Origin of the sequence: Streptomyces sp. NRRL F-2580 (genome assembly GCF_000720115.1) — a bacterium.
Taxonomy (GTDB): Bacteria; Actinomycetota; Actinomycetes; order Streptomycetales; family Streptomycetaceae; genus Streptomyces.
The window spans coordinates 1-55,866 of the sequence record NZ_JOIR01000046.1 but is presented as its reverse complement, the minus strand read 5'-3'; the positions used below and the strand labels follow the sequence as shown (position 1 = coordinate 55,866).

Annotated in this window: 52 protein-coding genes, 1 tRNA gene and 1 pseudogene (1 of these 54 only partly in view); 23 read left to right on the top strand and 31 right to left on the bottom strand. The window is 71.9% G+C overall.

Translation table 11 applies throughout. The annotated features are described in order from the left end of the window. A protein-coding gene (locus IF88_RS0134555; RefSeq protein WP_037808134.1) for a sensor histidine kinase crosses the window boundary here: on the top strand, nt 1-927 show its 3' portion. It extends 270 nt beyond the left edge of the window; only the last 927 of its 1,197 coding nucleotides appear in the window; the start codon falls outside the window, past its left edge; the stop codon is at nt 925-927. Further along, entirely contained in the window at nt 924-1,586 is a 663-nt protein-coding gene (locus IF88_RS0134550) for a response regulator (protein ID WP_030721809.1), read from the top strand. Before IF88_RS0134555 ends, IF88_RS0134550 begins: the two co-directional genes overlap by 4 nt. Before the next feature lie 5 nt (nt 1,587-1,591). Here the strand turns inward: IF88_RS0134550 and IF88_RS0134545 are convergent, their stop codons facing one another. Together IF88_RS0134545 and IF88_RS0134540 are read right to left on the bottom strand one after the other, a co-directional pair. Then, a complete protein-coding gene (locus IF88_RS0134545; protein ID WP_030721807.1) occupies nt 1,592-2,320 on the bottom strand; it encodes a response regulator in 729 nt (242 codons plus the stop codon). Continuing rightward, complete coding sequence (locus tag IF88_RS0134540) at nt 2,317-3,135, bottom strand: sensor histidine kinase (protein ID WP_234323803.1); 819 nt, start codon at nt 3,133-3,135, stop codon at nt 2,317-2,319. Before IF88_RS0134540 ends, IF88_RS0134545 begins: the two co-directional genes overlap by 4 nt. 187 nt (nt 3,136-3,322) lie before the next feature. On the opposite strand from IF88_RS0134540, the gene IF88_RS0134535 reads away from it, so the two are divergent. The 3 genes from IF88_RS0134535 to IF88_RS0134525 all read left to right on the top strand — a co-directional run bounded on the left by IF88_RS0134535 (nt 3,323) and on the right by IF88_RS0134525 (nt 7,172). After that, complete coding sequence (locus tag IF88_RS0134535; RefSeq protein ID WP_030721804.1) at nt 3,323-4,033, top strand: ABC transporter ATP-binding protein; 711 nt, start codon at nt 3,323-3,325, stop codon at nt 4,031-4,033. Continuing rightward, nucleotides 4,030-6,336 (top strand): FtsX-like permease family protein, encoded by a 2,307-nt coding sequence (locus tag IF88_RS0134530; RefSeq protein WP_030721802.1) that lies wholly within the window; start codon nt 4,030-4,032, stop codon nt 6,334-6,336. The genes IF88_RS0134535 and IF88_RS0134530 overlap by 4 nt, the downstream gene beginning before the upstream one ends. Before the next feature lie 191 nt (nt 6,337-6,527). Further along, nucleotides 6,528-7,172: a LysE family translocator gene (locus IF88_RS0134525; RefSeq protein ID WP_030721800.1), complete on the top strand. Its 645-nt coding sequence runs from the start codon at nt 6,528-6,530 to the stop codon at nt 7,170-7,172. 86 nt (nt 7,173-7,258) lie between these two features. On the opposite strand, the gene IF88_RS0134520 is transcribed toward IF88_RS0134525, so the two are convergent. Beyond that, entirely contained in the window at nt 7,259-8,983 is a 1,725-nt protein-coding gene (locus IF88_RS0134520; protein ID WP_030721798.1) for an acyl-CoA dehydrogenase family protein, read from the bottom strand. Between the two features lie 87 nt (nt 8,984-9,070). After that, nucleotides 9,071-9,634, bottom strand: coding sequence for a PadR family transcriptional regulator (locus IF88_RS0134515; RefSeq protein ID WP_030721796.1), 564 nt, complete (start codon nt 9,632-9,634; stop codon nt 9,071-9,073). Between the two features lie 126 nt (nt 9,635-9,760). Between IF88_RS0134515 and IF88_RS42570 the strand changes: the two genes are divergently transcribed. Continuing rightward, nucleotides 9,761-10,669: an alpha/beta fold hydrolase gene (locus tag IF88_RS42570; RefSeq protein ID WP_078893322.1), complete on the top strand. Its 909-nt coding sequence runs from the start codon at nt 9,761-9,763 to the stop codon at nt 10,667-10,669. A gap of 163 nt (nt 10,670-10,832) precedes the next feature. Then, nucleotides 10,833-12,296: an amidase gene (locus tag IF88_RS0134505; RefSeq protein WP_234323802.1), complete on the top strand. Its 1,464-nt coding sequence runs from the start codon at nt 10,833-10,835 to the stop codon at nt 12,294-12,296. 41 nt (nt 12,297-12,337) lie between these two features. Here the strand turns inward: IF88_RS0134505 and IF88_RS0134500 are convergent, their stop codons facing one another. Further along, a complete protein-coding gene (locus IF88_RS0134500) occupies nt 12,338-12,679 on the bottom strand; it encodes a hypothetical protein (RefSeq protein WP_030721785.1) in 342 nt (113 codons plus the stop codon). Between the two features lie 209 nt (nt 12,680-12,888). Between IF88_RS0134500 and IF88_RS42565 the strand changes: the two genes are divergently transcribed. Continuing rightward, nucleotides 12,889-13,179, top strand: a complete 291-nt coding sequence (locus tag IF88_RS42565; RefSeq protein ID WP_051838061.1) for a hypothetical protein — start codon at nt 12,889-12,891, stop codon at nt 13,177-13,179. Then, entirely contained in the window at nt 13,176-13,391 is a 216-nt protein-coding gene (locus IF88_RS42560; protein WP_051838059.1) for a hypothetical protein, read from the top strand. Before IF88_RS42565 ends, IF88_RS42560 begins: the two co-directional genes overlap by 4 nt. A 21-nt stretch (nt 13,392-13,412) precedes the next feature. On the opposite strand, the gene IF88_RS0134490 is transcribed toward IF88_RS42560, so the two are convergent. Then, nucleotides 13,413-14,660 (bottom strand): MFS transporter, encoded by a 1,248-nt coding sequence (locus tag IF88_RS0134490; protein ID WP_030721783.1) that lies wholly within the window; start codon nt 14,658-14,660, stop codon nt 13,413-13,415. Between the two features lie 141 nt (nt 14,661-14,801). Beyond that, a complete protein-coding gene (locus IF88_RS0134485) occupies nt 14,802-15,350 on the bottom strand; it encodes an HPP family protein (RefSeq protein ID WP_030721781.1) in 549 nt (182 codons plus the stop codon). A gap of 346 nt (nt 15,351-15,696) precedes the next feature. On the opposite strand from IF88_RS0134485, the gene IF88_RS0134480 reads away from it, so the two are divergent. Continuing rightward, on the top strand, nt 15,697-16,089 hold the full coding sequence (locus IF88_RS0134480; protein ID WP_030721779.1) for a CU044_2847 family protein: 393 nt from the start codon (nt 15,697-15,699) through the stop codon (nt 16,087-16,089). A gap of 52 nt (nt 16,090-16,141) precedes the next feature. On the opposite strand, the gene IF88_RS0134475 is transcribed toward IF88_RS0134480, so the two are convergent. Beyond that, entirely contained in the window at nt 16,142-16,372 is a 231-nt protein-coding gene (locus IF88_RS0134475) for a hypothetical protein (protein WP_158754757.1), read from the bottom strand. A gap of 414 nt (nt 16,373-16,786) precedes the next feature. On the opposite strand from IF88_RS0134475, the gene IF88_RS49205 reads away from it, so the two are divergent. Together IF88_RS49205 and IF88_RS44580 are read left to right on the top strand one after the other, a co-directional pair. Continuing rightward, nucleotides 16,787-19,939 (top strand): DUF4132 domain-containing protein, encoded by a 3,153-nt coding sequence (locus IF88_RS49205; protein WP_078893321.1) that lies wholly within the window; start codon nt 16,787-16,789, stop codon nt 19,937-19,939. A gap of 4 nt (nt 19,940-19,943) precedes the next feature. Further along, nucleotides 19,944-20,948, top strand: a pseudogene (locus IF88_RS44580) (aminoglycoside phosphotransferase family protein). Between the two features lie 61 nt (nt 20,949-21,009). On the opposite strand, the gene IF88_RS0134455 reads toward IF88_RS44580, so the two are convergent. Both IF88_RS0134455 and IF88_RS0134450 read right to left on the bottom strand, forming a co-directional pair. Continuing rightward, the gene (locus IF88_RS0134455; protein WP_234323801.1) at nt 21,010-21,948 is read right to left on the bottom strand and encodes a nucleotidyl transferase AbiEii/AbiGii toxin family protein; all 939 of its coding nucleotides are present in this window, start codon (nt 21,946-21,948) and stop codon (nt 21,010-21,012) included. 119 nt (nt 21,949-22,067) lie between these two features. Next, entirely contained in the window at nt 22,068-22,877 is an 810-nt protein-coding gene (locus IF88_RS0134450) for a polysaccharide deacetylase family protein (RefSeq protein ID WP_030721769.1), read from the bottom strand. A 401-nt stretch (nt 22,878-23,278) separates the two neighbouring features. Here IF88_RS0134450 and IF88_RS0134445 point away from each other — a divergent pair, with 401 nt between their 5' ends. After that, nucleotides 23,279-24,610 (top strand): sensor histidine kinase, encoded by a 1,332-nt coding sequence (locus IF88_RS0134445; RefSeq protein ID WP_051838053.1) that lies wholly within the window; start codon nt 23,279-23,281, stop codon nt 24,608-24,610. A gap of 66 nt (nt 24,611-24,676) precedes the next feature. Here IF88_RS0134445 and IF88_RS0134440 read toward each other — a convergent pair whose 3' ends face one another. The 3 genes from IF88_RS0134440 to IF88_RS0134430 all read right to left on the bottom strand — a co-directional run bounded on the left by IF88_RS0134440 (nt 24,677) and on the right by IF88_RS0134430 (nt 26,431). Beyond that, nucleotides 24,677-25,306 carry a hypothetical protein gene (locus tag IF88_RS0134440; protein ID WP_234323800.1) on the bottom strand — a complete coding sequence of 210 codons (630 nt, stop codon included), beginning with the start codon at nt 25,304-25,306 and terminating at the stop codon, nt 24,677-24,679. Then, the gene (locus IF88_RS0134435; RefSeq protein ID WP_158754755.1) at nt 25,303-25,647 is read right to left on the bottom strand and encodes a hypothetical protein; all 345 of its coding nucleotides are present in this window, start codon (nt 25,645-25,647) and stop codon (nt 25,303-25,305) included. The genes IF88_RS0134440 and IF88_RS0134435 overlap by 4 nt, the downstream gene beginning before the upstream one ends. 238 nt (nt 25,648-25,885) lie before the next feature. Then, complete coding sequence (locus IF88_RS0134430; RefSeq protein WP_234323799.1) at nt 25,886-26,431, bottom strand: hypothetical protein; 546 nt, start codon at nt 26,429-26,431, stop codon at nt 25,886-25,888. Nucleotides 26,432-26,678: 247 nt separating this feature from the next. On the opposite strand from IF88_RS0134430, the gene IF88_RS0134425 reads away from it, so the two are divergent. Further along, the gene (locus IF88_RS0134425; protein WP_030721752.1) at nt 26,679-27,128 is read left to right on the top strand and encodes a DUF2809 domain-containing protein; all 450 of its coding nucleotides are present in this window, start codon (nt 26,679-26,681) and stop codon (nt 27,126-27,128) included. A 108-nt stretch (nt 27,129-27,236) separates the two neighbouring features. On the opposite strand, the gene IF88_RS0134420 is transcribed toward IF88_RS0134425, so the two are convergent. From IF88_RS0134420 to IF88_RS0134410, 3 genes are all read right to left on the bottom strand, one after another. Then, complete coding sequence (locus IF88_RS0134420) at nt 27,237-27,503, bottom strand: hypothetical protein (RefSeq protein WP_030721749.1); 267 nt, start codon at nt 27,501-27,503, stop codon at nt 27,237-27,239. Nucleotides 27,504-27,741: 238 nt separating this feature from the next. Beyond that, a complete protein-coding gene (locus IF88_RS0134415; protein WP_030721747.1) occupies nt 27,742-28,140 on the bottom strand; it encodes a hypothetical protein in 399 nt (132 codons plus the stop codon). Nucleotides 28,141-28,211: 71 nt separating this feature from the next. Continuing rightward, the gene (locus IF88_RS0134410) at nt 28,212-29,696 is read right to left on the bottom strand and encodes an amidohydrolase family protein (RefSeq protein WP_030721744.1); all 1,485 of its coding nucleotides are present in this window, start codon (nt 29,694-29,696) and stop codon (nt 28,212-28,214) included. Between the two features lie 228 nt (nt 29,697-29,924). On the opposite strand from IF88_RS0134410, the gene IF88_RS49720 reads away from it, so the two are divergent. Continuing rightward, nucleotides 29,925-30,902, top strand: a complete 978-nt coding sequence (locus IF88_RS49720) for a terpene synthase family protein (RefSeq protein ID WP_420711025.1) — start codon at nt 29,925-29,927, stop codon at nt 30,900-30,902. Here IF88_RS49720 and IF88_RS0134400 read toward each other — a convergent pair. Then, complete coding sequence (locus IF88_RS0134400) at nt 30,862-31,533, bottom strand: hypothetical protein (protein WP_051838051.1); 672 nt, start codon at nt 31,531-31,533, stop codon at nt 30,862-30,864. The two genes, IF88_RS49720 and IF88_RS0134400, sit on opposite strands and share 41 nt — an antisense overlap. 585 nt (nt 31,534-32,118) lie before the next feature. On the opposite strand from IF88_RS0134400, the gene IF88_RS0134395 reads away from it, so the two are divergent. Next, entirely contained in the window at nt 32,119-32,955 is an 837-nt protein-coding gene (locus IF88_RS0134395) for a creatininase family protein (RefSeq protein WP_030721735.1), read from the top strand. Here the strand turns inward: IF88_RS0134395 and IF88_RS0134390 are convergent. Continuing rightward, nucleotides 32,889-33,668, bottom strand: coding sequence for a 4'-phosphopantetheinyl transferase family protein (locus IF88_RS0134390; RefSeq protein ID WP_063754882.1), 780 nt, complete (start codon nt 33,666-33,668; stop codon nt 32,889-32,891). The genes IF88_RS0134395 and IF88_RS0134390 overlap by 67 nt on opposite strands. 132 nt (nt 33,669-33,800) lie before the next feature. On the opposite strand from IF88_RS0134390, the gene IF88_RS0134385 reads away from it, so the two are divergent. Further along, on the top strand, nt 33,801-35,129 hold the full coding sequence (locus IF88_RS0134385; protein ID WP_051838069.1) for a hypothetical protein: 1,329 nt from the start codon (nt 33,801-33,803) through the stop codon (nt 35,127-35,129). Between the two features lie 274 nt (nt 35,130-35,403). Here IF88_RS0134385 and IF88_RS0134380 read toward each other — a convergent pair whose 3' ends face one another. Then, nucleotides 35,404-36,393 carry a GlxA family transcriptional regulator gene (locus tag IF88_RS0134380; protein ID WP_030721725.1) on the bottom strand — a complete coding sequence of 330 codons (990 nt, stop codon included), beginning with the start codon at nt 36,391-36,393 and terminating at the stop codon, nt 35,404-35,406. A gap of 226 nt (nt 36,394-36,619) precedes the next feature. Here IF88_RS0134380 and IF88_RS0134375 point away from each other — a divergent pair, with 226 nt between their 5' ends. Further along, nucleotides 36,620-37,210: a cysteine hydrolase family protein gene (locus IF88_RS0134375; RefSeq protein ID WP_030721722.1), complete on the top strand. Its 591-nt coding sequence runs from the start codon at nt 36,620-36,622 to the stop codon at nt 37,208-37,210. A gap of 224 nt (nt 37,211-37,434) precedes the next feature. Here IF88_RS0134375 and IF88_RS0134370 read toward each other — a convergent pair whose 3' ends face one another. Further along, complete coding sequence (locus tag IF88_RS0134370) at nt 37,435-38,088, bottom strand: alpha/beta fold hydrolase (RefSeq protein ID WP_051838049.1); 654 nt, start codon at nt 38,086-38,088, stop codon at nt 37,435-37,437. Nucleotides 38,089-38,236: 148 nt separating this feature from the next. After that, nucleotides 38,237-39,469, bottom strand: coding sequence for a tryptophan 2,3-dioxygenase family protein (locus IF88_RS0134365; protein ID WP_158754753.1), 1,233 nt, complete (start codon nt 39,467-39,469; stop codon nt 38,237-38,239). A 379-nt stretch (nt 39,470-39,848) separates the two neighbouring features. Here IF88_RS0134365 and IF88_RS0134360 point away from each other — a divergent pair, with 379 nt between their 5' ends. Continuing rightward, nucleotides 39,849-40,574 carry a DUF4328 domain-containing protein gene (locus tag IF88_RS0134360; protein ID WP_051838048.1) on the top strand — a complete coding sequence of 242 codons (726 nt, stop codon included), beginning with the start codon at nt 39,849-39,851 and terminating at the stop codon, nt 40,572-40,574. Between the two features lie 83 nt (nt 40,575-40,657). Here IF88_RS0134360 and IF88_RS0134355 read toward each other — a convergent pair whose 3' ends face one another. After that, on the bottom strand, nt 40,658-42,094 hold the full coding sequence (locus tag IF88_RS0134355; RefSeq protein WP_051838043.1) for an MFS transporter: 1,437 nt from the start codon (nt 42,092-42,094) through the stop codon (nt 40,658-40,660). Nucleotides 42,095-42,542: 448 nt separating this feature from the next. On the opposite strand from IF88_RS0134355, the gene IF88_RS41305 reads away from it, so the two are divergent. Continuing rightward, nucleotides 42,543-43,067, top strand: coding sequence for a hypothetical protein (locus tag IF88_RS41305; RefSeq protein ID WP_051838038.1), 525 nt, complete (start codon nt 42,543-42,545; stop codon nt 43,065-43,067). Here the strand turns inward: IF88_RS41305 and IF88_RS0134345 are convergent. From IF88_RS0134345 to IF88_RS0134330, 4 genes are all read right to left on the bottom strand, one after another. After that, entirely contained in the window at nt 43,064-44,059 is a 996-nt protein-coding gene (locus IF88_RS0134345; RefSeq protein WP_030721705.1) for an MsnO8 family LLM class oxidoreductase, read from the bottom strand. The two genes, IF88_RS41305 and IF88_RS0134345, sit on opposite strands and share 4 nt — an antisense overlap. Before the next feature lie 313 nt (nt 44,060-44,372). Further along, complete coding sequence (locus IF88_RS0134340) at nt 44,373-44,795, bottom strand: VOC family protein (RefSeq protein ID WP_030721702.1); 423 nt, start codon at nt 44,793-44,795, stop codon at nt 44,373-44,375. A gap of 93 nt (nt 44,796-44,888) precedes the next feature. Then, nucleotides 44,889-44,963: transfer RNA gene (locus IF88_RS0134335), tRNA-Trp, on the bottom strand. A gap of 76 nt (nt 44,964-45,039) precedes the next feature. Beyond that, nucleotides 45,040-46,659, bottom strand: coding sequence for an alpha/beta hydrolase (locus IF88_RS0134330; RefSeq protein WP_199808179.1), 1,620 nt, complete (start codon nt 46,657-46,659; stop codon nt 45,040-45,042). A gap of 344 nt (nt 46,660-47,003) precedes the next feature. On the opposite strand from IF88_RS0134330, the gene IF88_RS0134325 reads away from it, so the two are divergent. Both IF88_RS0134325 and IF88_RS0134320 read left to right on the top strand, forming a co-directional pair. Beyond that, nucleotides 47,004-48,188: a serine hydrolase domain-containing protein gene (locus tag IF88_RS0134325; RefSeq protein ID WP_078893318.1), complete on the top strand. Its 1,185-nt coding sequence runs from the start codon at nt 47,004-47,006 to the stop codon at nt 48,186-48,188. A gap of 112 nt (nt 48,189-48,300) precedes the next feature. Continuing rightward, a complete protein-coding gene (locus IF88_RS0134320; protein ID WP_030721695.1) occupies nt 48,301-49,107 on the top strand; it encodes a YqjF family protein in 807 nt (268 codons plus the stop codon). Nucleotides 49,108-49,164: 57 nt separating this feature from the next. Here the strand turns inward: IF88_RS0134320 and IF88_RS41300 are convergent, their stop codons facing one another. From IF88_RS41300 to IF88_RS0134300, 4 genes are all read right to left on the bottom strand, one after another. Then, complete coding sequence (locus IF88_RS41300; RefSeq protein ID WP_051838037.1) at nt 49,165-49,947, bottom strand: lysophospholipid acyltransferase family protein; 783 nt, start codon at nt 49,945-49,947, stop codon at nt 49,165-49,167. Nucleotides 49,948-50,134: 187 nt separating this feature from the next. Continuing rightward, a complete protein-coding gene (locus IF88_RS0134310) occupies nt 50,135-51,685 on the bottom strand; it encodes a hypothetical protein (RefSeq protein WP_030721693.1) in 1,551 nt (516 codons plus the stop codon). A gap of 76 nt (nt 51,686-51,761) precedes the next feature. After that, nucleotides 51,762-53,072 carry a lipase family protein gene (locus tag IF88_RS0134305; protein ID WP_051838036.1) on the bottom strand — a complete coding sequence of 437 codons (1,311 nt, stop codon included), beginning with the start codon at nt 53,070-53,072 and terminating at the stop codon, nt 51,762-51,764. A 544-nt stretch (nt 53,073-53,616) separates the two neighbouring features. Further along, a complete protein-coding gene (locus IF88_RS0134300; RefSeq protein WP_051838035.1) occupies nt 53,617-54,393 on the bottom strand; it encodes a peptidoglycan recognition family protein in 777 nt (258 codons plus the stop codon). 455 nt (nt 54,394-54,848) lie between these two features. On the opposite strand from IF88_RS0134300, the gene IF88_RS46925 reads away from it, so the two are divergent. After that, nucleotides 54,849-55,031, top strand: coding sequence for a hypothetical protein (locus tag IF88_RS46925; protein ID WP_158754751.1), 183 nt, complete (start codon nt 54,849-54,851; stop codon nt 55,029-55,031). 237 nt (nt 55,032-55,268) lie between these two features. Here the strand turns inward: IF88_RS46925 and IF88_RS0134290 are convergent, their stop codons facing one another. Further along, the gene (locus tag IF88_RS0134290; RefSeq protein WP_030721690.1) at nt 55,269-55,685 is read right to left on the bottom strand and encodes a hypothetical protein; all 417 of its coding nucleotides are present in this window, start codon (nt 55,683-55,685) and stop codon (nt 55,269-55,271) included. Nucleotides 55,686-55,866: the final 181 nt, after the last annotated feature.

Sequence of the window (55,866 nt, the reverse complement as noted above, 5' to 3'; positions counted from 1 at the left end):
GCGGCCGACTTCGTCCTCGCTCGCATCGTGGCCACCCGCCCGCGGCGGACCGCGATCGCCGCCGCGACCGTCACCGGCGCCGTGCCCCTGCTGATGGCCGGTGTCTTCTCCCGCGGCAACAGCATGATCGTCAACGTGCTGATCACGCTGCTGGCACTGGTCGCATCGTGTGCGACCGGTCTGCTGGTCCGCGAGCGGCGTGAGCATGCGGTGGCCCTGCGGGCGCAGGAGGTGGCCGAGGCCGTCACCGCTGAACGGCTGCGCATAGCGAGGGAGTTGCACGACATGGTCGCGCACAGCATCGGCATCATCGCCATCCAGGCAGGTGCGGGCAGCAGGGTGATCCGCACACAGCCCGCGAAGGCTCAGGAAGCGCTGCAGGCCATCGAGGACACCAGCAGGGAAACGCTTTCCGGTCTCCGGCGCACCCTGGTCTCGCTCCGCCGGGCGGAACCGGAGGCGCCACGTACGTCACCGCTGCCGCCGGCACCGGGGCTCGCCGACGTGGAGCGGCTGGCGGCAAGCACCGCCGCCGCCGGGGTCCTCGTCGACGTACGCCGCACCGGTGATGCGCGCCCGCTGCCGCCCGACATCGACCTGTCCGCCTACCGCATCGTGCAGGAGGCGCTCACCAATGTGGTCCGGCACGCCGGCGCCGGGCACTGCCAAGTGACCATCGGACACGAGCCCGGCGAACTGTCCGTCGAGGTCGTCGATGACGGACTCGGCCCAGGGGACGAACCAGGCTCCCGTCCCGGCGGCCCGGGCCCGCGTCCCGGCCACGGATTCGGCCTCGTCGGCATGCGGGAGAGGGTCGCCCTGCTCAACGGCCGCCTCAGTGCCGGCCCCGGCCACAACGGCGGCTTCCGGGTCTCGGCCCGACTGCCACTGCCGGGAACCACCTCAGTCGTGCTGGAGAGCCGATGACCGTACGCGTGCTGCTCGCCGACGATCAGCCGCTGGTGCGGTCCGGCCTGCGCATGATCATGAGCGAGTACCCGGAACTGGAGGTCGTCGGCGAGGCCGCGACCGGTGTCGAAGCGGTCGAACGCGTCGCGGAAGTCGGGCCGGACGTCGTGGTGATGGACATCCGCATGCCCGGCATGGACGGCATCGAGGCGACCCGCCTGATCACCGCCGGCACGAGCGGGACCCGAGTTCTGGTCCTGACCACCTTCGACGAGGACGACCACGTCTACGCCGCGCTGCGCGCAGGTGCCAGTGGCTTCGTGGTCAAGGACATGGCGCTGGACGACATCGTCGCGGCGATCCGCGTGGTCGCGGCGGGGGACTCACTGCTCGCACCGGGGGTGACACGGCGTCTGATCGCGGACTTCGTCGAACACCGCGGAGGCGTTCCGCGGCGTCCCCTGCGGCCGGTCGAGGGCATCACCGAGCGCGAGCAGGAGGTACTCACTCTGATCGGGCAGGGCCGGTCGAACACCGAGATCGCGGAAGACCTGTTCATCACGGTGGCCACCGCCAAGTCCCATGTGTCGCGGCTGTTCACCAAGCTCGGTGCCCGGGACCGGGTCCAGCTCGTGATCACGGCCTACGAGTGGGGACTCGTGGCTCCGCCGCACTGAGCACGTCACGCAGGTCTGACGCTTTCGCCGCCGTCACCCGGGGAGATGAGTCCCGTCTCGTAGGCGAGGACGACGGCCTGGGCGCGGTCGCGCAGGGTCAGCTTGGAGAAGATCCGGGCGACGTGGGTCTTCACCGTTGCTTCGCTGAGCGTCAGTCGACCGGCGAGCTCGGTGTTGGAAAGGCCCCGGCCCATCCACGTCAGCACCTCCCGCTCGCGTGGTGTCAGTGCCGCCAGGTCTCGGTGGACCGCTGGGGTCGCCCGCTCCGGGCCGGTGGCCGGGACCGGCGTCGGGGGATCGGCGGCGAAGCGTTCCACGAGGCGGCGGGTGATCGCGGGGGCGAGGAGGGCGTCGCCGGTGTCGACGAGGCGTACGGCGGCGGCCAGGTGTGCGGGGGTGACGTCCTTGAGGAGGAACCCGCTCGCTCCGGCGGCAAGGGCGGCATACACGTACTTGTCGAGATCGAAGGTGGTCAGCATGATCACCCGGCAGTCCGGGGCCTGGGCGAGGATGCGACGGGTGGCCTCCAGGCCGTCCATGTGGGGCATGCGGATGTCCATCAGCACGACATCTGGCCGCAGTTCCCGCACCACGGTGACGGCCTCGGCGCCGTCGGAGGCTTCGCCCACCACGTCGATGCCGCGGGCGGTGAGGATCATGCGGAAGCCGGTGCGCAGCAGTTCCTGGTCGTCGGCGATCACCACGCGCGGGGCGGGTTCGGAGAGCTGGGTCACGGGCGGTCCAGGGGAATGCGGGCCCGGACGCGGTAGCCGCCGCCGAGGCGGCGGCGTGCGTCGAGGTCGCCGCCGTAGACGGAAACCCGCTCGCGCAGGCCCAGCAGCCCCCGTCTCGTGCCGTCCGCCTTCTCCCGGCCCGGCTCCGTCGGAGCGGGCGCGGTGCCCGACAGGACGCTCGGCCCGCTGTTGAGTACTTCGACGCGCAGGTGGTTGTCCGCGTAGCGCACCGTCACTTCGGCTTTCGCCCCGTCTCCGTGTTTGAGTGCATTGGTCAGGCCCTCCTGGATGATCCGGTAGGCGGTGACGTCGATCCCGGTCGGCAGTGGGCGAGGCTCGCCCGAAACCCGCATGTCGACGGGCAGACCGGCGAAGGCGATCTTGTCGATGAGCGGCCCGAGCCGGCTCAGGCTCGGTTGCGGCGACAGGTCCACGTCGTAGGGTTCGTCCTCGCCGTTCTGTGCGGGGGCGAGCAGGCCGAGCAGGTGCCGCAGCTCGGTCATCGTGCTCCGGCCGGCGGTTTCCACGGCCCTCATCGCGGCCGCGGCTTCCTCGGGCAGGGTGGCCAGTACTTCGCGGGCGGCACCGGCCTGGACCACCATGACGCTGACGTTGTGACTGACGATGTCATGCAACTCCGAAGCGATCCTCGCCCGTTCGGCATCGACCGCAGCCCGTGTCGCGCTCTCGCGCTCACGTTCCAGCAGCCAGCCCCGCTCCTCTATGGCCTTGCGGTGGCGGCGCCGCGCCCGCGCCGCTGCCACGGCGAGCCATCCGGCAGCGCCAACTGCCACAGCCAGCGCGATGATCAGCAAGGTCGTCCAGGATTCCCCCATGGGGTCATCTTCCCAGGGGCGCCGTGGTGCAGTGCACCGGCCTCCTGGACGTGGCCTCGCACATCCTCCGCGTACATCCCCGTATACATCCCCAGGATGACCTGCGCATACGGATACATCCGGGGGGCGACGCGCGGTGATCGCCGCCGGGCCTAGGTTTCGGGGCATGACGAACGATCACGATGGGGTCCGGCAGACAGTGGTGCGGCTGGACGGCGTACACAAGGAATACGGCGATGCGAAGGCCCTGGACGGGCTTTCGCTGGAGATCAAGGCGGGCGACGCGGTCGCGGTGATGGGGCCTTCCGGTTGCGGCAAGTCCACTCTGCTCAACATGGTGGCCGGTCTGGACCGGCCGACCTCTGGCACGGTCGAGGTGCAGGGCCACGACCTGGGGAAGCTGAACGAAAGGGGGCTGGCACTGTTCCGGCGCCGCCACGTCGGCATGATCTTCCAGTTCTTCAACCTCATCGACGACCTGCCCGTCCTGGACAACGTGGCACTGGCCGCGCAGCTGACCGGTACCCCGGCCAAGCAGGCGCGCCGCCGGGCCCTGGAGCTGCTGGACGAACTCGGTGTCGCCGAGCGCCGTAACAACTACCCGGCGACACTCAGCGGCGGCGAACGCCAACGTGTGGCTGTCGCACGGGCATTGATGAACCGTCCCGCTCTTCTCCTCGCCGACGAGCCGACCGGCGCTCTCGACAGCCGGTCGGGCGAACAGGTGATGGACCTGCTGATCGACCTCAATCAGATCGGCCAGACCCTGCTGATCGTCACCCATGACCCCCAGCTGGCCACCCGCTGCGCCAGTCGGTTGATCGAAGTCGCCGACGGTCAGGTCGCCCGCGAGCGCACGCTGGAGGTGTCGGCATGAGGGCCGTATGGAGGGCCTCCCGGGCGGCTGTGAAGCGGCGTCGGGTCCAGACCTTCGTGATCGGGCTGGTGGTGCTCTGCTCCACCACCACCGTCCTGCTCGCGCTGACCCTGCTCACTGCCGCCTCCAGCCCCTTCGACAAGGCGTACGCCGAGCAGCGCGGTGCACACACGGCCGCTTCCTTCGACACCACGAAGGTCACCCCGGAACAACTGGCCCGTACCGCGCAGCAGCCCGGAGTGGAGGCCGCTGCGGGACCGTTCGGACAAGCCGTCGTCGACATCCCCAAGGACTGGCTGTGGATGGCGGGCGGCACCCTCAGCGTGGTGGGCCGGGCCGACTCGGCGGGTCCCGTGGACCGGATCGACCTGCTGGAGGGCCGGTGGGCCACCGGCACCGGCGAGATCGTCGTCAACTGGTCCGTGCAGGGCTCTCCCGGCACCGAATTTCTCGGCACGAAGCTGAAGACACCGAGCGGAGGGACGCTGACCGTCGTCGGGTTCGCCACGAGCATGAGCAAGTCGGCAAGCGCCTGGGTCTCACCCGCGCAGATGACCGTCCTGCACCCCACCTCCGCCCAGATGCTCTACCGCTTCACCGAATCCGACACCGAAGCCCAGCTGAGCACTTCGCTGGACCGGGCCACCGCCGGACTGCCCGAGGACGCTCTCACCGGCGCGCAGACCTACCTCGCCCTCAGGCAGGCGTTCTCCGCACTGGCCGACTCCTACCTCCCCTTCATGACCCTCTTCGGCGTCCTTGGCCTGCTGGTCTCGGTTCTGATCGTCGGCAACGTGGTCAGCGGGGCGGTCGTCTCCGGATACCGGCACATCGGCGTCCTCAAGGCGCTGGGGTTCACCCCCAACCAAGTCGTCGCCGTCTACCTGACCATGCTCTCCGTGCCGGCCGTGGCAGGCTGCGTGCTGGGCACGCTGGTCGGCAACGCACTGGCCGGACCGATCATGAAGGTGGCGTTCACCGGCATCGACGTCGGCCGGGCCACGGTCGGTGAGGTCAGCCCGTGGGTGACCGTGGCCTGCCTGCTGGGCATGCCCGCCCTCGTCCTGTTCACCGCACTGATCCCCGCCCTACGGGCCCACCGGCTGCCCGCCGCACAGGCCATCAGCGCCGGCGGCGCACCCCGCACCGGGCGCGGACTGCGCGTCCAGCGGATGCTCGGCGCCACCCGCCTGCCACGCCCGGTCAGTCTGGGCATGGGCCAGCCCTTCGCCCGCCCCGCCCGCAGTCTGCTGACCCTGGCCGCCATCGTCCTCGGCGTCACCACCGTCACCCTGTCCACCGGCCTGACCAGCACCCTGGTCGCCTACGGCAACGTCGGCAAGGAGGACGGGGGCGCCCGCATCCAGGTCACCACCGGCGGGTCCGACGACGCCAACACGGCCCGCCTCAGCGACACACAGATCGAGGAACAGCTGCGAGCCCTGCCCGGTGCGCAGGGGGTACGAGCCCGCGCGCTGTCCCAGGCGAACATGACCGGCCAGAACCAGCCGGTCTTCGCCGACTTCTACCGCGGCGACAACTCCCTCTACGAGCACACCATCGTCAAGGGCCGCGCCCCGAAGGCGGCCGGCGAGATCGTGGCCGGGCCGGCCTTCCTCACCCAACGCGGCCTGAAGGTCGGCGACCGAACCACCCTCGAACTGAACGGAAAGAAGATCACCGCGACCGTCGTGGGCCAGGTCATCGAAGGCAACGCACTCGCCCTGGAGACTACTTGGGACACCTTGACCCAACTCGCCCCCCACGCCCGAGCCACCGAGTACACGGTCCGTCTCGCCCCCGACGCCGACGCCCACGCCTACGCGGCGGCCGCCGGGAAACTCGACCCGGCCGTACACGCCTCCGTACTGGACCCCGGCAACGCCGGCACCACCACCGTCATCACCTTCTCCACCGTCTTCACCGTACTCCTCACCCTCGTGGCCTCGCTCGGCGTCTTCAACACCGTCCTGCTCAACACCCGTGAACGACGCAGGGACCTGGGCATGCTCAAGTCCATCGGCATGACACCCCGTCAGGTAATCCTGATGACGGTCACCTCGGTCGCCGGACTCGGGGCCATGGGCGCACTGCTCGGTATCCCCCTCGGGATCGCGGCCCACCGCCTCGTCGTGGACCACGTCGGCGTAGTCGACTTCCCCGAGTACATGAAGGACGTATGGCACGCGCCCCAACTGGCCGCGATGCTCCTGGCCGGAGTGACGATCGCCGTACTCGGTGCCTTGATCCCCGCCCGCACGGCGGCCCGGACCACCATCGCCACAGTTCTGCATACGGAATAGCCGCCACGACACGGCGGCCCGACCCACGGAAAGCATCTGATGTCGGGCCAGGCACGGGGTGCACAAAGATGCCGAGCGGCGAAGCCATATGCTGAGCCGGGCGAGGCAGGCGCAGCTCGTGCGCTACCCCGCCTTCTGCAACCGGGCGCCCCTCCGTACGGGGTTCCCGACGAACAACGGGAGGTTGACCGGTGATCACTCTGACCGCAGTCGGAGGAGTGGCCCTAGTCGAACTGGGCATGGCGTTGACTCCCGGACCGAACATGATCCACCTCGCCTCGCGGGCGATCACCCAAGGCCGCAGGGCGGGCCTGGTCAGCCTCAGCGGGACCGCCGTGGGCTTCGTGTGCTATCTCCTGGCCGCAGCTGCGGGCCTGTCCGCGATGTTCGCCGCCGTGCCGGTGACCTTCATGGTGGTCAAGCTCGCCGGGGCCGCCTACCTGGCGTACCTCGCCTGGGACATGCTCAAGCCCGGGGGCCGCTCGCCCTTTGCCCCGGCCCAGGACCTGCCTCCGGTCTCCGACGCCCGCCTGTTCTCCATGGGGCTGCTGACCAACCTGCTGAACCCCAAGATTGCCCTGATGTACGCCGCACTGCTGCCCCAGTTCTTGGACCCGCAGGCAGGCCCGGCCTGGGGGCAGCTGCTTCAACTCGGGGCGGTGCAGATCGTCGTGGGCATCTCAGTGAACGGCCTGATCATGCTGGGCGCAGGACGCATGTCGAAGTTCCTGGCCACCCGGCCCCGCATCCTGACCGCCCAGCGGTTCACGGCAGGCGGTCTGCTCGGTGCTTTCGCCCTGCACACGGCACTGTCCCGCGACGTCGTCTCCACCTGAGTCGGACCCACGTCCTGACACCTTCTGTCCCGACGCCGGCCTGCTCGCCGGTGGCGTGGCGGCAGGCCGGCGAGGGGACCCCGGGCCTACGGGGCCATCTCGTACGCTCCCGAGAGCGCCTCGACGCGCGCCCAGACACGGGCCGCGCGGGCCTCGTCGACGACCGGGCGCCGGATCGCGCCGAGCGCCCAGGCCTGCTGCTCGGCCGTGGTGGAGTCCTTGCCGTGGAGCTCGATGGCGTGCTGGGAGAAGTCGCGCACGAGGACGGAGAACAGTTCGTCGAGGACGGACTCGTCCAGGTCCGTCAGGCGGGCCTGCTCCAGGATGAGCTGTCCGTGCACGACCAGCGCGAACAGCTGGCCCACGGAGAGGAGGAAGTCGAGGTCGCGGCTCTGCTTCTCGTCGGGGGCGATGGTGGCCGCGAACTCGCACAGGGCGTCGGCCTGCTCGCGGAAGCGCGCGACGTTGGGCACGGCGGCGTAGGCGTCGTACGCGGGACGCCAGTCGTGGAAGCGTACGGAGCCCAGACCGCGGGCCGGTCCCTGCCGGAACAGGAAGTCGTCGTCGGCGGCGTCGAGACGCGTCGGTACGGGTGTGTACTCGGCCGGGTCCAGCAGGTGGTTGCGCATGAACTTGAGGATCAGCGCGAGGTTGACGTGGACGGTGCCCTCGAGCTTCGGCAGTCCGCGGATCTCGATGGCCGCCTGGGCGAAGTAGTTGTCCTTCTCGAAGCCCTTTGCGGCGATGACGTCCCACATCAGGTCGATGACCTTCTCGCCCTCCGTGGTGACCTTCATCTTGGTCATCGGGTTGAAGAGCAGGTAGCGGCGGTCGTCGGGTCCCGCGGAGCGGAAGTAGTCGACGGCGCGGTCGCTGAAGAGCTTCATCCCGACGAGGCGGACGTAGGCGTCGGCCAGCTCGCGGCGCACGTGCGGGAAGGCGGTGACGGGGCGGCCGTAGAGGATCCGGTTGCTGGCATGCGTGACGGCCTCGTACATCGCGTGCTCGCAGATGCCGATCGAGGCGGTGCAGAGGTTGAACTTGCCGACGTTGACGGTGTTCAGGGCCGCGTCGAAGGCGGCGCGGCCGGTGTGCAGGACGTCGGCGGCGGACACCGGGTAGTCATCGAGGCGGAACTCGCTGACGTACTTGGAGGAGTCGACGACGTTCTTCACCAGCTGGTAGGCCGGGTGGCGGCTGTCGGCGGCGAAGAAGACGTAGCCGTCGGGGCCTTCGACGTCGGTGCGGCGGCCGAAGACGGAGACGAGGCCGGCGGCGTTGCCGTTGCCGATGTAGTACTTGGAGCCGCTGGCGCGGAAGCCGCCGTCGTCGTCGGGCTCCAGCAGCATGTCGGTGGAGTAGATGTCGGCGCCGTGGGTCTTCTCGGACAGACCGAAGGCGAACACCTCGCCCTCGGAGAGGAGTTGCGCGGCGCGGGCGCGGGCGGCGGCGTTGTCGCTCTGCCAGACCGGGCCGAGGCCGAGGATCGTCACCTGCCACGCGTACCAGTAGTCGAGGCCGTAGAAGCCGAAGATCTCGTTGAGGGCCGCGATGCGCGCGGTGTCCCAGCGCTTGTCCGGCTCGCCCTCGCCGGCGGCGGGGGCCGGGGTCAGGAAGGTCGCGAAGAGCCCTTCCTCGGCGGAGAAGGCGAGGAAATCGGCCAGCCAGGCGCGGGAGCGGTAGTCCTCGATGAGCCGGCGCTTGCCGCGGGCCTCGAACCAGTCGACGGTGGCGCGCAGGAGCCTGCGGGTCTCCGGGTCGAAGTGCGCGGGGTCGTAGGTGTGCGGGTGGAACAGCAGAGGGTCGGACATGGCGATTCACCTTCCGAGGGGTTGGGGTCGAAGGCCGCGCGGACGCGCGGAGGGAGGGGGTGGGGCTGAGGGCGTGTGCGGTGCGGGTCAGTCGGTCGCGGGCCGCGCGAGCCGGTGGAGGGTCGCCAGGACGTCGTCGAGCCAGGCGATCGTCATCCGCTCCTGCGCGATTCCGCCGCGCAGGACGACGTGCTGGAGTTCCTGACCGGCGTCGAGGGGGGCGGGGGCGTCCGGCCCGGTGAAGTCGCGCAGCTCCCCGGCGAGATAGCGCGCGAGGCGGTCCCGGTGCGCCTGTTGGTGCCGCTCGACCTCGCGGATCAGCGAGGCCGGTTCGTCGAAGGCCGCGCCGCGGATCTTCACGGCGAGGTCGTGCCGCAGGCTCTCGGGTTCGATCGGCTCGTGCAGCCACTGGGCGAGGGCGGCGCGGCCCGCGCCCGCGGCGGAATACTCGTTCTTGTCCGGCCGGCCCTGCTGTGGGACGGTGCGGACGGTGAGCAGGCCGTCGCTCTCCATGCGCTTGAGGACGCGGTAGATCTGCTGGTGGGTGGCGGTCCAGAAGTAGCCGATGGACCGGTCGAAGCGGCGGGCCAGCTCATAGCCGGAGCCCGGCTTCTCCAGCAGGGAGACGAGGATCGCGTGTTCGAGCGCCATGCCGGGATCTTGCTATGCAACTTGTTGCACAGACAAGCGCCGGCAGCCAGGTGAGACGCGGCTCACCCGGGCGGGCCGGGCCGGGTCCGGTTGGCGGGGTGTCGGAGGCCGCGGGACGCTGGGGGCATGCGAAGGCGCGTACGGGGCGGGGTGACGGCCGCCGCGGTAGCCGTCGTCCTGCTGGTGGCGGGCACACCGCGGCCGGGCGGCGGGGATACCGAGCAGCGGGTGGACGTCGGTGGTGGGCGGAGCCTGTACCTGCACTGCTCCGGCTCCGGGAGCCCCACCGTCGTCCTGCTGTCCGGGCTGCACGAGGCCTCCGACCCGTGGTCCCTCACCGACACCACCCCGCCCGTTCCGAAGGTGCCGGCGGTGCTGCCGGGCGTGGCCGCGTTCACCCGCGTCTGCACCTACGACCGCCCGGGCACCATCCGCTACACGCAGCCACCGACGCTCACCACCCGCAGCACGCCCGTACGGGGCACCCGGGAACTGCCCGCCATGGTCCAGGACCTGGACCGGGTGCTGACCGCCGGACACGTACCGGGTCCGTACCTGCTGGTGGGGCACTCGTTCGGCGGGATGCTCGCCCTGCGGTACGCGCAGGAGCACCCGGAGCGGACCCGCGGGCTGGTCCTGGTCGACGCGCTGGGGCCCGCGCTGAAGCCCGCGATGGGGGCGGACTGGGCGGCGTACGTCGAGGCGCTGCGGCATCCGGGCACGCCCTTCGACGCGGACCCGGCCTTCGAGCAGGTCGACATCGAGGGCGTGGTCACCGCCATCGACCGCGGCGGCCCGCTCCCGCCGGTCCCGGTCGCGGTGCTCACCAAGACCGAACCCTTCGCCGCGCCGGCCACCATGTCCAAGGACCTCCTGGCGAAGCTGGAGACGGCCTGGCCCAAGGCCCAGCAGGCGCTGGTGGGCCTGCGCCCGCAGACCCCCCACCTGCTGGCGTCGTCTCGGTCATCTCTGCTCACGACCTCGGAAGCAGGGGACGCTTTCCGAGGCTTTCCGGAATGCGGTGTTTGTCCCTGATAAAGAGATTGCCCGCGCCACTTCATGGCCGTGTCCGCCGACTGTCACAGGCGTGTGACAGGGCATGTCGCCGCACTACGGGCCGACAACGGGTGCTTGACGTGCAGGCGGTGGGACGACAGCCTTGCTCGGAGTTACCGACTGGTAAGCGGGAGGGGTGGCCATGGACAGGGACGGCGCACAGAGCGGCGAGCCGGACGGGGGACAGGGCGAGGAACAGGCCCGGCACGATGCGGAGTTGATGTACCAGTCCGTCGAGCGGCAGGCCGAACTGGTCCGCACCGGCAAGACCACCTCCCGCGCCCTCGTCGAGGCCGCGCTGCGCCGCATCGCCCGGATCGACCCCGCCCTCGGAGCCTTCCGCATCGTCCTCGCCGAGCAGGCCCTCGCCGAGGCCGACGCCCGGGACGCGGAAGGGGCGCACGGCCCGCTCCACGGCGTGCCCATCGCGGTCAAGGACGAGCTGGACGTCGCCGGGCAGGTCACCACCTTCGGCGGTGCCGCCAACCACACCCCCGTCACCGTCGACTCCGAGGCCGTACGCCGCCTGCGCGCGGCCGGAGCCGTCGTCATCGGCAAGACGACGATGCCCGAGTTCGGCCAATGGCCCTTCACCGAGTCCGTCGCCCACGGCCACACCCGCAACCCCTGGGACACCACCCGCACCCCCGGCGGCTCCAGCGGCGGCAGCGCCGCCGCCGTCGCGGCCGGACTGGTCGCAGCGGCGCTCGGCGGCGACGGCGGCGGCTCGATCCGCATCCCGGCGGCCTGCTGCGGACTCTTCGGCCTCAAACCCCAGCGCGGCCGGGTCTCCACCGCCCCGAACGCCCACCTCTGGTACGCACTCGGCACCGTGGGACCGCTGACCCGCACGGTGCGCGACAGCGCCCTGCTCTACGACGTCCTCGCCGGCACCACCCCCACCGACCGCTGGAGCGCCCGCCCCGCGGCCACCGGCTGGGTACGGGCCCTGGAGACCCAGCCCGGCCGGCTCCGCATCGGCTACTCCGCCAAGCCCGCCGTGCCCGGCGTACGCCCGCATCCGGCGCACGTCGAGGCCATGCTGGAGACCGCTCGGGCCCTGCGCGAACTGGGTCACGACGTACGCGAGGTGAACCCCCGCTACCCGGACGCGTCGGCCCCGTTCGCCGCCCAGTTCTGCGGCGGCGTACGGGCGGAGGCCGCCGCCGTCGAGCGCCCCGACCTGCTGGAGCGGCGCACCCGCAACACCCTCGCGCTCGCCCGGCTGGTCCCCGAATCCGCCGTGGAGCGCGGGATCCGGGCGGGGGAGCGGCTGGCGGTACGCGCGGACCGGATGTTCACCACCATGGACCTGCTGCTGACCCCGGTGATCGCCGAGCGCCCTCGCCCGGTGGGCGCGCTGGACGGCGCCGGGCTGCTGACGGCGCTGGCGCGCTCGCGCCCGATGGTCGCCTACACCGCGCTGTGGAATGTCACCGGCCACCCGGCCGCCTCCGTCCCGGCGGGCCACGGGCCGGACGGGCTGCCGCTCGCCGTGCAGCTGGTGGGACGCCGCGACGACGAGGTGACCGTGCTCCGGGTGGCGGCGCAGCTGGAGACGGTCCGGCCGTGGTCGCAGCGGCGTCCGGAGCCTGCGGCCCGGTGATCGAGCGGGCCGGCCGTGGCGTGAGCGTCGGCGGCCGGCCCTCAGCCGAGCGGCTCCTCGACCGTGCTGGTGCCGTGACCCTCCTGGGACTCCCACGTCCACGTCTCCTCCAGGCGCAGGCGGCCGTCGGGGAGCTCCGTGACGAGCGAGGTGCAGTGCCCGGACGCGGTCGTCCCGTCGAGGCGGAGCTGCACGTAGCGGAAGTCGACGGCGTCGTCCGCCCGCGTGCCGACGAGGTAGCCCCTGAGCACGTCCCCGCCGCCGTACTCGGCCCAGACCCGGCCGTCCTGCTCGCGGTACTCGAACCGGGTCTGCCGACCGACCTGCCCGGGCGCCTGGTCGGCCACGGGGACGAAGACGAGGCCGTCGAGCGAGCGCGCCACGGGGTACTCCTGGAGTAGGGCGGTCCGAGGAGGGCTCCGGCCGCGCGGGACGGTCGGTCCGGGGCCGCCAGGGAGGCGGTGTGCCGGTTCGACCAGGTGACCTCGTCGTGATCTTGTCCGTCCGTACAGGTCACCGCGAGGCATGCCCAACGTACCGGACCGATGGGGGCCGTTGACCGCCCGGCCCGTGCGGCTTGGGGAGCAGCGACGTGTTCGAGGTGGTCTCGTCCGACGGTACGGTGATCGCGTGCGAGGGGCACGGCGACGCGGGCCCGACGCTGGTCCTCGTCGGCGGCACCTGGATGACCCGGGCACCGCACGCACCGCACGCACCGCTCGCCTCGCTGCCGGTGCTGCTCTTCGGGATGTCCTCCGGGGCGGTCCTCGCCCTGGAGGCCGTGGCCAGGGGCAGCGCGGCCCTGGCCCTGGCCCTGTACGAGCCGCCGTTCGTCGTCGGGGGAGCCGCCCGCCGCTGCCCGCCGACTACGTCGACCGCGTGAAGGAGTTCCTCGCGCGCGGGAACAGGGCCGAGGCGCTCACCTGCTTCCTGACCGCCGGGCCGGCCCTGCCGGAGGAAGCCATCGCGGGGATGCGGCGCACACCTGTCTGGGCCGCGTGGGAGGCCACCGCCCCGACCCTGCCCTACGACGGCCAGGTGCTGGCCGGCCCGATGACCGGCCGGCCGTTGCCAACCGACAGGCCCCGGCGGTGAACCGCGGGTGCGTCAGGTGCGTCAGGTGCGGTCTCGAACCGGTTCCCGCTCGTGCCGCGGCGTGCCGTCGTGCCGGGGGAGGAGGAACGGGGTCGCCATGACGAGGAGACCGGCGATCACGATCGCGGTACGGGCGCTGGTGATGCCGGCCAGCAGGCCCCACAGCGCGGTCAGCGCGGCGATGGTCGCCTTGCTGGTGACCGACCACGCGGACAGGGTGCGGGCGACCCGGTCCGCCGGGGTCCGGTCGAGCCGGTAGGTGGCGAACACGGGGTTGAACACGCCCATGCAGGTGATCAGCCCGAGCTCCACGGCCATGACGAGCACGAGCCCGGCGGTCCCGGGGCCGACGAGGGCCAGCCCGAGCAGCCAGCACGCCCGCAGCGTCCCGGCCGTGACCATGACCCTGTGGCGGCCGAACCGCGCGACGAGCCGGGGAGCCAGCCGTGCGCCGATCAGGCCGCCGACGCAGGGCACGGCGAAGGCGAGCCCGTACTGCCAGGGCGTGAACCCGAGGTCGCGGACCATGAGGACGGCGAGCAGCGGCGAGGCCGCCATGATCAGGCCGTTGACCAGGACCGTATTGGCGAACAGCGGGCGCAGCGCGGAGTCGGTCAGGATGTACCGCCATCCTTCGGCCAGGTCGCGGACGCGCAGCCGCGGCCGCGCCTTGGCAGGCGCGGGGCGCACCTCCTGCCCGCCGATCGCGCGGATCCCCGCCGCCGAGAGCAGGTAGCTCACCGCGTTGGCCACCACGCTCATCACCGGGCCGATCAGGACGATCGCGGCACCGCCGAGCGGGGGGCCGAGCATGGTGGCGGTCCAGGTCGTGGACTCGAACCGGCCGTTCGCGACGAGCAGGTCCTCCGGCCGGACGAGTGCCTTCAGGCATGCGCCACTGGCCGCCGTGAAGGCGATGTCGGCTGCGCCGACGACGACCGACACGACGAGCAGCTGGGCGAAGCCGAGCCGGCCGAGCGCGAACGCCGCGGGCACGCTCATCAACGCCGCGAACCGGACGAGGTCCATCGCGATCATCACCGGCCGCTTGCGCCGGAACTCCACCCACGGGCCGACCGGCAACGCCACGACCGAGCCGATCGCCAGCCCCGCGGCCGCCAGCACCGACACCTCGGTCGCCCCGGCGTGCAGTACGAGGATCGCGATCAAGGTGAACGCGTCGAACGCGAGCCACGTGCCGAGGGTGCTGACCGCGTACGCCGCCCAGAGCCACCCGAACCGCCGCCCCAGCGAGCGCCCACCCACCATGATCAGCGCGCCCCCGCCCTCTGGCTCCCCCGTACGAATGGCCTCACGTCGCCGGCGCCATCAAAGCGAGCACCACACCACCGGGTCAAAACCAGCGGGTCAAAACCACCGGGCCGGACCACCGATCGGCCCCTGGCCGGATCACCACCAGTATGCGGGGTACCGCGGAGCGTCGCGGCGAACGCGGGAAGCGGCGTATCCGGTCAGTACCAGCAGGACCGCCGAACCGAACAGCAGCGGGACGAAGCGGCGGGGGTCCGGCGTCTGGAGCAGGATGATCACTGCGGTGGCCACGGCAGGCGAGTGCGGGGTGCGGGCAGTCATGTTCAGGGCAAGCGTGATACCAGCCGCGACGGCCGCCGCCCAGGCGCTGCTGCCCGCCACGGCGAGTACGCAATAGCCCACGGCGCAGCCGACCAAGTGGCCGATGACGACGCTGCGCGGCTGGGCGAGCGGCAGGGCGGGGGCGCTGTGGACCAGCGCGGCGCTGGCGGCCAGCGGGGGTATCAGCACCGGTTCGTGGATCATCGCGCCGATCGCGACGAGACCGAGCAGGACGGCGGTCGCCGCGCAGATGCTGTGGAGGGCCGCCGCCGGGGTGGGCCTGGGGGCCCGCCCGGCTCCCTTCGCGGATGGGGGCGATGCCGGCGCGGGCGCGGGCTCGGGGCGCAGGATCGTGTCGGTGCTCATGTGTGTGGGGAACGTCCGGGATAGGCGGCCGACGGGCCGGGGCAGGGCGGGGGATGCCCGGGCGGGTTTGCCAGGGGCAGGGGCGGCCCGGGGCGAGGGTGGGCCGGGGACGTCCCGTACGACGATATCCGGCCGGTCCTCGGCGGCTCCGGCGGGGGCGGCAGCCGTCGGAGCGTCGGCGTGGGGCATGGGCGTACGGCCGAAACCCGGAGGGTGGGTCCGGCCGCGGTGGCGCAGGGATCGGGCGATCTCCCTGCACGGGCCGGATACGGCGGGGCACAATGACCTTCGGCGAGGTCGACGAGGCCCAGGCGTAAACCGGTTGTCCGTGGCAGGGGGAGAGCCGATGGAACGGCGGATCCAGCAGATCGAACTGCCGGGCGGGGAGACCGTACTGGCCCGCGTCAGCGTGATGCGACCCGAGGACGTTCCCCGCGGATCGGACGAACCCGCCTACGAGGACGTGGGCGCCCTGGACCACCTCACCGCGCGCGTGGACCAGCTGAACGAACTGGTCAGCGGCATCGGCTCCGCCGTGCTCGACTCCGCGCTGGCCGCCGGCCCCGACGAGGTCAGCGTCACCTTCGGCATCGAGCTGATGGCGAAGCCGGGCAAGGCCGTCGCCCTGCTGGCGGACGGCGAGGCCAAGGCCGCGATCTCGGTCACCCTCACGTGGCGCCCCCGGGAAGGGGAAGGCGCGGTGGGTCCGGACGCCTCAAGCGGACGGCTCGCGCACTGAAATGTGGCGCTGTGCAGCCCGCGTTGGAGCCGCACAGCGCCTTTCCGGCTGGTCAGCAGTCGTCGTTGTACCCTCCGTACCCTCCGTAGCCGCCCCAGTCGTCGTCATCGTCGTCGTCGTACCAGCCGTGGCCGCCCCTGTCGTGGTCCCAGCCGCCGCCGGTCACATACGTGGCGGAGTGGGTCGGGGTTGCCGCCGAAGCCGTACCTGCGGCTCCCAGGGCGGCGCCGCCGGCCATCAGAACGCCGATGGCAGACACCGCGAAGAGTCGCTTCACTCTCATTGCTCGCATGGTTTCAGAACCCTTCATAATTGCTTTGAGCACGAAGACTTCTTTTCCTCCTCACACATGAGATGTGATGCACGCGCCGCACCTGTGCCCATGAATTCCCAGGTACATGTGATGTGTGGAGTGCGCGCCCGCCGTCGACGCGGCCTCGTTGGGGCCACGGACCTTCGGGGCTGGCTGGTGCGAAATTCGCACGCCACGCGTGCCGGCGCATCACTGCAGGCAAAGGGTGTGTTTCCCGCAATTGCCACAGTTACCTACGGAAGATACTAGTCACCCACCCGCCGCTCGGCATCTCGGGACGGCAGGCCGGTGAGGCTCAGGCGGTCGGTTGTCAGTGGGGGCCGGTAGGTTGTGATCGTCCGCTCGTACGTGCGCGGGCATCGAAGCACCACGGGGGTACACGCGATGAGTTCGACCGCCGCATGGAGGGCTGCCGGGGACTATGAGCTGACACTCGATCCCTGGGCCGGGCCGGAGCCGGTGCTCCGCTGCCGGACCGCGGCGGGGCGCGAGCTGAAGAAGGTGCCGCCCGCGCTCAAGACGGACCCCTTGGCGCGGGAGTTGACCGCGCTGGCGGAATGGATCGGCGACCATGCGGTCGAGGCGCGGACGAGCGTCGAGCGGTGGATGACCCAATGCCTGCCGGTGCCCGCCGCGTTGATACGGCAGGTGTGGCCCGACCCGTACTGGCAGCGCGCTCTGCGGTACGCGGTGATCGCGCCGTACGACGGGCCGGGTGACGGGTCGGGTGACGGGTCGGCGGGCGAGCCGGACGTGCGGCGCGCCGGGGTGCTCACGGGCCTCGCGCCGCGCCCGGGCGGCAGTGCGCTCGTGGTGACGGGACTCGACGGGGAACACGAGCTGGACGACGCCGTGGCCGTGATCCCGCATCCGGTGCTCCTCGACCCGCGCGGCACCGGGCTGCTCGAACGCTGGCGGAAGCTGCTGGATCCGCTGGGCGGGGAGCAAGGGATCGAGCAACTGCACCGCGCCGTGTACGTACGGCCCGACTGCTCGCCCGCGCCCGCCCCGGGAGCGCGGAGCACCCGCGGGGGCATCACGGTCTTCTACGGGGCCTCGTACGAGTCGGGGGCCCGCTTCGAGCGCTCGGTGGCGCGGTTCGGCGGACGCGTCAGCGGGGAGCGGGCCGGATTCACCTTCGGCCACCAGGGACGCCGACACGGCATGGTGGCGGACCTGCGCTACCAGGGACCCATGGCTCCGGTGAGCCTGCACGACTTCTGGTTCAGCGACGTCCGGGGCCGGCAGGGGGCGGGGACGTACGACGTGGTGCCGAGGACCGTCTGGTCCGAGGGGATCAGAGCGATCACGGCCCTCTACGACGAGCGGGAAGCCTCTCAGGTGCGCTCCTTCGGGACCATGCCCGCCGACGGGGCCTCCGGGTACCAGTCCTTCCTCGTCGCGTGCGCGGAGTACGCCGCGGCGGGCGCTCCGGACGCCGGCCCGGCGAAGGCGCGGCAGCCTGCCGACGCACGCCGGCTCCTCGACGCGGGCGCGGTCCTCGCGGGCGACCCCGCCGGCCCCGACGAGGAACTGCTCACCGCGCGCCGCTACGGATCGCCGCTGCTGGAGGACGGCGGCCATTTCGTACGGCTGGTCGTGGCGCGGGCGGTCGGGGCACAGGACGCGGTGGCGCGGGCGCTGGGCCTGGAGCCCGACGCGGGCGAGGCCACGCCGGTCGGCCGGACACCCGTACGTCCCCTGGACTTCCTGTCCCGGATCTGCCGGGTGCACCCGGAGCTGGCACGGCAGGCGATGGGGCTGCTCGCGCCGCTGCGCACGTGCGCGAAGACGGCGGACACGAAACCGGGCCGGGCCGCGACCCAGCTTTCGACGAGCCTGGAGAAGCTGACGGCGCCTCATCCCGAGCTCCTGCCGTTCGCCCTGGACGAGGGTGCGCGGATCGTGGCCGCGGCGGGCAGCGTGGCGATGGCCAGGCCGCTCTACACCGAGGCACGCGCCGCCGAGAAGCGCCAGGGCGGCATCGACGAGAGTGCTCTGTGGGATCTCGTCTCCGAGTTCCGCGCGCTCGGCGTCGTCGACGAGAAGCTGCTCAGGCAGTACCGGGACGACCTCGCCGCGCGCTCGTCGGCGGGCGAGGCGTACGAGAGCTACCGGCGGCTCGTCCTCGAATCGTGCCGCAGGGAGAGCAGGATCCCCACCTCCTTCGTCCGGGACGGGGTCACGCACCACCGGCAGCGCGACATCCCCGCGTCCTTCGCCGTGGAGCTGGCGGAGGGGATCGGCGGCGGCCCGCTGGTCGCCGACGACACCAACACCGAGATCTTCCACCTGCTGCTGCGGGGCGGCGCACTGGCGACGGCCCAGGCGCCCGTGTGGGAAGCCTGGGCAGCGCCGCTGGAGCGGGACCTCGCGGAACACCCCGACACGGCCGGACACCTGAGGACCCACCTGCCGGAGCCCCGGGGCTCCTCGGCCGTGGCGAAGACCGCGGCCGCCGAGGCATGGCTCGCCCTGATGGCACGCCTCGGCCAGCTGGACCGGCTCACCGGAGGGGCGGAGCCGGACTCCGCCGCGTCGGCGAAGGCAGCGAACGCCTGGCTGACGCTGTTCCTCCGGCAGTACGCGGGCCTGCGCCAGCCCGTCGCCGGCCTGGAACCGGTGCTGGCGTCGATCGCGGCCCGGATGCGCGAGGCGGGCGAGACCCGCGACCCGCTGCTCGGGCTGGAGAGCAGATCGCTCGGGGGTGACTTCTGGGGCGTCGGCGTCGACCTCGAACTGCTCGTCCTGATGCGGCGGGTGGGAATGCCGCTCGCCGAACCCGGCGACGGTCAGCGCGTCTTCGCCCTGCAGTGGATACAGCGCCGGGGGACCAGCGGTGTCGAATCCGTACTCGGCGATCCCGCGTTCCGCGAGACCATCCGCACCGAACTGATCGGCGCCGTGCGGGGGAGCCACGGCTACACCGTCACACGGCACGGCCTCACGCCGTTCCCGAAGGTCACGAAGCGGGTGGCCGCGCTGGAACCGCTGCGGGAGCTGATGACCGGGATCCTCGACGAACGTGCACGGCGCGTGCGGGAGGGCGGCACGGGAGGGCTGTTCGCCCTCCAGGACCTGCTGCTCCATGTCGAGCCCTTCGTCGTCGCCGGGGCGGCGAAGCACTTCGACGCCCACGTACAGGAGGCACTGGCCGCCGATCCGGCCGCACTGCTGGCGGGCACCCTGCGCGCCCACTGCCTCAGCCACGAGCACGACGGCGGCCGGACGGACACGTGCGGACTGCGGGAGGTGACCGTCGACCACGCGCGGAAACTGCTGGAGTCGACGGACGCCGCCACCCGGCAGCGCCATGCGCAGGTGTTCGCCGTGGAACCGGCCACCCGCAGGAGCCGGTACCTCGCCTTCGACCCGCCGTCGGAGTTCGCGCAGGACCTGCTGCCCGGGATCGAGGCGGCGCTGCCGCCGACCACGGACGTATCCTGCCGATCGCAGGCCCTCGGCGTCGTACAGGGCGTGCTGTGGTGCGAGATGTGGCAGGCGACGCTCCGCCGGTTCGTGCGAGGGGGAGGATGAGTTGATGGGGACACGATTGCCGTTCGGAGACGCGTTGCGGACCGAGCTGGGAGTGCCCGAGAGCCCTCTCAGACTGGGCAGCAGCCCCCGCTCGCGGGTGTGGCGCGTCGAGTTGCCGGCGTCAACAGCGGTGGTGAAGCAGCTCGTCGGCGGTCCCGAGGCCGACGAGCGGTACGCCCGTGAGGTGGCCGCCCTGCGGCTCGCGGCCCGATCCGGTGTGCCCGTGGTGCCGGCGTTGCTGGCCACCGACCCCGCCGAGCGGGTCCTGGTACTGGAGGATCTGGAACACCAACGCCCGGCCGGCGACTGGATCGTCGACTACGCGGCCGCGTTGGCGCGGCTGCACGCCACGGGCCGCCCGGACGACGCCGGGGTGCTTCCCCGGTGGCAGGGCCCGACCCGCGCCTGGCCGGTGCGCTGGAGGTCCCGGTCGCGTCCGGCGTGTCCGGCGAACTCGACGCCCTCGTCGACAGGCTCGGCCAGGCACCCGGACATGCCCTCCTCCACGGGGACCCCTGCCCCGGCAACGATCTCCACACGGCCTCGGGGATCAGGTTCATCGACTTCGAACAAGCGTCATTGGGCAGCGGTCTGATGGAGCTCGCCTACCTCCGCATCGGCTTTCCGACCTGCTGGTGCGTCACTTCGGCGGCGGAGCCGCTGCTGGAGCGGGCCGAGAGCGCCTACCGCGAGGAGTGGCGCACCGCGACCGGCTCGGAAGTCCAAGGCGGGCTCGCGGACGCGTGTGCCGGCTGGCTGATCCGCGGCGACGCGCTGGTCCAGCGGGCACACCGCGAAGGCACGGACCACCTGGCCCGGATTCCCCGCCGAGACTGGACGTGGGGCACCGCGACCGCCCGCCAACGGCTCGTGCACCGGCTCGGAGTCGTCGGCCGGATGACGGCCGACGACGCCTCCCTCACCGGCCTGAGCAGCCTGCACCGCCATGCGCCACCGCATGCTCGCCCGCTGGCCCACGCTCCGGCCCGTCCCCGCAGAGCGGCCTTGAGCCGCCAGGGACGTCCACGGCAGGCCACCCTGCCAGGAACCGTTCCCGCTCTGCCCACCGGCTACCGGCCCCACACTGGTTCCAGCGCCCGGCCCAGGCGCCGCGGCCACTCCTGCGCCGTGCCCCGTACCCGTGGGTGGTGCGCGCGGAAGGCCTCCCAGTCCACGGACCGCAGCGCGACCGCGTCCAGGCGCGGGGCGTCCGCGGCAGCCGTGCGGCCCGGCTCGTGGCGGAGCACCCTGCGCAGCAGCCGTGGGGACAGTCCCGTGGCCTGCGCCTCCGCGAGGAGTACGGCGTCGTAGAGGTCCTTCGCCCGCGCCCGGCCCTCCGAGGCGCAGTCGGCGTGCAGCCACAGCAGCTTCCAGGCCAGCGACAGTTCACGGCTCGCGGTGCGCACGACGGTGGGGCCGGTGCCGTCACCACGGGGTATCGCCGTCAGGACGGGCGGCTCCGGGAGCCACTCGTCGCGGGCGAAGTCCAGCCGCACCTCGCCCGGGGGGAGGCCTTCCGCCTCCCACGGGATGCTCAGGCGTATGCCCGGAGTGTCGTACTCCCAGTAGGTCCAGGTGCCGTCTTCCCGGGCGGCGTCCGCATCGAGGACCACCCCCGGCGCGGCCACCGGACGCTCACGCACCAGGCCGAGCAGCGTTTCGTGCGGTGGGCAGCCCTCCGGCTCGGCTTCGACGATCCAGTGCAGCCCTTCGGGCGGCACCGCGGGCCGAAGGCCCCTGGTGTCGAACTCCTCGAACTTCCAGATCTCGTACCGGTCCGCGCCGTCCGCGGCCTCCGGCCACTGCTGGACGACCTCCACCCCCTCCACGTACGGATACGGGTGCCCGGTATCGATCGGCATCAGCAGGGGCCGGGGAACGATCCAGTCGAGGTCCGCCGGCTCCCGCGCGTCGGCCCCCACCCACGCCGGCATCACCATGCTCCCGCGCAGCACCAGGTCGTCACCCAACGGCGACCCGGCGACGAGGCCGAGCAGGTGATCGAGCACCGCCCGGTGCGCGATGCGCCTCCGTTCGCCCTCCGGCTCCCCCGAGAGATCCTTCAGTACCGCCCCGCACGCGCCGTCCGCTCACCGGTGGCCCACGGTACCGGCCACCACTGACAGGACTACGGCGTGGTGCGGGCAGGGAAGGAGAAGGTGTAGCCGTGCGCGGTGAGCCAGGGCAGGTACTCCTTGAGCGCCGCGACGGTCTCGCTGCGGTCTCCGCCCCCGTCGTGGAAGAGGACGGTCGGCTGCTGGGGGAGCTTGTCCTCGACGGCGGAGATGATCGCGGGCAGGCCCGGACGGCTCCAGTCCTTGGGGTCCACGCTCCAGCCCAGCGGCCGCATCCCGCTGGCCGCGGCGATCGCCCGGCTGTCGGGGGTGAAGGCTCCGCCAGGCGCGCGGTAGTAGCCGACGGGGACACCCGGCACGGCCTTCTCGATCATGGCCTTGGCATCGAGTATCTGCTGCTGCTGGTAGGCGACGGGCTTGTGGTCCATCGTCACGTCGTGGTCGACGGAGTGGTTGCACAGCCGGTGCCCGTCGGCGGCGACCGCGCGCGCCAGGTCCGGGTGCTTCTGCACCTTCGTCCCGATCATGCAGAAGGTGGCCTTGACGTGGTTCTCCCGCAGCACCTTGAGCACCTGGGGCGTCCAGCGGGGGTCCGGTCCGTCGTCGATGGTGATCGCCACGTCGCGGCCCGCGCCCTGCGCCAGCCTGGAGATCCCCAGCGGGACCCCGGCGACGCCCTGGACGGATCCCGAGCCTCCGACGGCCGCGGAGTGGCGGCCGGGGGGCGTGACGGGGGACCGGCCCGCCGAGTCGTCCGTCGCGGCCAGGGCCGGGGTGCCGGCTGCCGCCAGGAGGCCGAGGACGGCCGCCGCCGCGGCGGATCCCGCGCGCAGACGGCGTGCGGAACTGGTGGTTTTGCCCATGGACGCGCTCTTCCTTTGCGCTCGGCCCCCCGGATCTCGCGTTGCCGATCCAGGCTAGGTCATGCCCTCCGGGCCCGTTCCTCGTCCGATCGGCCCGTTCGACGGCCCCGCCGGGGGAGTGAGGCAGGCCCTGACCCGCGTTCGCGCCCGCGCCGCGGGAGTCGGGCGGCGCGCGGTGTCCCCTCACGTGTGAGCAGTGTCACCGGTCGGCCGGTAGGCCGTCCCGGAAACGGGATCTTCGTCGCGGTCACCCGACGCCCCTCGACGGTGGCCGCTCGATCTTGAGCGTGGTGCCGCCGGGCTGGGCGTGGGGCCTCGACAGGCCGGCAGAGGTCCAGGCACAGCCGGCCTGAGACGGGATTCCGGGTACCTGCCTCGGCCGCGGCCCGTAGGCTGCGGCGATGCGCGCTGGAATCGGGTTCCTCGGCAAGCTCACGGGGCGGTACCGGTCGCTGGTCGTCGACTCGCTGCTCGCGCTGGGCTACGCCGGCGCGGGCCTGCTCCTGGGGCAGGAGCGGCCGCCCGCCGGATGGCAGGCCGTGGACGGGCTGGGGGCGGTCCTCACCGTACTGGTGGGTCTCGTCCTGCTGGCCCGCCGAATCGCGCCCGTCGGGGTGTTCGCCACCAGCAGCGCGCTGTGGATCCTGTTCATCGCCTGCGGGTACTGGCCGGTGATCAACTCGATGCCCCCGCTCCTGGGTCTGTACACGGTCGCGGCGACCCGTCACCTGCGCACGTCCCTGGTGTGCGCGGTGGTCGTGGCCGGGACGTGGGTGTACGCGGGGCTGGGCAATGCCGACAACAGCTCCATGCCGACCGTCCTCGCCCAGGCCGTCCTGTTCCCGGCCGTGGTGTTCGTCGTCGGGCGCGGCTCGGGAAGACTGGCCGAGCGGAACCGGCAGTTCGCCGAACTGACCTTCCAACTGCGCAGACAACAGGAGGAGAACGCCCGCCAGGCGCTCACGGAGGAGCGGGTGCGCATCGCGCGGGAACTACACGACGTGGTCGCGCACCACATGTCCGTCATCTCGCTCCAGGCGGGCATGGCCTCGTACGTGTTCCCCACGAACCCGGCGGTGAGCCGGCAGGCCCTGGACACCATCGCCCGTACCAGCAGAGAGGCGCTGGAGGAGATGCGCCGCATGCTCGTACTGCTCCGCGTCGGCCAGGAAGGGCCACCGGAAGGGCAGGTGGATCCGGCCGACGCCCACGCCGACTCCGACTGCGACGCCGATGCCGATGCCGATGCCGACGACGGGCCGGAGGACGACGGTGCCTACGCTCCCGCCCCCGGGCTGGACCTGCTGGACCGGCTGGTCGAGCGGGTGCGGGGCGCGGGGGTCCAAGCCACGATGGAGGTCATCGGTTCCCCCACGCCACTCCCGCAGGGCATGGCGCTGTGCGTCTTCCGCGTGATCCAAGAGGCACTGACCAACGTGCTCAAGCACGCGGGGCCGACCAGGGCGGCCGTCACCATCCGCTACGAGAGCCGCGCCCTCGTGGTGTCGGTCACCGACGAGGGAAGCGGCAACTCGGTGCCGGACAAGGTGATCACACCTGGTCACGGATTGATCGGGATGAGGGAACGCGCGAAGATCTACGGCGGGACGGTCACCGCCGGCCCCCGCGCCCTCGGCGGCTTCGAGGTCCGACTCGTCCTTCCGTCACCCACCGACGGCGACCGCCCGGACCCCCTCCCCACCCCCGGCCTCGGGGACGTACGTTCCCGATGAGGAACGCCGCGGTCGCCGGGGTCCCGAGGTGCCGTCGGCGTACGGGCCACCCCGACGAACCGAGAGCTACCGGAGCAGGGCGAAGGTGCCGGCTGCGACCGCCCCGCCCACCGCGGCGCCCACCAGCACTTGGCCAGGGGTGTGGTCCTTCAGCTCCACCCGTGACCAGCCGACGACGGCGACCACCGGGCAGGCGAGGAGCACCCACGGCCCGTACGCCAGAGCGAGCATGGCCACGCTTCCGGAGGACACGGCGGCGTGCACGCTGATCTTCCAGACGGGGGTCACGGCGAGCAGCGCGCCCAGGGTGCTCAGCATGGCCGCGATCAGCGCGATCATCGTCTGGGGGGCGCCGAAGGCCCACAGCAACGCGGTGCCGGTGGCGACCGACGCGATGATGAAGGCCATCACGACGATCCGCTGCTGCCTCTGGCCGACGTGCCGGTCGGCCCAGCGGCCGCGGCGAATGCCGTACTTGATGAAGGCCAGCGGAATGACCGCGGCGAACAGGCAGCCGCCGAGCCCCCATCCGATCCCGGCGAAGCGGCTGGTGTGCCATCCGATGAGGAGCGTGTCGGCGATGATCCAGGTCTTGGGATCGAGCCCGTCGGTGATCAGACGTGCGGCCCGGGACGCACCGGGCCGGGCGGCAGTGGCCCGCGCGCGGCTCAGCCCGGCCGGCTGTCGGCCCGTCAAGGGCCGGGGGACCGGAACATGACGGTTCCGTACGAGTACCGCCCCGGTTCGGTCAGGGCCAGGCTGCCGGCGCTGTAGTCGACGGCGACCCCGCCCGTCGACAGGGCCGTGTCGGGTGCCTTCACGGTGCTGATCCGGGTCCTGGCGAAGGCGACGATCTGAGGCAGTGCCGAGCTGCTGCTCATGGAGTCGCCCGCGACGACGTAGGCCGTGGATCCGTCGAAGGCGATGTCGTAACGGTCGGTGCGACCGAGGCGTCTGCTCCGGTTCAGCTGGACCGGGCCGGCGCCGGAGGCGAACGGGACGACCCGGGCCAGGCGGCCCTCACGGGTGAACGTCATGGGCTCCGGACCCTTCGTCTTGTCGAGGCCCGGGGGCGTGAGGATCACACCGGCGCGACGGCCTGCGGCGGCACCGCCGCTCCGCGGTGGCGGTACGGGACCGCGGACTTCGGCGGGGTGCGGCTGCGAGTGGTGCGCCATGCGGTGGTGTTCTTCTTTCGCTCTGCTGGGTGGTGTGGTCGGACTCGTGCCGACTCGTGCGCACTCGTGCCGCGCGACCGCCGGAGCCGGCGCTCGCCTACGAGGAGTGTGTCAGTGCCTGGGAGATGATCCAGACGGCCCAGGCGATGGGGATGAGGGTCACGTAGGCCTGGGGCCGACGGAGCACCGCCGGGCCCGTGTCGAGGTGGGTGCGTCCCGGGGCGGGCGTCGACGGGGGAAGTTTGCTGAACTTCCGGTAGGCCAGCAGGTTCCATACGAGCGTGAACGGGTTGAAGATCACGAGGGAGAGCGGGCCCCACCATCCCAGGCACAGGGTCCTGGTGGTCATCTGCCGGACGACCGCTATGCCGCAGGCGCGGCAGAACGGTCCGTTCAGGTGCTCGAACTTCATCATGATGAGGATGCCCACGTGGGACCGGACCTTGAAGTCCTCGGCAGACTGCCCGCCGCACGCGCGGCACGAGCGCGGCACCTGGGTCGGGGCCGCCGGGGCTCCGTAACCGCCCGGCGCGGGCGCCTGGTTCCAGGGCGCCGCCGGCGTCTGGCCGTACCCTCCGGCGGCACCGTAGGGGTTGCCCGGTACGGGGCCCTGGCCGGACGCGTGGTGCTGCGGTGTTGCCATGGTGAACGGTTCTCCAGGATTGCTCGTGCGTGCCGACGCATCCCCAGGCGGAGGTGCGTCGGCACGCGCCCGGGTTCTGCTTCATGGGCGCCGTGCACATGACGGATCCCCGGGCGCTGATCTGCGGTGATGTGATCATTGTGGGGGTAGGCCGCGGGGAACGGATGAGTGCGCGTACTCAGATCGGGGCGGCCGCGTGCTCAGACTCCCGGGAGGGCGGAGCCGGTACGGCTGGCAATATGACCTCGTGGCCCTCCTACCCGAAACCCGCGACCGTGCCGCCGCCGACCGGGTACGGACCCGTCTGGCCGCATCGGGCGCCGCGTTGCTGGTCGTCGGCGCGGGGCTGGGGCTCAGGGCCGTGGCGACGGGCAGCGTGGCCAAGTACGGCGGAGATGCGCTCTACACCGTGCTCCTGCTGTGCCTTGTCGTGCTGGTGGCGCCACGGGTATCGCCCCTGAGGGCCGCCGGAAGTGCGCTGGCGGTCAGTTGCATGGTCGAGTTCCTCCAGCTCAGCTCGGTGCCGGCGGACCTCTCCCGACGCAGCACGCTCGCCCGCCTCGTGCTCGGTTCGACCTTCAACCCGCCGGACCTCTTGTGGTACTCGGTGGGCGCGGCAGCCGGATGGCTGCTCCACACCGCGATGCGGTCCCTCCGAGCGCGTCCTGCTCGGGCCCGCGCCGCGGCGCGGACCTGACCCGCCCCGCGCCGCGGGGCGGCGGGAGGGGGAGCGGGAAGCCCCGCTCCCTCCCTGCCCGGCCTTCCTGGGCCGTGGCCGTCGAGGCGTGGGCCGTAGAGCCGGCCCTCAGGCCATCTCGTCGCGGATCACGTTGCGGTGCTCCTCGTAGAGGAGCCGCGCGTCGTCGTTCGGAAGCGCCGGGGTCGTGAGGCCGCAGGCACAGGTCACCACCGTGAGGTCGGACAGAGCGCGCAGGGTGTGGCCCTCGGGGCTGGTCCGGGTGGTACCCGCCGGCCTCTCGTATCGGAGGTTGTGTGGGTAGTGGCGTGTACGGGCAGCGGCCGGGGCGATGCCGTCGCTGGTGCGTTCGAGGGTGAAGCGGTGCTCGCTCATGGGTCCAGTGTCGTCTGCCGGACGCGGGTATCGCGCGCTCGCGCGGCAGGACACGGCGAGAGTGCCACCGGCCGCGCTGCCGGGCGGCCACGAAGGCGCGCCTTCACCCGGGCCGCGCGGAGGCGGACCCTCCGTGGCCCGCCGCGCGTGTCGGGCGTGTGGTCGCCTCACCCGAGAGGGTGCGTCCTTGAAGTGCCCCCTGCCCTCTCGGAGCACCACAAGACCGTGATCCGGGAGGTCAGGCGGAGGCGAAGACCCCTTCGTGCGCGTCGTCGAGGACGAACCCGTTGTCGAACCGGACGCGGACCGTCACGCGGAGCTTCTGCTCCTGATGGGCGACCCACTCGGGTTCCAGTGCGCTGACCTGCTCTTCGAGCTGCTTCCTGGTCCCCGTGGGCATCTGGTGGCCGAAGTCGTCGAGTAGCGACTTGAGGCGTACGTACTCGCGGACCTCATGGCTCTGTTCCTCCTGCCGCGGATCGTTCACCCGCTCGACGGTGCCCTCGATGCCCGACGCCAGGGAAAGCGAGCCGGCGACGGCACCCGTGTCCGCCGCGGGGTCCTCGGCCAGAACGACCGACCCGGACAGCCTGAGGTCTGCTGCCAGTTTCACCCGCTGGCCTTGTTCGAGCGTCATGGATCCTTCATCTCTCCGGTCGGTCGGGCCGCGACCCCGTACGCGCACGGCGGCGGCCCCGGGCGATGCCATTATCCGGCCTGGCCGGCGGCGCGGAGGCGGGCGGCGGCCGCTTCGGCCTCCCGTACGACGCGGTCCGTGTCGACCTCCACCAGACGGCCGCCGAGCTTCAGCGCCCGTCCGTCCACGAACACGGCGTCGACGTTCTCGGGCCGCCCGTTGAAGACGACCTGGCCGACCCAGTCGAAGCGCGGCGCGAAGTTCAGGGCGGCCGGGTCCACGACGACGACGTCGGCCCGCTTGCCGGGGGTCAGGGAACCCACCCGGTCGGCGATGCCGAGGGCCTCGGCGCCGCCCAGCGTGGCCATCCGCAGGACGTCGTGCACCTGAGGGAAGACGCCGGCGTCCGTGGCCCGCGCGCGTTGCAGGCCGATGGCCGTCTTCATCAGCGCGTGGAAGTCCGAGCTGTCGTTGGTCCCGCCGTCCAGGCCGAGCCCGACCTTGACGCCCCGCCGTCCGAACTCGGTCAGCCGCATGATGCCGGAGGCCAACCGCATGTTGCTCAGCGGGCAGTGGGCCGCACGCACGTCGTGCTCGGCGACTGCGGCGATCTCGGCGTCGGTGAGGTGGATCGCGTGGTTGATGAGGAGCCGCGGCCCCAGCGCGCCGATGTCGGTGAGGACCCCGATGGGGTCGTCGGCGCGCTGCTCGGGGCGTTCCAGGACATGGGAGTTGAGCATGACGCCCATGTCCTGGGCGATGTCCCAGTGCGCGCGGTTGAGGTCCTGGACGGCCCGGGCCGCATGCGTGGCGACCTGGAAGGACCCGAGCGGAACCGGGTCGACGAGTTCCTTCTTCACCCTCGTGACCAGCACCCCGTCGGGCTTGGGCGGGAACATCGCGTAGGTGAACCGCACCCCGGTGCCGGCCAGGGCCCGTACGTAGCTCTCGATGAGGTCGTACGAGAAGATGTCCACCCAGTCCACCAGCGTGGTCACGCCCGACTGGACGGCGTCGAGGGCGGCGAGTCGCACGAAGCTGTGGACGGCGGAGGGCGTCAGCCGGCCGCGCTGGGGGTCGGTACACCCCTCGAACCAGCCGAACAGGTCGCGGTCGGTACACCCACCGCGGATCACCGCCTGCCAGAGGTGGGTGTGGGTGTCGACGAATCCCGGCATGGCCAGCTTGCCCGAGGCGTCCACCACCCGGGCGCCGCGCGGCGCCCGGAGGGCGGTGCCCACGGCGGTGATGGTGCCGTTCTGCATCAGGACGTCGGCGTTCTCGACGGCGCCGAGGGGGCCGTTTCCGACGGCGGGGTCCATGGTGAGCACCAGCGAGGCCCCGCGGAGCAGGACCGTCCGGTCTCCCTGGACGGGGTCGCCGACCTGGCCGTACTGGGCGATCTGGTCGACTTGGACGGGCTGTTGGGCGGGGCGGCCGCGGAGCGCGGGACCGGCCGTGACGCCGAGGACGAGCGGGGCGGCGGCGGCCAGACCGAGGCCGGTGAGCAGATCGCGCCGGCTGGGGGCCGACGGCGGTGTGGGGATCGACTGCATGGCGTGTTACCTCCCGAGGGCTCAGAACGGAAGGCCCGCCCGGGCGACGCCGTGGGGGGCGTCGAGCAGCGGCGGGAGATCACACGCAGCATGCCCAGCGAACGGCCTTTCGATAGGCGTCTGCGGAAAACATTTTCCGTTCCCGTCATGTGCCGGCCATGCCGCCGCTGACCGTACCGCCCGACGACCACTCGGTCCCCACCTCGGCCGTTGTCACTCCTGGGTGTGATGGTGGCGTGGGGGGCCGCAGAGCACTGTGGGGGCATGTTCGGTGATCTCGTGCCTCCGTACCCGCCGCGGTGCAGGCCCGATGTCGACGAGGCCCGCCGTCACGGCCTGCTCTGGGTCGTCGAGATGGGGATCCTGGGCCATCCCGATGCGCGATGGCGGGTGTGGGACGAGGTGGAGTTCGCCGGAACGGACTTTGCCCTGTTCGCCGCGCTGACCCACCCGGATGCCCGAGGAGCGGAGTTGGAGCTCCTCGCCGGCTCCTACGCGTGGAGCTGGTACCTGGACGACCTGATCGTGGAACGCTTCAAACGCTCCCGCGACTCCGCAGGCGCGCGCGTCTTCCTCGACCACCTGGGGCGAGTCGCCGCCGACCCGAGGGCGGCGGATCCCTCGAACCCGGTGGAGCGAGGGCCGGCGGATCTGATGGGCCGCACCTGCGCGGGCAGGGACACGGCCTGGCGGAAGAGGCTGACGGGGCGGCTGCCGAACGTGTTCGACGACGCGTTGTGGGAGGTCGACAACCTGGCCTTCGGTCGGATCCCCGACCTGGTGGACCACATCGGCATGCGGGGCAGAGCCGGCGGCGCCGTCTGGGCCGCGCAGCTCGTCGGACGCGCCCTCGGTCTCGACCTGCCACGGCTGTGCGCGAACAGCCGGCCATGGAGCGGCTGCACGAGGCTCGCTATCTCCAGGGCCTCAAGGACTGGCTCGCCGGCGACTACGCCTGGCACGCGCGCACCACCCGCTACCGGCCCGGGGCCTGGCGGCACAAACGCCCCCACCCCCATGTGGTGTCGGCCCGCCCCCACGGCCTGGGTACGGCAGCCGCGGACCTTCCCCGCCTGCTGCGTCAGGACCCCGGGGATCGGGTGGACACCGGCGTCCACCCGGACGAGCCCCGGAGCCGAGTGCACCGAAGTCACCAAGCGACAGGTCAGGCCCCGGTGCCGGCGAGGCGGCGCATCGTGTCCATGAGTTCGGGCGGCGGGGCGATGCTCATCATCTTGGTCTCCTCGTCGAAGACGGTGATCGTGGTCAGCCTGCCCGCCCGCCACCAGAACACCCGCGGCGAAAGGCGCCCGGGGCCGTCCTCGTAGGCGCCGAGACCGAACTGGGCGAGGTCGTTGACGGCCTCGCCCACATGGCGGTCGGCGAGCGGGTAGAAGACGAGGTTGTGCCGGTTCGGGACCGTCAGCAGAACGCCCTCAGCGGGCAGTTCGGGCCCGCCCGCGGCGCGGACCGCCTCCTCGAAGACGAGCGCCTTGCTGGCGGCGTAGACGGAATCGCCGCCGATGATGTGGAGGACGGCGCCACCGGGCCGCTCGATCGTGTCGTAACCCACCGGTTCGGCCAGCAGGTTGGCGCGTGCGGCCGCGTAGAGCACTTCGCGGTCCACCCGGGCGACGTCCTGGTCGTCCAGCAGGCGGACTTGGTCCGGGGTGTCGTACGCGATGCCCTCCAGCAGGTCGGTGGCGACGGGCCGCAGGTAGCCGAACTGGTGGGTGGCCTCCGGCGGTATGGACTCGGCGGCGGCCAGCCGCAGGTAGACGTTGCGCAGCGGGTCCGCGGCGGTGTCCGTGGCGGTGGGGGGAGTCTGGTCGGTCATGCGTGCTTCCTTCGGCAGTGGTGAGGGTGGTGGGTCGCTCACACGGGGCGTGGCCCGTCCCGCCGGGCGGCTCGGCGCTGCCGTACGGCCCCGGCGCGGTGCACCTTCGGCGAGCCCCGTACGTCCGGCCCGGGCGCGGCCCGGCCCGTGCACGGGGGCGCGGCAGGCGGGCCTGTGAGGAGCTCGCGGGGCGACCGAACGGGAGGATCGCCCTTGCGAGGTGCGTCCCTGTCTGTGGGTCAGGTCCGGGATCAACCGGACACCGGCACCGTACCAGCGCGTTGCGGACGCCCGCAGTCCGGGGGCTGGGCGCCTCCGGCTCGTGCTGATGCCACGCACGAGGCCCCGGAACAAGAGTCCCGGGGCCTGGTTGTGCACTTCGCTTGACCATCCGGTTCAACGACGGACCGGGCATTGGGTCACGCCCACGGGAAGTCGATTTCGGCGGAGGCCATTTGTGATGTTCCCACAAGTCGCAGGAACGATTTCCGGCGTAGGCGCCGCTCGTGACCTGCTTCGTGTCCTGGCAAAAATGATCACGATCGGTGGTCCGGCCGGTCAGGACATGGAGTACGGGGGAAGTGCATGCACAGTGGATACTCGGTCTTCGCCGGGACGATGGCCGACCTCACCTACCCGCAGGTGGAGGCAGCGGCAGCAGCAGGCACGTGCGTCCTGCTGCCCACGGGCGTCATCGAGCAGCACGGCCCGCATCTGCCGCTGGGCACCGACGCGTACGGCGCCTACCAGCTGTGCCGGATGGTGAAGGACGAGCTCGACCGGCAGCAGGTACCGGCGCTGATCGCCCCGCCCGTGTTCTGGGGCGTCAACCAGGTGTCCGGCGCGTTCGCCGGGACGTTCCGCACCCGCCCGGAGACAGCGGCCGCCCTGCACTTCGACATCTTGGAATCGCTCGCCACCGACGGATTCCGGCACATTTTCGTGATCAACCATCAGGGCGACATCGCGCACAATCGCATGCTCCTCGACGTCGTGACGGCCCGACACGAGGAAGGGAGCACGGGAGTCGTCCTCATCGAGCCCGACTTCATCGCCGACCGCCTGGGCGAGGCGGCGAAGTCGTCCGCTCTGGCCACGTTCGCCATGCGGCCTCTGTTCGAAGGGCTGGCACTGTCCGGCGAACTCGGTGTCCATGCCGAAGAGATCGAGAGCGCGCTGATGATGCGCTGGTTCCCCGAGCTCGTCGATTACGAGGCCATGACCGGACTCCAGCCGACCGGCCTCGGGCCGGCGGACCTGGCGGAATGGCGCAAGGGCGGCGAACACGCCCGAAGGGTGACGCCGCAGGGCTACTTCGGCGCTCCCAGCCCCCGAGACCCGTTCCTGTGGCGCTTCTACGAGCGCATGGCCCGCGCCATGGCCAACACCGTGACCGGCTCGCTCACCGCCGGAGGAAGTTGACCGGTCTCTTCGGGGTCGTTCGCGGTGGCGAGGGCGGCGGTGTAGCCGTGGGGGGCGGGGAGGTCGGTGAGGGTGTAGCCGGGGATCGTGGCGGGGGTGGGGTGGGAGCTGACGTAGGGGTGCGTGAGGCCTTGGGCGAGGCCGTGGCCGGTGGCTTTGAGGGCGGCTTCCTTGCGGGTCCAGATGCGCGCCAGGGCTTGGGGGCGTTGGGCTTCGGGGAGGTTGCGGAGTTCGGTGGTTTCCTTGGGGTGGAGGGTGTGGAGGACGTCGGTGACGGTTTGGGGGGTGGGGGTCTGTTCGATGTCGATGCCGATGGGGCGTGAGGCGAGCGCGAGGTAGGCGAGGTTGCCGCTGTGGGAGAGGTTGTAGTGGAGGGGGCTGTCGGGTGTGGTGGGGCGGCCGTGGGGTCCTCCGCAGGTGGGGCAGTCTTCGCGGGTGAGGCGGATGCGTTCCGGGGGGAGGCTGAGGTAGGCGGCGAGGATGATGCGTAGGCCGAGGTGGGCGGCGAGGTAGCGGTGCCGGTCTGCGGGCTTGACCATGCGTTCGGCGCGGGTGCGTTCGTCTGCGTCGAGGATGGTTGCCGCGTCTTTGACGGGGTGTCCGCCGAGGGTGTCGGTGGTGGTGTCCCAGGCCCAGACGACGGGGGTGCTGTCGGTGGGGGCCGGTCCGATGTGTGGTGGCTGGCCGCCGAGTTGATTCACGCGCTCGATCACCTGTCCGAGGGTAGACCAGCCGGCGGGCGTCCGGGGCGGGTGTGGTCCGGCCGGTCGTTGGTCGCGCCATCGGCGAAGGGGGTTTGGGCGTGCGGGTGATGCGGCGGTGTGTGGTGTGAGTACGGTCTGTTCATGTACTTGAGCGGAGCGGGGCACGTGCAGGGGCAGGGGCGGGGGCATGTCCTCGTGGTGGCGGGTGATGTGGCCGTGCGTCGGCGTGTTGTGCAGTTGGCGCCGAGCGCCAATGTCGCGGCGCTCGCGATGGTGCCGGGTTCGGTACTGCTGGGTAGTGACGTGCCGTGTGACACGGTCTGTTTGGACGGGGCGCGTGACCCGAATACGGTGTTGACGCGGTTGCGGGCGGCTGCCGCGACGCGTGGCCCGTTGCTGGTCTATCTCTCAGGTCGGCTGACGGTGGATCGTCGTGGCGGTGGGTTGTGTTTCGCGCTGGCCGGGACGACGGCGGGCACGGTCCGTTACAGCGCGCTGCCGTGGGAGTGGCTGGGTGCTGAGCTGCGGGGGCGTCCGGCGGGGCTCACCACGGTGGTGGTCGACCTCGTCGCGGACAAGAGCGCGTGGCCGTTGCTTCAGGAGTACGCCAGTCTGCCGGTTTCCGAGTCGGCGGAGGTGTACGGGGTGGTCTGCCCGCCGGCCTTCGCCCCGGCCGCGGCGGGCGCTGCGGTGAGCGGCTACACCCGGCATTGGATCGAGCAGCTGCGCCGCGGGCCGGGCCGGCCGGCCAATGTCCAGGTGCATGCGCTCGCGGTGTCGGCGGCGGCGTTGCCCCCGGGAACGCTCGTCCTGCCGACCGCGCGTGAGCTCGGCATGCGCCCCGGCCCGCAGCAGGAACCCGGACACCCCCCACAGGCACACGCCCCTCACCAGTCACCACACCCCGAGCAGCCGCAGCAGCCGGCAGCCGCACCGGTCTCCGTGCCGGGCTCCGCGTCGGCCCTTGTACCTGCCCCTGTACCGGACTCCGGACCGGCTTCGGGGTACGAATTGGTTCGTGGTGGGGGTGGGGATCCGCGGCCGTTCATTCATGCCTTGGCCGTGGACGGTCGTCATGAGGAGGCGGCCGAGCTTGCCCGGATGTGGGAGGAGCACGTGCTGCGGACGTGCGGGCATGCCTCAGCGGAGGCCATCGGGTGGGCAGAGATTCGTGCTGATCTGGCGCGAATGGCGAGTGATTTCCCCTCGGCGACCCGGCTGTGGATCAGTGCGGGTCAGGCCCGTCTGGCACGCCAGGGCGCCGGTGCTTTGGAGGTGCACGCCGCCGCGGCCGGCGCCCTGTACTGCTGGGCGCAGCTCAGGGACCGTGCCCTCGTACGGGAGTTCGGTCCCGACCTGGTCGCTCTCCTGCGGGTCCTGCCGCTGCCGGACCCCCGTCATCTGCGTCTGGCCGAGCGGCGGCTGGAGGCGCTGCGCATCGCTGACCGGCCCGGCGCCCTGCACCCGTAGCCCCCGGAACCGGGCGTGTTTTGTCAGTATTCGCCGAGGACATCCACTACCCGCCGTCCCCGGCCTTCTGACCGCTATGTCCCCTTTGGTCGAGGCCCCGGAGCCGGGACACCACCCCTGTCCGGGCACTCACCGCCGCCCGCACTGCCGCTTTCGTGGGGCCTTCACCCTCACCCGACTCTCACCACACCTTCACAGCTGCCCCTCATGGCTGCCATCAGGGCTGGTGAGCGAGGTGTGCGGAGGTGAATGGCGGTGGGAGGGGAGTGGATGGTCATGGGGTGTGGCGGAAGCGGCTGCGGTATTCGGTGGGGGTGGTGTTCAGTTTGCGGCGGAACGCACGGATGAGGGTGTCGGGGGTGTTGAAGCCACAGGCTGATGCGACGCGTTCCAGGGTGTCGTCGGTGGATTCGAGGTGGTTGCGCGCCGCCTCGACGCGGGCCGCTTCGATGTAGGCGGCCGGTGTCGTGCCCAGTTCGGTTTTGAAGATGCGGGTGAGTTGCCGTTCGCTGACATGGGCGTGCTCGGCGAGGTCGGTGACGGTGAGCCGGCCGGCGATGTTGCCGGTGATGTAATGGCGGATGCCGTCCATGCGCCGGGTCGTGGAAAGCGGCTCGATCGGGACGCTGAACTGGCTCTGCCCACTGGGACGCTTGAGGTACATCACCAGCTGCCGGGCGACGCGCAGCGCGATCGCCTCGCCGAAGTCCTCGGCGACCAGTGCCAGCGACAGGTCCAGGCACGCGGTGATCCCGGCTCCGGTCCACACGTCCTGGTCGCGGATGAAGATGGGGTCGGCGTCGACCTCGACGGCCGGGTGTTCGGCGGCGAGCTGCTGCGCGGTCGACCAGTGAGTGGTGGCGCGTCTGCCGTCGAGGAGCCCGGCGGCCGCCAGCAAGTGCGCCCCCACGCACACCGACGCGATGCGCCGGGACCTGCCCGCCAGCTCCTTCACCCAGTGCACCACGGTCGCATCGGTGACGGCGTGGACGCGCGACTGGCCGTCGATCTCGACGGAGCCGGGAACCATGAGGGTGTCGATGCTGCGCGCCGCGGCCTCTTCGAAGGTGAGGTCGGGCAGGATCCGCACCCCGGCGGACGTGGTGACGGCGTCCATGGTCTCGGCGGCGAGCACCACGTGGTAGCCCTGCGCGCTGCCGGTCTCCCGCTGCAGCAGGGCGAACACCTCCGGGGGGCCGGTGACGTCGAGCAGGTCGACGCCGTCGAAGAGGAGCACGACGAAGAGCCGGTTCAGGCTGCTCATAGGGATGTCCGTCCAGTCAGGGGCGAAGCCGAAGCCGAAGCCGAAGCCGAAGGTGCAGGCGGAGAGAAGCAGGGGTGGGGGTGGTGGTGGCACGACATCACGGTGATGTCGGTATCTGCAAGTTGCGTGACATTGCCGCCATGCGGACGGGGTTCGTAGCGTGGGTGGTGCGCCACCGCGTGTGGCCCGTCCCCTCTTTTCGATACACGATCCGGAACGGTGTGGCATGTCTTCGACGACCCTGCGTGAACTGAACGGCTTTGACCAGAGCCCGGCCTCCCTGGCTGCGGCGACCGTGGTCCTGATCGACTACCAGAACACCTACACCCGGGGTGTGATGGAGCTGGAGGGCTGGAAGGAGGCGCTGGACGCCGCCGTCGAGCTGCTGGCCCGGGCCCGGGAGGCGGGCGCGACCGTCGTCCACGTCGTCAACGACGGCGGCGAGGGCACCCCGTACGACATCCGGGCCGAGATCGGCCGGATCCACCCGGCCGTGGCGCCGGCCGAGGGTGAGCAGGTCGTCGTCAAGACCACCCCCAACGCCTTCCATGAGACGACCCTGGGCGAGGTAGTCGACCGTGCCGGGAACACCGACCTGGTCCTCGCCGGGTTCATGACCCACATGTGCGTGCAGTACACGGCGGCCGGCGCGTTCCTGCGGGGCAACCGGCCCACCGTGGTCGCGGACGCCTCGGCCACCCGCCCCCTGGGGGCCGCCGGTGTCGAGGTGCCGGCCATCCAGCTCCACCACGGGGCGCTCGCCACGGTCGAGGACCTGTACGGCATGGTCGTGCCGTCCGCCGCGGCCCTGGGCTGACCGACAGGCGTGAGGCCGTCAGGAAGCGTCCACGCGCCGGGGCTCAGCGTGGTCTCGGGATCGGCCGTCGGCAGCGGCGCGCCCACCTCTCCACCATCCGGCCCGCTGCCGTCCGGTCCCTTAGGGCGTGCCGGACGACATGCCCCGCCCAGCGTCCCGACCGGCGCGGGATCGGAGGCTGAGGTGTAGCCGTCCCCGGTGTTAGCGGGCGAGCAGGAGTTCCTTCAGGAGCTGTGCGGTTGCCCGGGGGAAGGCCGTGTTGCCGTTGCGGCCGCCGGGGAACTCGACGGGCTCGGTGCCCAGTCGGGGCGGCCAGTGCCCGTGCGCTGTGGTACGTGTGGACGGTGGGGCGGGTGGTGCGGCCGGTGGCCGGTCTCGTCGGGCGCCGCGTCGATGCCGAGGTGCGCCGTGATCGCGGGGAGGGCCGCCGTCAGGCCCCCGGCCGCGTAGGGGGCCTGGATGGCCGTCAGCTCGCCGGCGTGCTCGGCGCACTCCGCCTCGGGCAGCAGGCCCGGCATCACCGGCTCGTGTGCGATCAGGGTGCGCAGCAGGCCCCGGTGGTGGCGGACCGCGGCCTGCAGGCCGATCGCGGCGCCCGTGCTGAACCCGGCCATCAGGGCCGGCCCGCCGGTGACCTCGGCGAGCAGCCGGGCGACGTCGTCGGCGTGGTCGGCCATGGTGACGGGCCGGGCGGGGGAGTCGAGGGTGCTGCGCGAACGGCCGCGGCGGTCGTAGGTGACGACGGTGAACGCGTCGGCCAGCAGCGGGACGAGGCCGGCGGTGCGCTCCGCGTCGCCCTCGCCGCTCTGGGACAGGAGCAGGACCGGGCCGCTGCCCTGGCTCTGGAAGTGGAGGGTGGCGCCCGGGACGGCGAGCATACGGACGGTGGCGGCAGTCGCACCCTCATCCGGAGGCCCGCCCACGCCTCAGCCGCGCTCTCTCAGCCACCACAGGCCCGCCGCCCGTCCCACCTCCGCCACAGTGGGCTGCCGCCGCAGCCCGCCGCCCCGTACGCGCCGCGTGTCGTCAGTGGCTCGTGCCGGGCTCGGCCTGCCCGCATCGGGGATCGCGTTGACCGCCCAGTCGGCCGAAGAGCCGGTTGTCCAGGCACTGCGTCAGGTACGGCACTCCTTCGGTGCCACCCGAGCCGCGCGCACTCCCGAGCATCCGCGTCGCGAGACCGCGGTGCGTGGACTTCCACCGCTGGTGCCGCTCCTCCAGCCCGCCCAGCGCCGTGCGGAAGAGGTTCCAGTCCGTCCAGCTGAAACGAGCCCTGCGGCGAAGGTCGAGATACGCCTGCGTGACGGTGTCATGGCCCTCGTCCTGCGCCTCGGCCCGTACGGCCGCAACACTCGTGAACGCCTCCGATCCCAGACGCTCGGCGTGCGGGAGGCCGCACAGGATCTCGAACCGCTTGTACTGCTCGGACTGAATGGCACTCGCGCCCTGAGTGAACTCCCGGAACCCGTCGAAATGCTCCGGCCGCATCGTCGCCACCAGCCTGAACAGCGCCGAAGCCCGCTCGAACGAGGCGGCCGCCCGGTCCACACACATGGCCGCCGGCTCCAGACAGCCGTCGCGCAACGCCGCGATCGCCGCCCGCATGTCCTGCGCGATCGCCGTGAACACCATCTCGTGGGCCTGCAGCGCACGCATGAAGAAGTACTCGTCGTGCAGCACGTACACGGGCTGCACCGTCACCTCGAACCAGCGCCCCGCCTCCGTCGCCGCGGGCCGCGGAAGCAGCTCGGCGGCGCGCGGGCTCAGGTCCTCGACGTCCAGTCCGTCGTGGTCGTGCGCCACGAACCGCAGGGCGTGCCGCAGCCGCTTGCGCAAGGTCACCGCCCCGGGCCGGTCCCGGTCCCAGGCCGAGTCCGCCGGTTCCTGCGGTGCGGCCGCGCTCTGCATCTCGAAACGCACCACATCGGATATGAGCCAGGTCGCCAGCCGGTTCGGCCCCGGCCCGTGCCCCGGCTCGTCCGAGATGAGCTCCAGCAGCGGCAGGGAAAGGTACGACCGGTTCCAGTAACGCTCCTCGTGCTTGTCGAGCAGGCAGTCGAGAAAGGCCCGCAGAAAAGGCCGGCGGCCGGTGGCGTGCCGGCGGCGGATCTCACTCAGCTGAAGCAGGAAAGGCCGCGGCAGAAAATGCTTCCCAGCCCGCCTCACCTCCTCCGTGATCACCCGGGCCAGGTGAATCCCGTCCAGATCGCCGTCGACCTGCCCGGCGGCCGCCCACCGCTCCACTTCCTCGAAAGTCAACGGGCACGGACCGACGCTGGGCTGATCGGCACACTGGTGAGCACGGCATTCGGAATTCATCACCCATCGACTCCTCACACGCTCCGGCGGGCCCCACACGCTCCGAGTGAGGCAGGAGATTTCAGTAGGCGTGACCGAAAGCCCTCACGTCATGACTCGGACATTCGTGTCTTGACACCCCGCCCCGCACCACACCCACGGCCTCCTGCCGCCCCCGCAGCGGCCCCCGCCGAAGGGGGCGCCGAACCGGACCCGCCCCTCCGACCTGCGGGTACGTCATGGACGCGACGGCGTCCGACGGCATATGGTCCACCGGCGCTCCCACTTCGGTGAGCCACTCTTGCGTCACTCCGTCCGTACCCGTGGGGGGTCCCTCGTCATGTCCGCAACCAGCAACTTGAAGCCACGCCCGCTGCTGCCGGCCCGCACACCGCAGCCCCCGTGGTTCCTGCCGGCCGCGGTGGTGGTGGCACTGACCGCGGTCATCCTGACCGACCTGTTCTCCCTGTACGCCGGGACACAGGCCCACTCCCTGCTCGACTGGGAAGGCGGCTTCGCCTACGTCTCCATGGACGACTGGGCCGCCGCCGATGCCCGCTACCAGCGCGCCTGGACCTTCCAGGGCCAGGCCACGTTCGTCTGCGGCATCGTGTTCATCGCCTGGTTCCACCAGATGTACCGGAGCGCGGTCGCGCTCGCGCCGGACCGGCTGCGTACGGGGACCGGCTGGGCGATCGGGGCCTGGTTCCTCCCGCTGATCAACCTCTGGCGGCCCTTCCGGATCGCTCTGGACATGTGGGGCGTCTGCGTAACGGCTGCGGCTGCCGCTCCGGATCAGGCTCCGGCCCCCGGGCAGCCGGCCAAGGCGGCGAAGGCGGCCAAGGCGGCGTTCTGGCCGGTGGGCCTGTGGTGGGGGCTGTTCGTCACCTCGGGAGCGTTCAACCAGTACACCGTGTGGGCGTACGACCGCGCCGAGTGGATCCCGGACCTGCGGGACGCCGTGGTCCAGCTGATGGTGGGTGACGTCCTGGACCTCGCCGCGGCGGCCGCCGCGATCCACTTCACCGTGCGTCTGACGGCGATGTACCGGCGCCACACCCCCTGACCCACCGCGCCCGTCCGAGGCCCCGCCCCGCCGCCGCCGCTGGCGAACCGCCGCTGCGGCGGGCCGCGCGTGCCGGGGCGGGGTCAGGGTTGGCGGCCCGGTTCCTGCCCGGCGTCACCGTGGGCCCGCATCGACAGCGGTGCGATCCTGCCGAGCACCACCAGCCGGTGGCGTACGGCCATGACGGCCACCGCCGTCACGGCGATGACCACACCGCCCAGCTCCAGGATCGCGTCGTAGGCCTCCTCGGGCGGCCGCTGCGGGGTCATCGCCGAGATCGCCGCGGCCGCCCCGGCCAGGGCGATCGCTCCGAGCGTGACCAGGAACGTCAGCAGCACCCCGGAGGCCTCGCCCGCCCGCTCCAGGGCGACCACCTGCTGCGTGGCCACGCTGGAGAAGGTCCAGCCCAGCCCCAGCCCCAGCCCGCACCACGCGAATACCGGCACGTACAGCCACCAGGCGCTGACCTGAGCCAACGCGTACATCCCCGTGCCCGCCACCGCCCCGGCGAGTGCCATCACCGCGGTCGGCCGCATGTGGCGGGCCAGCCGCGCCCCGAGCGGCCCGCTGAAGGCCACCAGCAGGGCCGGGGCCAGGAACACCGTGCCCGCCAGGAGCGGCGAGAGGCCGCGTACGTCCTGCAGGTAGAGGGTGGCGAGGAAGACGGTGACGCCGTAGCCCATGTTCGAGAGCGAACCCATCCCGGTCACCAGGACGTAGGGGACGTTGCGGAACAGCCGCAGATCGATCAGCGGGTGCCGGGCCAGCCGCTCCCGCACCACGAACAGCGCGCCGGCTACCACCGCCACCGCGAAGAAGCCGAGGGTACGAGCACTCGCCCACCCCCAGGCGTCCCCGCGTTCCACGGCCAGGGTGAGCGCGGCCAGCCCGCACACGACCAGCGCGCAGCCCGCGAGATCCAGCTCGCGCGGGGCCGACGCGTCGCGCGAGTCGGGCACGTACACGAGCGCGGTGAGCAGCGAGAGCAGGCTCAGCGGCACCATCAGCCAGAAGATCCACCGCCAGCCGGGCCCCTCGGTGAACCCGCCGCCCACGAAGGGCCCGAGCGCGGTCCCGATGTTGGCGACGCCGAACACGGCCCCCAGCGCCCGGCCGCGGGACTCCTCGGGAAAGGTGTTGGTGATCACGGACACCGACACCGGGAAGACGAACGCCGCACCCACCCCCTGCGCGATCCGGGCCGCGACCAGCCAGCCCAGGCCGGGAGCCAGCGCGCAACCCACCGAACCGGCCGTGAACAGGGCGGTCCCGGCCAGCAGGGTGCCGCGCCGCCCGAAGACGTCCCCCACCCGGCCGCCGATGATGAAGAAGCAGCCGATGGCGAGCATGTACGCGGAAAGGGTCCACTGCGCGGCCGATACCGTGACGTCGAGCTCCTCCGCGATACCGGGAAGGGCGAGGTTGAGTGCGAAGAAGTCGAGCTGGATGCAGAACAGCGCGACGGCGACCGCAACGAAGGCCCCCGTCCTCCGCGCGGCCGTCGAAGACGCAGCGCGCATGAGGGCGTTCCTCTCAGCCGATGCCGTCGGCACACGGCCCACGGCCGCACGCGTGCCCTCGTCCCATTGTGGAGCGCCCCGCCACGGCCCGCAGTCCGGCCACCAGCACCACCACACCGCGGCAGCAGCGACAGGGGGGAGCCGGGGCCGCACCGAGGCCTTTGCCGTGGCCACCGAGCCCCTGCCGACCGGGTGTGGCCCCTGCTGGGCGGGGCCGCTCACCGGGACGGCAGGGCGGCAACCGGGCCGCACCCGTCCCGCGGACCGCCTGGGAGCCAGGGCGAGGCCGTCTTCATCGACCTGATGTGGCCGCCGGGACCCAGCCACCGGCCCGACGACCCCGAGCACGGCCCCGAGTCGTATGACCCGCCGCTGTCCTAAGCGTTGGAGCGGCTGCACGACAGGGGCCGGCTGGATCAGACTCGCCCCGGGCCTTCCGGATGAGGCTGTGCCCGGCCTGGGCGGGGCCCATGAGGCCGAGTGGATCTCCTACGACGGGTACGTCCAGGAAGCGGTCCTGTGGTTCGGCGTGGACGAGGTGTGGACACCCCGGCCCGACCCGGTACGCCAGGCCACCCTGCTGCCGGCCGACGTGTCGCTGACCGGACGCGGCTTGCCGCATCCGGCCGTCAGAGCGGCCGGCCGCTACCTGTACGTGCCGGACCTCGCCGTCGTTCACGCACGCCTGCTCCCCGAGCTCGCGCAGGACCTCGCCGCGGGGCCCCTTGAGGGAGGCGGCACGCTCCTCACCTCCGACGAACTGCGCCCCACCCCCTTCGCGGCCGCGTACGAGATCACCGATGTGCTGCCGTTCACCGGTGCGGCGACACGGGCAGCGGAGCAAGGAGTGCGGATCGAAGCGGACGCGGTCGGCGACGGCCTCACTCCCCAGGACCCGCAGGCGGCAATGGTGTTCGTCCCCGGTCCCGCCGACCGCCCCACCCTGCTGACCGCCACACCCGCGCCTTCCTAGGGCACGGTCGTCGTGGCCGGGGTGCCGGAGTGGTTCCTGATGAGTTCGTAGGAGTCGAGGCGGTCACGGAGGTCATGGACGGGTGTGGTCAGCATCAGCTCGTCCGCTCCGGTCTCGGCGGCCAGTTGCGCGAGCCGGGCCACGACGGCGCCGGGCGCCCCGACGGCCTGCTGCGCACGGAATCCCGCCAGTGCCTGTCGTTCCTCGGCGGTGAAGGGGTGGGTGGCCGCCTGTGCGGGGGTGGGGAAGGGCGTCTGGCTCAGTCCCTTGAGAAGACCGGCCTTGACGACCTCCATCGGGCGTGCGCGCCACGCGGCTTCCTCGTCCGTCTCGGCGCACACCGTCTCCACACACAGCAGCACCCGGGGCTGCTCGCACCAACGGGAGGGGGCGAACTTCGCCCGGTAACTCTCCAAGGCGGCCTGGGTGTTGTCCGGCCGGATGTGGTGGGCGATCGCGACGGGCAGGCCGAGGGCGGCGGCGAGAGCGGCCCCTTGGGGGCTGGAGGCCAGCAGCCATGGCTCCGGCAACGGACCGAGCGCGACCTCGTCGACGAGGAACGACAGGATCGCGGCGACGTCCTGCTGGTACTCCGCGTCAGTGGCCGGCCCGGCTCCGCGGCGCAGCGCCCGCGCGGTGGCCTCGTCGAAGGTGCCGGGACCGCGGCCGATGCCCACGTCGATGCGGTCGGGGTGCAGGGCGGCCAGCGTTCCGTACTGCTCGGCCACCGTGATGGGCGCGTGGTTGGGGGCGAGCACCCCGCCCGATCCGAGGCGGATGCGCGCGGTCGACGCGGCGGCGTGCGCGGTCAGGACGACGGGCGGGAACGCGCCGATCGCGGGGGAGTGGTGGTGCTCCGCGTACCAGAGCCGGTGGTAGCCGAGCCGTTCCACGCCCTGCGCGAAGGCCGCGGTGTCCCGCAGGGTCTCCACGGCCCGGGTGCCCGTCTGGACCATGGCGACTTCCAGCGCTGAAAGAGGTATGTCGAGCATGCCGTCAGCATAGGGATCTTGCGCCTCGTGAGGGCGGCGAGGATCTCTTTCCCGCCACCCGTGATCAGCGGTCGAGGAGTTCCGCGAGGGTGGATGTCTTGCGTCAGCTCGATGGCGGTGAGCCCGGTTCGGTCCGCCGAGGCGGCTGCGGCCGGGGCAGCGGCCGTGGTCCGTGCACGACGACAGACACCCGCCCAGGTCGGAAGCTGCCCGCCGATCCGGCTCGATCCGGCCCGATCCGAACGGACCGTCGGGTGCCGGGGCCGCTCTCCGATGTCGGGCGGCTCCGCGCGCTCGCTTGATGGTGCACAGCTCAGGCGACAGGTTCGCCGATGCCCAACAGGTTGCCCTCGCTGTCACGGAACCAGGCGCCGCGCTCGCCCCGGGCGCCCTTGCTCGGATAGTTCCCCTCGATCTCCGCGATCGAGTCCCTCGTCTTGAACCCGGGCACGTCGACGTCCTCGAACGCCACGCCCCGCCGCTTGAGCTCCGCGACCACGGTCGTGAGGTCCTCGACCTCGAACGCCATCTGCGTGAACGTGCCGGGCGAGGCTCCCGTGGACCGGAAGAGAACGAACTCCGCGCTCCCGCACCGGTACAGAAGGCCGCCGGGCCGCTCGTCGACAGGCTCCAGACCAAGCCGCTCCGCGTAGAAGCGCCGGGCCCGTTCCAGATCCCGGGCGGGAAGCCGGGCCGCCACGCGCGCCCCGGCCAGAAGATCGCCGCTCACGTTCATCGCCCCAGTGTGCCCGTTCACCAGCCACGGACAGTCGGCCGACGCGCGCCCGCGAATACGTCCTGGTCTGCCTTGACGCGGCGGTCGGCTGGACGGAGCCGGCCGGATTCGAACCGGCGTCCTCGCGGTTTTGGAGACCGCGCGCGTCGACCTCTGCGCTACGGCTCCGTCCGCCCGGCATCCTAAGCCCACACGCCCCGCCCCGGCGCACCCGGCCGGGGCGGGGACTTACGGCGCATGGTGCTCAGCGCAGTGTGGGGATCACATCGCGGGTTTCGTCGACCTCGATGTCCGCAGTGCGGCGGCCGAGCGCCCCCGCAGGTGTCTCGTCCGCGCAGACGGTGCCCCGTACGGGCAGGGCCAGGGTGGCGAGGTAGTCCGTGACCAGGGCGCTGACGCACGCGCTGCGGTTGTAGGCGGTGTGTCCCTCGGCGTCGAACGTCAGCAGCCGTCCGTTGGCCAGTGTCCCGGCCAGGGCGACCGCGTCCTGGTACGGGGTGTCGGGGTCCCCTGTCGTGCCGAGGACCAGGATCGGGGCGGAACCCTGCGCCCGGTAGGAGCCCTCGTAGCGGCTCGGGCGCTCCGCGGGCCACTGGGCGCAGGTCGGCGCGTGGTTGTGGTCGTAGGTGGGCGGCCCGAGCCCGATGGGCGGACCCAACAGTGGCGCCGACGCCACATGGGCACGGACCAACGCGCCCAGGAGCAGCCGGTTGGCCGGGTATACGCGGTCGGCGCACTCGACGGCCATGTTCACGTTGAGGAAGTCGAACGAGGCGGGGGAGGGCGGGTTCAGCAGGAACGAACCCTGGCGCGCCTGCGCCGCCCGCAGGGCCTGCCCCAGCTCGGGCCAGATCTCCTTGCCCGCGTTGATGTTGAACATCAGCCGGTACGCGAGCGTGTACCCGGTGGCCGGACGCCCGCTCGCGCTGATGACCGGGTCCGCGTCCAGCGCCCGTTTCAGCTGCTCGAAGGCCTCCCGCGGCCGCCCCTCGCCGAACCCGCAGGCGGCGGCGTTCTGCGCGCACCAGTCCAGGAACCGGCCCACCGCCGCGTCCAGAGCGACGAACTGCGCGGCGTCGTAGGCGTACGGCACGTCCGCGTAACGCCGCGGATCGTAGGCCCCGTCCAGGACCATGGCACGCACCCGCCGGGGGAACTGTGCGGCGTAGACGGTGCCGACGTAGCTGCCGAAGGACCGGCCGTAGAAGGAGAGCGTCTCCTCGCCGAGGGCCTGGCGCAGCAGGTCGAGGTCCTTGGCGTTGGAGGCGGTGCCGATGAACGGCACGAGGTCACCGGAGCGTTGGCGGCACGCCTCGGCGAAGTCGGCGCCCTGCCGGATCGCGCTCTGCAGGGCCCCCGGTCCGGGTACGCCGCGCGCGGCGTCGACGGCGGCCGAGTACTCCCTGTCGTCCCAGCACTCCACCTGACCGCTGCGCGCCACGCCGCGCATGTCGTACCCGACGACGTCGAAGGCGTCGCGCAGGGACGCGGGAAGCGCGGCGTAGCTGTTGCGGGCGAAATCCACACCGGAGTTGCCCGGTCCGCCCGGGTGAAGTACCAGGACACCGGAGCGGTGGGCCGTTTCGGCCGCGACCCGCCGGGTGAGCGCGAGGGGGATCGTGGGACCGGTGGGGCGGCGGTAGTCCAGCGGGACCTGGGCGGTCGCGCACTCGAAACCGTCCGCCAGGCCGGCACACGGACCCCAGGACAGAACGGGCACGGGCGGGGGCGCGGTCGCGGCGGTGGGGACCGTCGCCGTGGCGGCCCCGGGCGAGACCCCCAGGAGTGCGGCGACCGTGATCAGGACAAGGGATATCCCCCACACCACTTGCTTGCGGGAGCCATCAGCCGAACGGGTCTGCATGCGGCGAACCTCCGTCATGGGCGTTGCGCGACGGGCGACAACGTAGCCGCCGGTCGTTCGCCCTGTCGTCCCACCAGGAGGTGATTCCCGCCTACCCCCAGGGGTGGCGGCCCGCTCCCACCATGGTGGTACCCCCCCAAAAAAACACGCCCCGAAACGCTCCCGAGGCCCCCGAACGCCGCCGAAGACGCCCCGAGGCGCGCCCCCGTACGCCCCCGGCGTACACGCCGGTGAAGCGGCCGTTCCCCACGTCCGCTCAACCATCCGCCGGCCGTTCGCGGTCTTGTCGTGCAAGGGGAGCAAACGGAGCAACCGGACCCCCAGGAAACGAGGAGGAGTAGGGCATGACGAGGTTACGGAAGACCGGACGGCTCGGCGTGACGGCTTTCGCGGTGGCCGTGCTGGCGGCCACCGCCTTCGCCGCCCCCGCCCAGGCATCATCCGGACCCGCCCCCACCCCGCCGGGACACGAGGCGACCCGGCGGGCCATGGATGCGGACGTGGAGGCAGGCATCCCCGGCATCACCGCCCAGGCACGCGACGCGGACGGCGTCTGGAAGGCGACCTCGGGTGTCGGCGACCTGACCACCGGCACGCCCCGCGGCACGGGCGACCGCTTCCGGGTCGGCAGCATCACCAAGACGTTCGTGGCGACGGTCCTGCTCCAGATGGAAGCCGAGGGCACGCTCCGTCTCGAGGACACCGTGGAGCATCATCTCCCCGGCCTGGTCCGGGGCAACGGCAACGACGGCGACAAGATCACCGTACGGCACCTCCTGGGCCACACCTCCGGCCTCTTCGACTACCTGGCCGACGAGGAGTACCTCGACACCTACATGCGGGGCCGCGGCTACCTCCAGCACCGCTACGACACCCTGCCGCCGAGGAAGCACGTGCGGGTGGCCCTCTCCCATGCGCCGCTGTTCGATCCCGGCGCCGGCTTCTCGTACTCCAACACCAACTACATCCTGGCCGCCTTGATCATCGAAAGGGCGGGCGGGCGGACCTACGAGACCGAGGTCCGCGACCGCATCATCAAACCCCTGGGCCTGAAGGCCACATCCAACCCCGGCGACAGCATCCACATCCCCCGCCCCAGCAGCCGGAGTTACTCCAAACTGTTCGCGTCGGCACCCGAACGGATCGACGACGTCACCGAGATGAACGGGTCGCAGGGCTGGGCCGACGGCGACATCATCTCCACCACCGGCGACCTGAACCGCTTCTACAACGCCCTGCTGCGCGGTGAACTCCTCCCGCCGAAGCAGCTCCAGGCCATGAAGACCACCGTCTCGATGCCCGAGCAGCCCGATCTGGCCTACGGACTCGGCCTCACACGATTTCGCACCGGCTGCGGCACCACCCTGTGGGGCCACGGCGGAGGCATGGTGGGCTCCACATCCCTGGCCGTCACCACCGAGGACGGCCGTCACCAGCTCGCCCTCAACCGTAACGGCGACTGGAACGCGGCCAACCTGAGGGACATCATGGAAGCCGAATTCTGTTCCACCCCGCGCCCCACGAGCTGAGCCGCACCGCGTCCGCCTCCCCATGCACCCGCTCACCCGCCCATCCATCTGCTCACCCACCCATCCATGCCCTCACCCCTGCGCCCGCAGCGCCCTCGGGGATACTGGCGCAATGCCGCACACGCCGCCCGCCGTGCCCCCCGAACCCGTACCCCCAGGACCCGTACCTCCCGAACCCGTGACGGCCGATCCGCCCCACCGTGCGGGCCGGCCTCTTCTCACCCAGTCCTGGCTCGACCTGACCTTCCTGCACTGGGCCGCCGATCCCTCCGACATCGCCCCGCTGCTGCCCGCCGGGACCGAACCGGACACGCTGGACGGACTGACCTACGTCGGCCTCGCCGCGTTCCGGATGCACCGGATCGGATGGCTCGGCCTGCCCGGCATCCCCTATCTGGGCTCCTTCCCGGAGACCAACGTCCGCCTCTACTCGGTGGACGCCCACGGCCGCCGCGGCGTGGTCTTCCGTTCCCTCGACGCCTCCCGCCTGATCCCCGTCGCCGTCGCACGGTCCGTGTTCCGCCTCCCCTACCGATGGTCGCGGATGACGGTCCGTCACGCGGGCGCCACGCTCACCTACACGAGCACCCGGCGCCGGCCCGGACCGCGGGGCGCGCACAGCACGATCACGGTGCGAACCGGCGAACCGATCGCGGAGCCGACCCCCCTCGAACACTTCCTGACCGCTCGCTGGGGCATGCACAGCGACTTCTTCGGCCGGCTGCTGTACCTGCCGAACACCCACCCGCGCTGGCGCCTGCACCGCGCCGAACTCCTCGCCTGCGACGAGGACTTGGTGGTCGCCGCGGGCCTGCCCGCGCCGGCCGGCCCGCCCGTGAGCGTGCTCTACTCCCCGGGAGTCCCCGTACGCTTCACCCGCCCACCCGGCCCCCGTGCCGGCACCAGCCCCACCACCTGACCCCACCAGCCGAAAGGCCAAAAGGGCCGACGGGCGCGCCGTGCCCGCGGCGCGCGCTCAATCGAACAGGTGTTCCCGATCGGCGAGTTCGCGGTCGACCAGCTCCTGAACCGCGCCACGGGTGGTCTCACTGAGCGTGCGGGCGGCGTCCCGGCGGGCGGCCAGGCCTTCGGGGCGGGCCGGCGCCGGGATCGGCTCTCCGATGGTGATCGTCCAGTTGGACGGCAGCGGGAAGGGCGTGGTGACCGGGAAGTACGGCACGCCCAGCAGCCGGGCCAGGGTCGGCACCTCGCCGAGCTTGGGGCACGCCTCCTCCGCGCCGACGATCCCGACGGGGATGACGGGGGCGCTCGCGCGGATGGCGGCGACGGCGAAGCCGGGGCTGAAGGGCCGTAGCCGGTAGCGTTCGGTGAACGGCTTCTCCAGGCCTGCGATGCCTTCCGGGTACACGCCGACGAGTTGCCCGGCGTTGAGGTGCTCGACGCCGGCGGTCGGGCCGATCGGCAGTGCGCCGTGGCGGCGTGCGTGGCGTCCGAGGATGGGGGTGCGGAAGACGAACGGGGCGGCGAGGAAGCGTACGCGACGGTCCAGTGCTCTGCCCAGGACCTTGTCCAGGACGAATGCGTCGAGGCCCCAGGCACCGGAGTGGTTGACGGCGATCACGGCCGGGCCTTGTGCCGGGATGTTTTCCAGGCCGAGTGCGACCACCCGGAAGTAGTCGTCGACGAGCCAGTCGAGGAGGCGGTCCCATGCCACCTCGCCGGCTTCCCCGAGTAGCCGTTTGGCGGAGCTGAGTTCTGCTCCGGTGGCCTTGATCATCTCGACTACGCTGTCCCGCACGTCCGGGCCTCGCTCTCGCATCACATATCGGCCGACTCGCGGCGGGCGAGACGGTGTTTGCGCCGGTTCAACGGCTGTGGGCGCTGTTGATCACGGCCGGACGGGATGCAACCGTGCGAAGTCCTCCGTTCGAGGGCCCAGGGGCGGGAGCGGTTCCGCGGACGGGCGGCTTGAGTGTCGGCGGGGATCAGTCCGCCAGCCACCTGGCGGCGCGTCGTACGTCGTCGGCTGCCCTTGCGCACCGCTCGGCGTGTGCGAGGAGGACCATGCGGAACCGTTCGCCGGTCTCGCCGGCGTTCCAGCCGGTCTCGGCCGCGCAGGCGCTGAGGCTCTCGGCATGCCGGTCCAGCCGGTCCGCGTCGGCCCGCCCCCGCGTCCCGTACGCGGCGAGCGGCGCGGTCATGGCCGCGAACCGGGAGTCGGCGCCTTCCGGCAGGGGGTCCACCGCGGACCGTGCGCCGGGAAACACCGGCCGCACCCCGCCGGCGACCTGCCCGCCGGTCCCGCCGGTCCCGACGATCGCGCCGATTGCCGCGGGTCTGGCGGTGGCTTGGCGGATGACCTCGCGGCTGACGTGCACGGCGAAGTCCGCCGTCGGGCAGCCGGAGGGGTTTCCGCACAGCGCCCACGCCGGATCCGTACGCCGGCCCTGGCAGCGCGGTCCGAACAGTGCCGGGTCGTAGAGGATTTCTTCCCCGGCTTGGATCGTCTGGCCGTGCGCGGTGAACGGTGCGTGCACCGGATACACCACGGCGGACTGCACGGGGTGTTGCTCCACGGCCCGGTCCATGGCCTGGCCGATTGCCTCCGTGGCGGGCGGTGCCGGTTCCGTGGCACCCGTGCGCGCTCCGGAAGCGGCCATGTCCGTATCCGCGGTGAGGAGGGTCAGGGCTCTCAGCGCCGTTGCGCCGGTGGCTGCCGACACCAGGGCCAGTGCGTGCGCGAGGGCCGGGTGCGGCTCCCACCCGGCCGGGCCGGCGGCCGTCAGCCGACCGGCCAGGCAGCCGGGCTCGGGGTCGGCCAGGTACGGCGCCATCCGCCGTCGCAGGGCCGCCGCGCGTGCCTCGTAGGCACGCCCGCCGACGGCGCCCGCCGCCGCCGAGACCATCGCGCTCAGCAGGGTGTCCTCGACGGCGCCGACGCCCAGTACGACGTGCCGGCTCAGCCGTTGAGTGCCGGCCTCCCAGAGGCTCCGGTCCAGAGTGCCGTCCTCCCGCCGGGCCCCGGTCACCGCGGCGAGGTGCTCGGCGACCTGGTCGCACAGCCCGCCCAGCCCGCTCAGCTCGCTCAGTCCGTCCGGGCCGCTCAGCTCGCTCAGTCCGTCCGGGCCGCCGGGTGCCACCGCCTCCCATGCGCCTGCGGCTGCTGTGCCGGCGGCCGGGTGGGCTGAGAGCCCGTGCCGGCGGCCGTCGGCGGCCAGTGCACAAGGGGTTCCCAGTGCCCCGGCGTTGGCGCCGTGGGTGAGCAGGGTCTCGGCATCGGTCCGGGTCAGGGGTACGAGGAAGGGTCCGAAGGGGGTGCGCAGCCGTACCGGGTGTCCGTTTCGGCTGCTCCTCAGGTGGGCCATCAGCCGGCTTGTCAGTCCGTCATGGGTCAGTGCGTCCAGGCCGAGGGTGCGTGCGGGCAGGTCCGCCCATGGGATCCGCCGGGCCATCAGCGCGGCGCTGAACAGCATGTTCTCCAGGGGCCAGGCCGTCTCGGGCCGTGCCGCCGTGGCCTGGCCGTCGGCATGGGTCATCGGTCGCTCTCCCTCAAGGTCACAGGCTCGCGGGTCACTCGTTGCTCGCCACTTTTCACTCGCCACTTGTCCGTTGTTACTTGTCACGGAGCATGTAGGGCTGGTTCCCGACGATTTCGCCGTCGTAGGCCCTGATCAGTTCGTTCACGCGGTCCCGGTGGTGTGTCATCTCTCCGCGGAGGGTGTCGGAGTACGCCTGCGGCGCGTGTGACAGTGGGTAGTCGTAGGACTCGTCCAGCCAGGTGAGTTCGGTCCAGGAGGCGGGGATGTCGTTGGGAGAGGCGGGCCCGCGTCCGTCGAGCATGGGGATCACGTCGTGTTTGTTGACGAGGCTGATCACCTGGGTGGTGTGGTCGGCCGGGCGTTTGTTGTCGATGGGGGAGCCGAGTGTGACCACGTGGGTGATCCGGTAGGCGGAGGCCAGTTCCACGTCCATCGCCAGGTTCATCGCTGTGAGTCCGCCCAGGCTGTGTCCGACGAACATCACCTCCGCCCCGGCCGGTACGCCCGCCCGCCGCAGCAATTTCCGTGCCGCGCGTGTGTACGTCGTGTCGGAGCGCAGGCAGCCGTCGAACGCGCCGATCAGGTCCTGTGGGGTGCTGTTGCTCGGCAGCACGAAGCTCGTGCCGGGCAGCAGCAGCACGTACCGGACGTGGCCGTCGGCGCACTCGACGCGCCGTAGCAGTACCAGCCCGTGGTTGCCGAGCGCGCCGATGTCGTTGATGTAGCTGACGATGTCGTTGCGGGACGTTGCCAGGACCTGGGCGAGGATCGGGTCCGGTTCGGTCCGCTCGGCCCGCCCGGGGCCGGGGTTGAGGAGGGCGAGCAGTGAACTGGGCAGTCCGAGGAAGGGATCCGTGGTCGGCACTCCGCCGGCGAGCGTGACCCAGGAGAAGCTGTCGTTGACCGGGTTCTCGTCGAGCAGCCCGAGGAGGGCCAGCAGTTCCATGATGACGGGGCTCACGGTCGTCAGGGCGCGGGTCACACCGAGCCGTTCGACCAGTGCGTGCAGGGCCCGCAGTGCTTCCCACCGGTTTCCCTCCACCATGGCGTCGGTGAGGCGTCTGGCCGGTGCCGAGTCGAGGTTCGGGTGCTCGGTCACCGCCGCCTCGATCCGCAGTGCGAACGCGTCGACGGCCATGGACACCGCGGCCGGGCGACGGTAGGTCACACTGCCCGCCATCCGGGCCAGCTCCCCGACGAGCCCGCCGTTCGGGCCGAACCCGAGCCCCGACGGACTGGCCAGCGCCCGGGCGCACGACACCGCCGTGCCGAGCGCCCACCCGGGACGGCGCAGGGCGGCCAGGGGGAGCCGCCAGCTGCTGAGTGCCCCGGTCAGTTCCGCACCCGCCCGCTTCGCGGTGAGGGCCGCGTCGGCCAGCAGCACGGACGCCGCGACCAGGAGCTGCGCGTCGGGTCCTTGCGACCCGTGATCACCGGCCGCCCCAGCCCCAGTCCCAGTCCCAGTCGCAGTCGCAGTCGCAGTCGCAGTCCCGGCCCCGGTTCCGGCAACGGCTGCGGTTCCGTCGACGGTTCCGGGCCGGTCGGTGGCCGTTCTGCTCTGCCCGGGAATGGGCTGAGCCGCTTCATCGACCTCGTGATCCGCCACGGTCTGAGGCGTCACGGTCCTCCCTCTCGTCCTGTGCGGTGTTCGCCGCGCCGCCCCCCTTGGTGCGTCACGCATGGTGGCATCGAAAGTGATCCACTGCGCACACGTGTCGGGCTGCGCGCGGGTGGGATCCGGCTGGTGGGCGGCCGTCGGGGGGCCCGCCCGCCCCGCAATCTGCGCGGTGGCGGGCGGGCCCGGCGCCCCGTGCCCCACCACGAGGATGCCGCCGGTCAGGAGGATGAGCCGCGGACCACCGTGTTGACGCGCGGCGGCCCCGGGCGGCGGCCGTGGGCGATGTGGGTGGTGGTGGACAGGTGTTGGGTCAGGGGAGGAGGTTGGTCGGGAGGTATTCGGTGTAGTCCGTTTCGGGTTGGTCGGGGGTGTGGTGGATCAGGTCCCGTAGGGGGTCGGGGTCAGTTTGTGGCTCCGGGTCCGGCAGGGGGGTGCCGAGGCGGATGGCGACGTCCTTGCGCAGCGTCGGGAGGAGGGCGTAGAGGTGGTCGCCGGGGCAGGAGGTGGCGTTGAAGTCGCGGTGGCCGTAGATCTCGGTGGGGGGCAGGTCGTATTGGCCGCAGATATGGGCGCACAGGGCGGTCAGCATTGCGTACTGGGCTGCTGGTGGGGTCTGGGTGCTGTAGGTGCCTTCGTTTTCGATGCCGATGGAGACGTTGTTCTGGCCGATGCAATGTGCGGCGCGGACTTGGCGGGCGCCGGCGCGTAGTTCGGTGAGGCTGTTGTGGCGGCCTTCCAGGACGAAGGCGCCGCGGCTGATGGTGAAGTGCTGGCCGGTGTCGATCCAGCCCTGTGCGTCCATGTGGTAGGTCTGGATCGCGCGGGCCAGGGCGACGGCGCGTTGTCTGGAGTAGTCCGTGACGTTCGCCGTGGCGGTGTGGTGGACGATGATCCGCTCGGGGCGGTTGGCGAGGACGACGACGGGCTCGGAGGGGGCCCGGGCGCCCCATGCGGCGCAGCTGATGATGTCGGGGCCGGCGGCGGCGTGCGCGCGCCCGGCGGTGGCGAGGGGTAGTGCCGTCGCGGTGGCCAGGGTGAGGGCGCCCGTGAGGATCGAGCGGCGGGTGTGCAGTGCGGAGGGGGTCATACGGTGCCCGTTTCCGTAGGGGGCTGCCCATTGAAGGGACCCGGGCCGCACGGGTCGCGTAGACACACCGGGCCGCCGACGGACTGACCCCGGCCGGCCCCGACATGCACCGGCCGTCCCGACGGGCTCCGGCCAGTCCCGGCAGTCCCCGACGTGCCCCGGCCGAGTGGGATGGTCGCAAGCCACGAAGTGCTGCTGCCAGAGCCAGACTGAGCCGTACGCCGGTGGGCGCACGCGGGGGCCCTTCGCGCGGCGGCGTACGTACCGGAATGGGGGGACCTCGGGGGCTGCCCGGAACGGGGCCGTGCGCAGCCGTGGCGGGCGGGCCAGCGCGGCCGCACCGAGATTCGCGCTCCCAGCGCCGGACGGCTCCCACGATCGACAGCTCCTGTCCGCACCCGCATCAGGGTGCGGCCCGTGGCGGGACTGGCCGGGCTCACGGCTGGATGCCGGCCATGACGATGAAAGAGAGTCGAGTCTGCGGCTGCAGGTGCGTTGGCTCTCCTGGTGGTGGAAAGTTCCTGCCGGGCCACGACTCGAAGATCGTGCCGCAGCTTGAAGCGGACCACGGAAGCCTGATCGCCTTCTGGGCCTGGTACGAGAAAGCGATGACCGACATGCCGCCCAAGGCACTTTGAAGGCTGCCTGTTGGGGATCTGGGCCGCAGGGGTCGCGTAGCCACCCCCGGCCGCGGGCGGAGTGACCCCGGCCGGCCCCGGCCGGTGCCAGCCCCGTCCGGTGGGTGGGGGAAGGGTCTACTCACGGGTTGGTTACCGTCGGGCTCCGTGTCCGGGTGGGCGGTTGCCGCCGTATCGGTCGGGTATGGGCGCGAGGGGCTCCGGGATGTCCGGTGCCCCTCGCGGTCTTACGGTGGGTTACCACTTGTTGTGGCAATTCCAGTGGCCGGGTACCCAGTGGGTGTTGTGGTGGCCGGGTACCCAGTGGTCGTGGGACCAGCCGTGGCTGTACCAGCCGGGGTGCCAGTGGCCCCGGTGGTCCCAGTGGCCGGGGTGCCAGGTGCCGTGGGGCCACTTCTTCTCGTAGTGGCCCTTGACCCACGTCTTGCTCCAGTGTCCCTTGATCCACGCGCAGCGGTCGGACCGGTGGTCCTTGCCGTCCCGGTGCTCCTGCCGGTCATGGTCTCCGCTGTTCACCGCGGTGGCCACCGATGCCGGTGTGGATGCGGCGATGGCCGTGCCGGTGGCTGCGAGTGTGGCTCCGCCCGAGAGCAGGCCGGCCACGGCCGCGCCCGCGAGAAGGCTGCGGGCCCGCACAGTAACGGAAGCGGTCATGGGTCTCACCTCCTTCTGCCTTCTGCCTCACGAATGAGCCGGTGGTCGGCCCCTGCGTGTGCGGGGGGCCTCGTGAAGGATTCGGCGCAGCCCCCCGAAGGGATTGGAAAACCCGCAAACCGATACTTCTCCGGCTTGGCGGGTGGGCGGGTGGGTGGGTGTGCCGGTTAGGTGGGGAGGG

Coding starts and splice junctions, on each gene's coding strand:
- IF88_RS0134320 (WP_030721695.1), top strand. CDS start 48,301: ATGCCGCACACGCCGCCCGCCGTGCCCCCCGAACCCGTACCCCCAGGA.
- IF88_RS0134325 (WP_078893318.1), top strand. CDS start 47,004: ATGACGAGGTTACGGAAGACCGGACGGCTCGGCGTGACGGCTTTCGCG.
- IF88_RS0134400 (WP_051838051.1), bottom strand. CDS start 31,533: ATGACCGACCAGACTCCCCCCACCGCCACGGACACCGCCGCGGACCCG.
- IF88_RS0134505 (WP_234323802.1), top strand. CDS start 10,833: ATGGACAGGGACGGCGCACAGAGCGGCGAGCCGGACGGGGGACAGGGC.
- IF88_RS0134485 (WP_030721781.1), bottom strand. CDS start 15,350: ATGAGCACCGACACGATCCTGCGCCCCGAGCCCGCGCCCGCGCCGGCA.
- IF88_RS0134450 (WP_030721769.1), bottom strand. CDS start 22,877: ATGGGCAAAACCACCAGTTCCGCACGCCGTCTGCGCGCGGGATCCGCC.
- IF88_RS0134410 (WP_030721744.1), bottom strand. CDS start 29,696: ATGCAGTCGATCCCCACACCGCCGTCGGCCCCCAGCCGGCGCGATCTG.
- IF88_RS0134420 (WP_030721749.1), bottom strand. CDS start 27,503: ATGAGCGAGCACCGCTTCACCCTCGAACGCACCAGCGACGGCATCGCC.
- IF88_RS0134360 (WP_051838048.1), top strand. CDS start 39,849: ATGTCCGCAACCAGCAACTTGAAGCCACGCCCGCTGCTGCCGGCCCGC.
- IF88_RS0134310 (WP_030721693.1), bottom strand. CDS start 51,685: ATGACCCATGCCGACGGCCAGGCCACGGCGGCACGGCCCGAGACGGCC.
- IF88_RS0134385 (WP_051838069.1), top strand. CDS start 33,801: ATGTACTTGAGCGGAGCGGGGCACGTGCAGGGGCAGGGGCGGGGGCAT.
- IF88_RS0134340 (WP_030721702.1), bottom strand. CDS start 44,795: ATGAACGTGAGCGGCGATCTTCTGGCCGGGGCGCGCGTGGCGGCCCGG.
- IF88_RS0134515 (WP_030721796.1), bottom strand. CDS start 9,634: ATGGCGCTCGAACACGCGATCCTCGTCTCCCTGCTGGAGAAGCCGGGC.
- IF88_RS0134380 (WP_030721725.1), bottom strand. CDS start 36,393: ATGAGCAGCCTGAACCGGCTCTTCGTCGTGCTCCTCTTCGACGGCGTC.
- IF88_RS0134535 (WP_030721804.1), top strand. CDS start 3,323: ATGACGAACGATCACGATGGGGTCCGGCAGACAGTGGTGCGGCTGGAC.
- IF88_RS0134490 (WP_030721783.1), bottom strand. CDS start 14,660: ATGGTGGGTGGGCGCTCGCTGGGGCGGCGGTTCGGGTGGCTCTGGGCG.
- IF88_RS0134395 (WP_030721735.1), top strand. CDS start 32,119: ATGCACAGTGGATACTCGGTCTTCGCCGGGACGATGGCCGACCTCACC.
- IF88_RS46925 (WP_158754751.1), top strand. CDS start 54,849: ATGACGATGAAAGAGAGTCGAGTCTGCGGCTGCAGGTGCGTTGGCTCT.
- IF88_RS0134375 (WP_030721722.1), top strand. CDS start 36,620: ATGTCTTCGACGACCCTGCGTGAACTGAACGGCTTTGACCAGAGCCCG.
- IF88_RS0134520 (WP_030721798.1), bottom strand. CDS start 8,983: ATGTCCGACCCTCTGCTGTTCCACCCGCACACCTACGACCCCGCGCAC.
- IF88_RS49205 (WP_078893321.1), top strand. CDS start 16,787: ATGAGTTCGACCGCCGCATGGAGGGCTGCCGGGGACTATGAGCTGACA.
- IF88_RS0134300 (WP_051838035.1), bottom strand. CDS start 54,393: ATGACCCCCTCCGCACTGCACACCCGCCGCTCGATCCTCACGGGCGCC.
- IF88_RS0134530 (WP_030721802.1), top strand. CDS start 4,030: ATGAGGGCCGTATGGAGGGCCTCCCGGGCGGCTGTGAAGCGGCGTCGG.
- IF88_RS0134435 (WP_158754755.1), bottom strand. CDS start 25,647: ATGACGTTCACCCGTGAGGGCCGCCTGGCCCGGGTCGTCCCGTTCGCC.
- IF88_RS49720 (WP_420711025.1), top strand. CDS start 29,925: ATGGTGGCGTGGGGGGCCGCAGAGCACTGTGGGGGCATGTTCGGTGAT.
- IF88_RS42570 (WP_078893322.1), top strand. CDS start 9,761: ATGCGAAGGCGCGTACGGGGCGGGGTGACGGCCGCCGCGGTAGCCGTC.
- IF88_RS0134345 (WP_030721705.1), bottom strand. CDS start 44,059: ATGCTCGACATACCTCTTTCAGCGCTGGAAGTCGCCATGGTCCAGACG.
- IF88_RS0134370 (WP_051838049.1), bottom strand. CDS start 38,088: ATGCTCGCCGTCCCGGGCGCCACCCTCCACTTCCAGAGCCAGGGCAGC.
- IF88_RS0134415 (WP_030721747.1), bottom strand. CDS start 28,140: ATGACGCTCGAACAAGGCCAGCGGGTGAAACTGGCAGCAGACCTCAGG.
- IF88_RS0134290 (WP_030721690.1), bottom strand. CDS start 55,685: ATGACCGCTTCCGTTACTGTGCGGGCCCGCAGCCTTCTCGCGGGCGCG.
- IF88_RS0134445 (WP_051838053.1), top strand. CDS start 23,279: ATGCGCGCTGGAATCGGGTTCCTCGGCAAGCTCACGGGGCGGTACCGG.
- IF88_RS0134480 (WP_030721779.1), top strand. CDS start 15,697: ATGGAACGGCGGATCCAGCAGATCGAACTGCCGGGCGGGGAGACCGTA.
- IF88_RS0134355 (WP_051838043.1), bottom strand. CDS start 42,094: ATGCGCGCTGCGTCTTCGACGGCCGCGCGGAGGACGGGGGCCTTCGTT.
- IF88_RS0134330 (WP_199808179.1), bottom strand. CDS start 46,659: ATGCAGACCCGTTCGGCTGATGGCTCCCGCAAGCAAGTGGTGTGGGGG.
- IF88_RS0134550 (WP_030721809.1), top strand. CDS start 924: ATGACCGTACGCGTGCTGCTCGCCGACGATCAGCCGCTGGTGCGGTCC.
- IF88_RS0134430 (WP_234323799.1), bottom strand. CDS start 26,431: ATGGCAACACCGCAGCACCACGCGTCCGGCCAGGGCCCCGTACCGGGC.
- IF88_RS0134475 (WP_158754757.1), bottom strand. CDS start 16,372: ATGAGAGTGAAGCGACTCTTCGCGGTGTCTGCCATCGGCGTTCTGATG.